General features: G+C 50.2%; 44 protein-coding genes and 1 pseudogene (2 of these 45 running past the window's edge). 25 read left to right on the forward strand and 20 right to left on the reverse strand.

What is annotated here, in order from left to right:
- Positions 1-299 carry the 5' end (the start) of a cardiolipin synthase gene (gene cls / locus KQX66_RS13005; RefSeq protein ID WP_306665875.1) on the reverse strand. It extends 1,105 nt beyond the left edge of the window, so only the first 299 of its 1,404 coding nucleotides appear in the window; its start codon is at positions 297-299; its stop codon lies beyond the left edge, outside the window.
- Positions 300-968: 669 nt separating this feature from the next.
- Here cls and KQX66_RS13010 point away from each other — a divergent pair.
- The 8 genes from KQX66_RS13010 to KQX66_RS13045 all read left to right on the forward strand — a co-directional run bounded on the left by KQX66_RS13010 (position 969) and on the right by KQX66_RS13045 (position 13,323).
- The gene (locus tag KQX66_RS13010) at positions 969-2,741 is read left to right on the forward strand and encodes a cache domain-containing sensor histidine kinase (RefSeq protein ID WP_216792973.1); all 1,773 of its coding nucleotides are present in this window, start codon (positions 969-971) and stop codon (positions 2,739-2,741) included.
- The gene (locus KQX66_RS13015; RefSeq protein ID WP_216792974.1) at positions 2,719-4,353 is read left to right on the forward strand and encodes a response regulator transcription factor; all 1,635 of its coding nucleotides are present in this window, start codon (positions 2,719-2,721) and stop codon (positions 4,351-4,353) included. The genes KQX66_RS13010 and KQX66_RS13015 overlap by 23 nt, the downstream gene beginning before the upstream one ends.
- A gap of 111 nt (positions 4,354-4,464) precedes the next feature.
- The gene (locus KQX66_RS13020; RefSeq protein WP_216792976.1) at positions 4,465-6,168 is read left to right on the forward strand and encodes an extracellular solute-binding protein; all 1,704 of its coding nucleotides are present in this window, start codon (positions 4,465-4,467) and stop codon (positions 6,166-6,168) included.
- Positions 6,169-6,297: 129 nt separating this feature from the next.
- On the forward strand, positions 6,298-7,197 hold the full coding sequence (locus KQX66_RS13025; protein WP_216792978.1) for an ABC transporter permease: 900 nt from the start codon (positions 6,298-6,300) through the stop codon (positions 7,195-7,197).
- A 26-nt stretch (positions 7,198-7,223) separates the two neighbouring features.
- Positions 7,224-8,108 (forward strand): carbohydrate ABC transporter permease, encoded by an 885-nt coding sequence (locus KQX66_RS13030; protein WP_216792981.1) that lies wholly within the window; start codon positions 7,224-7,226, stop codon positions 8,106-8,108.
- A gap of 34 nt (positions 8,109-8,142) precedes the next feature.
- Positions 8,143-10,584 carry a glycoside hydrolase family 38 N-terminal domain-containing protein gene (locus tag KQX66_RS13035; protein WP_216792983.1) on the forward strand — a complete coding sequence of 814 codons (2,442 nt, stop codon included), beginning with the start codon at positions 8,143-8,145 and terminating at the stop codon, positions 10,582-10,584.
- Between the two features lie 30 nt (positions 10,585-10,614).
- Positions 10,615-12,348, forward strand: coding sequence for a class I mannose-6-phosphate isomerase (locus KQX66_RS13040; protein ID WP_216793099.1), 1,734 nt, complete (start codon positions 10,615-10,617; stop codon positions 12,346-12,348).
- Positions 12,349-12,384: 36 nt separating this feature from the next.
- Complete coding sequence (locus KQX66_RS13045; RefSeq protein ID WP_216792985.1) at positions 12,385-13,323, forward strand: ROK family protein; 939 nt, start codon at positions 12,385-12,387, stop codon at positions 13,321-13,323.
- Between the two features lie 483 nt (positions 13,324-13,806).
- Here KQX66_RS13045 and KQX66_RS13050 read toward each other — a convergent pair whose 3' ends face one another.
- On the reverse strand, positions 13,807-14,544 hold the full coding sequence (locus KQX66_RS13050; protein ID WP_216792987.1) for an inositol monophosphatase family protein: 738 nt from the start codon (positions 14,542-14,544) through the stop codon (positions 13,807-13,809).
- Between the two features lie 528 nt (positions 14,545-15,072).
- Here KQX66_RS13050 and KQX66_RS13055 point away from each other — a divergent pair.
- From KQX66_RS13055 to KQX66_RS13065, 3 genes are all read left to right on the forward strand, one after another.
- Entirely contained in the window at positions 15,073-15,774 is a 702-nt protein-coding gene (locus tag KQX66_RS13055) for a helix-turn-helix domain-containing protein (protein ID WP_216792989.1), read from the forward strand.
- Between the two features lie 69 nt (positions 15,775-15,843).
- Positions 15,844-16,350 (forward strand): nuclear transport factor 2 family protein, encoded by a 507-nt coding sequence (locus KQX66_RS13060; protein WP_216792991.1) that lies wholly within the window; start codon positions 15,844-15,846, stop codon positions 16,348-16,350.
- A gap of 82 nt (positions 16,351-16,432) precedes the next feature.
- Positions 16,433-17,212, forward strand: a complete 780-nt coding sequence (locus tag KQX66_RS13065) for a TrmB family transcriptional regulator (RefSeq protein WP_216792993.1) — start codon at positions 16,433-16,435, stop codon at positions 17,210-17,212.
- Positions 17,213-17,431: 219 nt separating this feature from the next.
- Here the strand turns inward: KQX66_RS13065 and arsC are convergent, their stop codons facing one another.
- The 3 genes from arsC to KQX66_RS13080 are packed head-to-tail and all read right to left on the reverse strand — an operon-like array spanning position 17,432 to position 19,276.
- Positions 17,432-17,860 carry an arsenate reductase (thioredoxin) gene (gene arsC, locus KQX66_RS13070; RefSeq protein WP_216792995.1) on the reverse strand — a complete coding sequence of 143 codons (429 nt, stop codon included), beginning with the start codon at positions 17,858-17,860 and terminating at the stop codon, positions 17,432-17,434.
- A 20-nt stretch (positions 17,861-17,880) separates the two neighbouring features.
- The gene (gene arsB / locus KQX66_RS13075; RefSeq protein WP_216792997.1) at positions 17,881-18,936 is read right to left on the reverse strand and encodes an ACR3 family arsenite efflux transporter; all 1,056 of its coding nucleotides are present in this window, start codon (positions 18,934-18,936) and stop codon (positions 17,881-17,883) included.
- A gap of 16 nt (positions 18,937-18,952) precedes the next feature.
- Positions 18,953-19,276, reverse strand: a complete 324-nt coding sequence (locus KQX66_RS13080; protein WP_216793102.1) for an ArsR/SmtB family transcription factor — start codon at positions 19,274-19,276, stop codon at positions 18,953-18,955.
- 416 nt (positions 19,277-19,692) lie between these two features.
- On the opposite strand from KQX66_RS13080, the gene KQX66_RS13085 reads away from it, so the two are divergent.
- The 14 genes from KQX66_RS13085 to KQX66_RS13150 all read left to right on the forward strand — a co-directional run bounded on the left by KQX66_RS13085 (position 19,693) and on the right by KQX66_RS13150 (position 34,745).
- A complete protein-coding gene (locus KQX66_RS13085) occupies positions 19,693-20,706 on the forward strand; it encodes a thiamine pyrophosphate-dependent dehydrogenase E1 component subunit alpha (RefSeq protein WP_216792999.1) in 1,014 nt (337 codons plus the stop codon).
- Between the two features lie 12 nt (positions 20,707-20,718).
- Entirely contained in the window at positions 20,719-21,702 is a 984-nt protein-coding gene (locus KQX66_RS13090) for an alpha-ketoacid dehydrogenase subunit beta (RefSeq protein WP_216793001.1), read from the forward strand.
- Between the two features lie 18 nt (positions 21,703-21,720).
- On the forward strand, positions 21,721-23,010 hold the full coding sequence (locus KQX66_RS13095) for a dihydrolipoamide acetyltransferase family protein (protein WP_216793003.1): 1,290 nt from the start codon (positions 21,721-21,723) through the stop codon (positions 23,008-23,010).
- A 35-nt stretch (positions 23,011-23,045) separates the two neighbouring features.
- On the forward strand, positions 23,046-24,185 hold the full coding sequence (locus KQX66_RS13100) for an acyl-CoA dehydrogenase (protein WP_216793005.1): 1,140 nt from the start codon (positions 23,046-23,048) through the stop codon (positions 24,183-24,185).
- 14 nt (positions 24,186-24,199) lie between these two features.
- Positions 24,200-25,540: an acetyl-CoA carboxylase biotin carboxylase subunit gene (locus tag KQX66_RS13105; protein ID WP_216793007.1), complete on the forward strand. Its 1,341-nt coding sequence runs from the start codon at positions 24,200-24,202 to the stop codon at positions 25,538-25,540.
- A gap of 17 nt (positions 25,541-25,557) precedes the next feature.
- Positions 25,558-25,770, forward strand: a complete 213-nt coding sequence (locus KQX66_RS13110) for an acetyl-CoA carboxylase biotin carboxyl carrier protein subunit (protein WP_216793008.1) — start codon at positions 25,558-25,560, stop codon at positions 25,768-25,770.
- A gap of 23 nt (positions 25,771-25,793) precedes the next feature.
- Positions 25,794-26,696 carry a hydroxymethylglutaryl-CoA lyase gene (locus KQX66_RS13115; RefSeq protein WP_216793009.1) on the forward strand — a complete coding sequence of 301 codons (903 nt, stop codon included), beginning with the start codon at positions 25,794-25,796 and terminating at the stop codon, positions 26,694-26,696.
- A 37-nt stretch (positions 26,697-26,733) separates the two neighbouring features.
- Positions 26,734-27,516, forward strand: a complete 783-nt coding sequence (locus tag KQX66_RS13120) for an enoyl-CoA hydratase (protein ID WP_216793011.1) — start codon at positions 26,734-26,736, stop codon at positions 27,514-27,516.
- Positions 27,517-27,547: 31 nt separating this feature from the next.
- A complete protein-coding gene (locus KQX66_RS13125; RefSeq protein WP_216793013.1) occupies positions 27,548-29,086 on the forward strand; it encodes an acyl-CoA carboxylase subunit beta in 1,539 nt (512 codons plus the stop codon).
- 145 nt (positions 29,087-29,231) lie between these two features.
- Complete coding sequence (locus KQX66_RS13130) at positions 29,232-30,125, forward strand: LysR family transcriptional regulator (RefSeq protein WP_216793015.1); 894 nt, start codon at positions 29,232-29,234, stop codon at positions 30,123-30,125.
- 108 nt (positions 30,126-30,233) lie between these two features.
- Positions 30,234-30,317: a TetR family transcriptional regulator gene (locus KQX66_RS38705; RefSeq protein ID WP_438804192.1), complete on the forward strand. Its 84-nt coding sequence runs from the start codon at positions 30,234-30,236 to the stop codon at positions 30,315-30,317.
- A gap of 1,135 nt (positions 30,318-31,452) precedes the next feature.
- Positions 31,453-32,760 (forward strand): S8 family peptidase, encoded by a 1,308-nt coding sequence (locus tag KQX66_RS13140; RefSeq protein WP_216793017.1) that lies wholly within the window; start codon positions 31,453-31,455, stop codon positions 32,758-32,760.
- A 67-nt stretch (positions 32,761-32,827) separates the two neighbouring features.
- Positions 32,828-34,498, forward strand: a complete 1,671-nt coding sequence (locus KQX66_RS13145; protein WP_216793018.1) for a S41 family peptidase — start codon at positions 32,828-32,830, stop codon at positions 34,496-34,498.
- A 94-nt stretch (positions 34,499-34,592) separates the two neighbouring features.
- On the forward strand, positions 34,593-34,745 hold the full coding sequence (locus KQX66_RS13150; protein WP_216793111.1) for a hypothetical protein: 153 nt from the start codon (positions 34,593-34,595) through the stop codon (positions 34,743-34,745).
- A 586-nt stretch (positions 34,746-35,331) separates the two neighbouring features.
- Here KQX66_RS13150 and KQX66_RS38710 read toward each other — a convergent pair.
- From KQX66_RS38710 to KQX66_RS13220, 15 genes and pseudogenes are all read right to left on the reverse strand, one after another.
- A pseudogene (locus KQX66_RS38710) lies at positions 35,332-35,505 on the reverse strand (cystathionine gamma-synthase family protein); the annotation flags it as partial.
- Between the two features lie 138 nt (positions 35,506-35,643).
- Positions 35,644-35,901 (reverse strand): hypothetical protein, encoded by a 258-nt coding sequence (locus tag KQX66_RS13155; RefSeq protein WP_216793020.1) that lies wholly within the window; start codon positions 35,899-35,901, stop codon positions 35,644-35,646.
- Positions 35,898-40,010: a GH32 C-terminal domain-containing protein gene (locus tag KQX66_RS13160; RefSeq protein WP_253957114.1), complete on the reverse strand. Its 4,113-nt coding sequence runs from the start codon at positions 40,008-40,010 to the stop codon at positions 35,898-35,900. Before KQX66_RS13160 ends, KQX66_RS13155 begins: the two co-directional genes overlap by 4 nt.
- A gap of 159 nt (positions 40,011-40,169) precedes the next feature.
- Positions 40,170-42,614: a PfkB family carbohydrate kinase gene (locus tag KQX66_RS13165; RefSeq protein ID WP_216793022.1), complete on the reverse strand. Its 2,445-nt coding sequence runs from the start codon at positions 42,612-42,614 to the stop codon at positions 40,170-40,172.
- Positions 42,615-42,649: 35 nt separating this feature from the next.
- The gene (locus KQX66_RS13170; protein WP_253957115.1) at positions 42,650-44,971 is read right to left on the reverse strand and encodes a GH32 C-terminal domain-containing protein; all 2,322 of its coding nucleotides are present in this window, start codon (positions 44,969-44,971) and stop codon (positions 42,650-42,652) included.
- Between the two features lie 25 nt (positions 44,972-44,996).
- On the reverse strand, positions 44,997-46,577 hold the full coding sequence (locus KQX66_RS13175) for an ABC transporter substrate-binding protein (protein ID WP_216793024.1): 1,581 nt from the start codon (positions 46,575-46,577) through the stop codon (positions 44,997-44,999).
- A 77-nt stretch (positions 46,578-46,654) separates the two neighbouring features.
- Positions 46,655-47,551 carry a carbohydrate ABC transporter permease gene (locus KQX66_RS13180; protein ID WP_216793026.1) on the reverse strand — a complete coding sequence of 299 codons (897 nt, stop codon included), beginning with the start codon at positions 47,549-47,551 and terminating at the stop codon, positions 46,655-46,657.
- Between the two features lie 78 nt (positions 47,552-47,629).
- Entirely contained in the window at positions 47,630-48,577 is a 948-nt protein-coding gene (locus KQX66_RS13185) for an ABC transporter permease (RefSeq protein WP_216793028.1), read from the reverse strand.
- Positions 48,578-48,659: 82 nt separating this feature from the next.
- Entirely contained in the window at positions 48,660-49,634 is a 975-nt protein-coding gene (locus KQX66_RS13190) for a LacI family DNA-binding transcriptional regulator (protein ID WP_216793030.1), read from the reverse strand.
- 67 nt (positions 49,635-49,701) lie between these two features.
- Positions 49,702-50,553: a PRD domain-containing protein gene (locus KQX66_RS13195; protein WP_216793033.1), complete on the reverse strand. Its 852-nt coding sequence runs from the start codon at positions 50,551-50,553 to the stop codon at positions 49,702-49,704.
- The gene (locus KQX66_RS13200; protein WP_216793035.1) at positions 50,543-51,085 is read right to left on the reverse strand and encodes a PTS sugar transporter subunit IIA; all 543 of its coding nucleotides are present in this window, start codon (positions 51,083-51,085) and stop codon (positions 50,543-50,545) included. Before KQX66_RS13200 ends, KQX66_RS13195 begins: the two co-directional genes overlap by 11 nt.
- Positions 51,078-52,460: a PTS transporter subunit EIIC gene (locus KQX66_RS13205; protein WP_216793037.1), complete on the reverse strand. Its 1,383-nt coding sequence runs from the start codon at positions 52,458-52,460 to the stop codon at positions 51,078-51,080. The genes KQX66_RS13200 and KQX66_RS13205 overlap by 8 nt, the downstream gene beginning before the upstream one ends.
- Positions 52,461-52,618: 158 nt before the next feature.
- Complete coding sequence (locus tag KQX66_RS13210; RefSeq protein ID WP_216793039.1) at positions 52,619-53,953, reverse strand: glycoside hydrolase family 68 protein; 1,335 nt, start codon at positions 53,951-53,953, stop codon at positions 52,619-52,621.
- A 46-nt stretch (positions 53,954-53,999) separates the two neighbouring features.
- On the reverse strand, positions 54,000-55,361 hold the full coding sequence (locus KQX66_RS13215; RefSeq protein ID WP_216793040.1) for a glycoside hydrolase family 68 protein: 1,362 nt from the start codon (positions 55,359-55,361) through the stop codon (positions 54,000-54,002).
- 833 nt (positions 55,362-56,194) lie between these two features.
- Positions 56,195-57,671 carry the 3' portion of a GH32 C-terminal domain-containing protein gene (locus KQX66_RS13220; protein ID WP_216793042.1) on the reverse strand. It continues 2,324 nt past the right edge of the window, so only the last 1,477 of its 3,801 coding nucleotides appear in the window; the start codon falls outside the window, past its right edge — the gene reads right to left on this strand; it ends in the stop codon at positions 56,195-56,197.

The raw sequence follows: 57,671 nt of genomic DNA on the forward strand, positions 1-57,671 counted from the left end.
GACTGTATGTTTTGGAGTGAAGCAAGCAGGCCTTTTTGATGCCCAATCGATTCATTCAACGATTCTTCCGCAGCCCGCTTCCTGCAATGAGCCAACAAGTCCGTCTTGGTTCGTTCCAAATCTGTACTTGTGGATTTCGGTCGGGAGGAATATTTTTTGGCCATAAAAAAATACAACGGAATTCCGATGACTGGGAAAATAAACTGAATGATCGTCCATGCAATAGCTTTTTGAGGACGATGATGTTCCAAGATAACAATCAGTGCAATCTGAATGATAAATAGCAGAAGTAATCCCATTATGATCCACAGCAAATTTTTAGCCTGCCTTATCTTGAATATAATGAGTATTTTTCCCACAAGGGTATGAAAGAATGCATCTTTCCACGTACTAATTGGGTACAAAAAAAAGAGGAAATTCCCGGAATTTGTTGAATTATATGTTGCAACAAGATAGAAAAAAACGAGTTCTAACCGCTTTTTTGGAAATTGTTGTCGATTAGTTACCCCAGCATCCGCTAACGGATTGGAGTTGTCCCAACGACGCCCTTCTTTTACCCATAGAAAGTCCTTGAGAACCCCGTACCCTTTCGTTGGAAGTACGGCATTGAAGTATAGCTTAATGTTTCGTTATTTCAGGATCTTACTACTAGACGAAGTGAAGAGATCGCGAGGAATGGGACTCATAAGCAAAGGTTATTTGCTGGAATATAGATTTTATGACGAACAGCTGGTTTATAAGTCGACTTTAAGAAATGCAAATCGAGTATTAAACAAAAAGCTGGCCCTAAACGGAGCCAGCTTTTTATATTCAAGGCCTGACCGCCACCCCATCCCTCAGCACGTAAACATCAGTCATCAAAGAAGCAAAATTCGTCAGTTGCTGTATATCTCGCTTAACCTTATAATGTTCGGATAATACATCTTACGAATCCGTTCATTACGCGGAACTACTGGAGGAGAGAAGAAGTGCGCCTGTGGCAATCGTCGATTTATCTCAACCTGGTTCTAGCCTTCTTGCTGTCCATTATCCCCATGTACACATTAAGTCTGTATATCAGCTTGTCCGGTGCGGCAAGCGTCCGGGAGGAAATTACGAAATCGATGCAATCCCGGGTTCATTTCTACTTATCCTCGTTTGAAGCCGAATTGAGCAGGGTGATCAAATCCATGCGGGAGTTTATCAACGATGCGGATTTGTCCATGCTTAGTACTTTGTATCCGAACATCCCCACCTATGAACGTTTTACTATGACGAATCGGCTGGAGAGCAAGCTGTTTCTCTTGAATAACTCCAGCCAATATATTGCGAACTCGAAGCTATACATCCCCTCGATGGGCATTACGATTCATGGAAGCGGTTACGACGAGAAACCCATCCCGGATGAGGAAATTAGGGAGATTCGCTCTGTACAATACAACACGCTGTCGCCTTTTACGATGTTGGGCGACCGCCTTCTCATGGGCAGCCTGTTCCCTTTGGGTCTTAACGCCGCGCAATCGCCGACTTCGATCATGAAGGTGGAAATCCCTGTGCAAAGTCTGAGAAACGTACTTAAGCAAATTCCGCATACAGCGGAAGGAGGGGCCGTCCTATTCGCAAGAGATCAAGACTGGCATATCGCTTCCGACCAGGGAGAGAGGGACCCCGCGCTTATTCAACAACTAAAGAAGCTGTGGGAGAACCAGGGCAACGATCAAAAGGCAGGCAGCGGCCGCTTCGAGATTGATAATCGGTTTTATCTCGTCACCTATGAACCATCCGAAATACTGGATGCAACGCTTCTGGTTTACGTGCCGGAGGAACAAATTCTTTATCCCATCAGTCACTACTTCGTCATGCTGATCGTGCTGTCCATATTCTCGGTCGCTGTCATTATTTTATTCTCTTATTGGATTTACAGGATGCTCCATAAACCTCTGCGCGTGCTCGTATCCGCGTTTCGTCGTGTGGAGAACGGCTACATGGACATCTCGATCCCTCATCAGACGGCATTTGAATTCGGCTACTTGTACCGACAATTCAATGTCATGCTCAGCCGACTGAATACGCTCATCCAGGAAGTGTATGAGCAGAAGATTCGCAGCCAACGCGCAGAGCTGAAGCAACTGCAATCGCAGATCAATCCGCATTTTTTATACAATAGCTTTTTTGTCCTGAAGCGCATGATAGCGGCGGATGATAACAAGAACGCCATTCGCTTTGTCGAGCATCTCGGCAATTATTTTCAATACATCACTAGAAATGCGGATGACGCGGTACCGCTGGAAGCGGAATGGCTGCACGCCCGTACGTATACGGACATTCAGATGGCCCGCTTTAGCAGGAGGCTGCGAACCGATTATATCGACGAGCCGGGGCCGTATGGATCTGTGCACGTACCGAGGCTCATCATTCAGCCGCTGCTTGAGAATGCCCTCCAATACGGTCTGCCAAATAAGATTAAGGATGGCATCATCCGGGTTTCCTTTGCCGTCAAGCGGGGACTGATCTGTATCGCGGTTGAAGACAACGGCGAAGAATTGACGAACGAGCAGTTGAATAGGCTTCATGCCAAATTGAATGCACGCGATGAACAAATGGAGACGACGGGTTTGATCAATGTGCATCGGCGTCTGCAGCTCATGTTCGGAAACGATGCCGGTGTGCTGGTCAGCCGCAGCTCTCTAGGCGGGTTACGAACCGAGATTTGCATTCCGATGAAAGAGGAGGAGCCGAATGTATCGATTGCTGATCATTGACGACGAAGATGTGATTGTGGACGGGATGGCCGATTTGTTTCAAGAGCAAACCGACATGGATCTGGAGGTGTGCCGAGCCTACGACGTGCTGGAGGCGATTGAATGGCTTGAGCAAACGAAGATTGATGTTGTGCTATCTGATATTCAAATGCCCGGGTTATCCGGGCTTCAACTGCAGCAGCGAATTATGGAGTATTGGCCTCGCTGCAAAGTTATTTTTCTAACCGGTTACAACGAATTCGCCTACATCCACGAAGCGATGAGAAACGGGTCGTTCGATTACGTTCTTAAGACGGAAACGGACGAGGTGATTCTCGAATCCGTCAAGAAAGCCATCGTAAAGCTGGATGAAGAGATGGAAATGCAAAGCGCGCTTCAGAAAACAACACAGCTGCTGCAGCGGGCGCTGCCTTACATTCAAAAAGAATATCTTCGCGATCTTCTTCAAGGAGAATCCTATGCGCTCGGCAGCATGGATCGTCAGTTTGCCCAGATGTCCATTTCCCTCCAACCCTCAAATCCGGTGCTATTAGTTGTAGGCCGTATCGATGAATGGACCGAGAACCTGAACGCATTCGACCGGGCGTTGATCCTTTATGCGGTGCATAATATTTCGGAGGAATTGCTAGGTGCTTCGACCCGTGTAGCTTTCACGGATTACGAACGGTTCCGCATGGTTTGGCTGATCCAACCGAAAACGGATGCCGAACATGGTTGGGAGCAGACGTATCGGTTCGTCCAAGGCACATTGGAGCAGCTCCAAAAGACGTGCAGGCAACTGCTCAAGATCAAGCTTTCTCTTATCTCTGCCAGCCGATGCTGCGAGTGGGCGGAATTACCTGCCCGTTTCATCATGATCAAGCGTATGTTCGGCTACGGGCTTGGCTTGGGCGAAGAGCTATTATTGACCGACCAGGCTTATGAGACGGAACATGGCCAACTTGAGCAGGTCAAAAGCCCCTTGCAGACCTATCTGTGGATCGACCTGAAAAACGATCTGGAGTCCGGACGGCGCGAAGCCTACTTCGCTTCATTCGATGCGATGACCGCCTTGCTATCCGCTTCAGACGAGCAGACGGAAAAAGCCAGAACGGAGTGGTACTACACGCTGGTCGCGATTTATATCTCCATTCTGAATTACAATTCCATTCGCCGCATGGCAGCCGAGCAAATGGATTTGGATAAATTGACGAAGATGCAAGCCCATAGCCACTGGAGCTCGGCGTTTGACTATTTGCGCGAATTGGCGGAGGTCATATTTGCTCATCGATATGAGGGGCAGACGAGCTCGGAGAATGACGTTATTGCGAGGATCAAGGGCTATATAGGCAAAAATTTGCACGATGACCTGTCCTTGACGCGTCTAAGCGATATTGTGTCGCTCAATCCATCGTATTTGTCGAGACTGTACAAGCATCATACAGGGGAGGCGCTTACGGAGACGATCAAGCAAGCCAGGCTGCAGAAGTCCAAGGAGCTGTTAAGACAGCCCGGCGTCCGGATAAACGAAATTTCCGAGCGGGTCGGTTTCTTGTCCGAGCGATCGTTTTACCGCTTCTTTAAGTCGATGACGAACTTAACCCCGCAGGATTATCGCGAGCTGCAAAAGTAAATATCGGTCACGACAAGTATAAAGCCGTCAGTAGATAGCTCCCGATTTTTCCTCCTATAATACAGAGGAAGGGAGCATCGCAATCATTTTACGACAAGGGGGAAGTTGGTTTTGAACAATCGAAAGTATGCATGTGCTGTCGTTGGTTGCTTCTCGAGTGTCGCCCTGCTCGCTGCGGCTTGCAGCAATTCAGGCAATCCGCCTGCGAACAGTCCGTCTTCAACCGATAGCAAGAATCCATCGGCAGCAGCAGCTGCCGCGGGTCCGCTCGGGAAATACAGCCCTCCGATTGACGTCCGGGCAGTACGCGGAATTAACGGAAGCTTCAAGTTCCCGCAGGGAGAGGACATTAGCAATAACCTTTGGGCGAAGACGTACAAGGAAGAGTACGGTATCAATCTGACTTATGATTGGGTCGCGGACAATTCAGGGGGAAATGAGAGCGCCTACAACAAAAAGCTGAACCTCATGATCGCTTCCGGGCAGCTGCCGGATATTGTGGCTGTGAACTCTAAACAGTTCAAACAGCTGGCGGAGGACGGGAAGCTGGCAGATCTGACGGAAGCGTTCGAGAAATTCGCCACCCCTTACACGAAGGACGTGGCCAAGCAGGATGGCGGTATGGCTATGAGCTCCGCAACGATTAACGGCAAGCTGCTGGCGATCCCGGGGTTTAACGGAAACATCACCAATGCCAATGTAGTTTGGATTCGATCGGATTGGATGAAGAAGCTGAATCTGCCCGAACCCAAAACGATGCAGGATTTGTTCGCGATTATGGAAGCATTCGCCACCAAAGATCCGAACGGCGATGGCGGCAAAGGCGTCATCGGATTGGCCGCGAACAAGAACATTTACGATGGATTCGCCGATTTGCTCGGTTTCTTCAACGGGTATCATGCGTATCCGAACGGCATGTGGATTAAAGATGATGCCGGTCAACTCGTATACGGAGGCATCCAAAAAGAGATGAAGCCGGCCCTCGCGAAACTGCAGGAGCTGTATAAATCCGGGTTGATCGACAAGGAATTCGGCGCCAAGGACGCGGCCAAGGAAGCGGAACTGTTCGGACAAAACAAGCTGGGCATTACGTTCGGGGCCAATTCGAACCCATATTATCCGTTCGACGATGCGCGCAAGCGAAATCCGGAGATGGACTGGAAAGCGTATCCGATCCCTTCGATTGACGATAAACCGGCGCGGCCGGCTGTTGGCTTCCCGATCAGCACCTACTATGTAGTGAATAAAAATTTCAAGCATCCCGAAGTGGTTGTCAAAATGTTTAATGCGAATTTCGAAAAGTTTTTCGGGAAAACGGGCGATTGGAACACTTGGGGTGTGACGAAGGATCGTTTGGAAGCGTTCAAGTGGCCGTTCGTGTATGGCTTCCCGCCGGATAAGGATGTTCCCGGGCGCTATGAGGCGTTGAAAAAAGCGATCGAAACGAATGATCCATCCGCAATGAACGGTGAGCAAAAAGCGGACTTCGACGCTTATCAGGCATATAAGAATGGCGACCAGACGAAGTGGGCGACGGTTCGGCAAGCAGGTCCGACAGACTCCTCCTTCGCCGTCCTGAATCATTATAAACAAAATAATCTGTTGTATACGAATGAATATCGCTCAAGTTTGCAGACGGATACGATGACTTTGAAATGGTCGACATTGTTGAACCTGGAGAAAGAAATGATCACGAAAATTATCCTGGGTGCATCGTTAGACGAATTCGATAAATTTGTAGAAAACTGGAAAAAATCCGGCGGCGACCAAATTACGAAGGAAGTTAACGATTGGGCTGCAAACTCCAAAAAGTAACACGTCGCAAAGAATAAGGGTAAAGATGCGTTCCACGCTTTTCCCTCTCCCCGCAAAGCACCTGACGAACTTCCGAGTTTAAAGCTTCACTTTGCGGGGACATTTTATGACCGGACGGTGGGATGGTAGATGAAAACCGCGAAATGGCGGCGCGAGCTGCCGCTTCATATATTAGTATTTCCCAGCCTGATCATTGTGCTGATCTACTGCTATATTCCGATGTACGGCAATATTATTGCGTTCCAGAATTTCAAACCGACCCAAGGATTTTGGGGTTCGGAATGGACAGGGCTGGCGAATCTGAACTATGTTCTGGAAATGCCGAATACGTTTCGCATTATATGGAATACCGTCTATATCGCGACCATGAAAATAATCATGGGCAATGTCGTACCGATCCTTATTGCTCTGCTGTTGAATGAAGTCCGCCTCACGATCGTCAAACGGAGCGTTCAAACTTTAATTTATTTCCCGTATTTCCTTTCGTGGGTTATCCTTGCCGGCATTCTCATCGATGTCCTGTCTCTCCAAGACGGTATTGTCAATCAAGCTCTCGGATGGTTGGGGATGCAGCCCATCTACTTCCTCGGCGACAATCGGTGGTTTCCCATTACGCTCGTATTGACAGATACGTGGAAAGAATTCGGGTTCGGCACGATCGTATACTTGGCCGCGCTGACAAGCATCAATCCGTCTTTATATGAAGCGGCCATCATAGACGGCGCCAACCGCTGGAAGCAAACGTTGCATATTACGCTCCCGGGGATGGTTCCGATCATCATCCTGATGGCCACGCTCAGCTTGGGCAACGTATTGAATGCGGGCTTCGACCAAGTATTTAATTTATACAGTCCGCAGGTGTACGAGAGCGGGGATATTCTGGATACGCTGATCTACCGCATCGGCGTTTCGGATGCCCAATATGGCCCGGCAACCGCGATTGGATTGCTCAAATCGTCCGTTTCCTTTATTCTGATCTCGGTCTCTTATTGGCTGGCGTACCGGTTTGCGAATTATCGAATTTTTTAGCTTAGCTGGAACAGGAGGTTGACCCGATGATGCGACATGCCTCCGTCACACGGAGACTATTCGATATAGGCAATACCATATTTCTGATTGCGCTCTCTTTGCTGTGTATTTTGCCTATTATCCAGGTCGTTGCCGTTTCGTTCAGCTCGAGCAGCGCTGCCGCGGCCGGGTTGGTCAAATTATGGCCGGTCGATTTCTCGCTGAAATCGTATGAGTTTATTTTGAAGAAAAAAGACTTTCTGGGGTCGTTTCTGATCTCTATAGAGCGGGTCATACTGGGAACCGGCATTAGCATGTTTTTGACCGTAACGCTCGGCTACGCGCTATCCAAAGAAGTGAAGGATTTCCGGATGAGAACGTTTTACGCCTGGTATTTTGTCATTACGATCTTATTCAGCGGCGGATTAATTCCATGGTATTTAACGATCAAGTACACGAACTTGTTGGATACGATATGGGCGCTGGTCATACCGGGAGCGGTTACCGTGTTTAACGTCATTTTGGTGCTTAATTTCTTCCGAGGATTGCCCAAAGAACTGGAGGAGTCGTGTTTCATTGATGGGGGAAGCCATTGGACGACGCTCTGGAAAATATATCTCCCGTTATCCTTGCCCGCCATTGCGACGATCACGCTGTTCACCATCGTTAACCATTGGAATTCCTGGTTCGACGGTCTTATGCTCATGAATTCGCCCAGCCATTACCCGCTTGCCACTTATTTGCAGACGGCGATCATTCAACACGATTTCGCTAATATGCGGGCCGAGGATGTGAAGACTTTAGCGGAGATTTCGGATCGGACGACACGGGCGGCGCAAATTTTTATCGGCGCGCTGCCGATTATGGCGGTCTATCCGTTTTTGCAAAAATATTTCATGACCGGACTTGTCATGGGAAGCGTGAAGGAATAACGGAAAATTGCATGAGAAGGAGCTGTGTTCACAGATGAGGAAGCCGACCCGCAAATGGACGTTGGACATTATTCATCATTCCCATACCGATATCGGGTACACCGAACGTCAAGAGAAGATCGAGCGGTACCACGTTCATTTTATAAAACAAGCGATTCAAATTCTAAACAGCATCCGGTCGGGCGAGAAAAGCGGTTGGGAAGGCTTCAAATGGACTTGCGAAACGTTTTGGCCTGTGGAACGTTTTCTCGCTCAGGCAACCGAACAAGAGGAGCAGGCGTTCCGTGAATGGGTTCAGTCTGGAGACATCTCGTTGTCGGGTACGTATCTGAACATGACCGAGCTGATCGATGCGGACCTGTTGACTCGAATGATCAAGCGCTCCACGGATTACGCCAAATCCATCGGCGTTACGCTGGACTCTGCCATGACGGCGGATATCAACGGCTATAGCTGGGGCTTCGCGCAATGTTTACTGGATGCCGGGATACAGAACTTGCTATCCTGCATCCATACGCACCACGGCATGTACCCGCTCGGACAAAAGCAGACGCCGTTTTGGTGGGAAACCCCCGGCGGCGAACGGCTGCTTGTATGGAACGGCGACCATTATCATCTTGGCAACGACCTCGGGCTGGCGCTGAATGCGATACATTCCTACATCATTCGCGACGAGTTTCGCACTCCGCCTATCGCGAGCAATCATTGGGAGATCATGGAGACGCGCATTATGCGCTATTTGAACCGGTTGGAGGAGGAAGGGTATCCTTACGATTTTGCACCGATTGCGCTATCAGGGCTTATCGTGGATAACGCTCCTCCTAACGGTTCCATTATGGACCTGTTCCAGCAATGGAATGGGGTGCATGGGGATTCGGTAACGATTCGTATGACGACTTTATCGGATCTATTCGCCAAGGTCAGGAAGCGGACGGATGTTGAAATTCCCGTTCACCGCGGAGACTGGCCGGACTGGTGGTCGGACGGCGTTGCGTCGACGGCTGCGCACACGCAGCTTTTCCGGGATGCTCAACGCAATTTCCGCATGCTCGCTCTGTTGGATCCAGACAACCGCATGATTCCCGAATTCGCGGTTCGGGAGATGGAGGAACAGCTTACGCTGTATGCAGAGCATACTTGGGGGTATTCTCATTCCATCTCCGAACCGTGGAATCCTTTGGTGCAATCGCTCGGCGCCCGCAAGGAAGCCTATGCGGCTAATGCCAGCCGGCTTGTCCATAGCGCGATCGATGCCATATTGGAAGCCAAAGGCGAAGCGATGCTCGCCCCGGGCCGGCCATTGCGCTTCAAGGTCGTCAATCCGTTCCCGCACGACATCCGGGTCATCGCCAGGATGTACCTGGATTATTGGGAGCTTCCCTTGATTCGGGAGGGCTTGGAGGTCAGGGAGGAAGGCCGGACGGACGTCATCGTCCATCAGGTAAGCCAAGTCAGCCGGGGGACTGAGGTGTCCATCCCGGTCACATTGAAGGCAGCAGAGGAAAAATGGTTCCTTATTGTTCCTTGTGCGGCCAAGGAAGGGAAGACAACCTCGAATGTTTCCTTGACAGGCTCGGATGGAGTGAAGGATATTCGCGATTTTCGCCCGGAACCGGCGGAAGATGTACCTTTCCGCGTGACCGAAACCTCCGTTGAGAGCGCACATGTCCTGATCGCGTGGGAGGCGGGAAAAGGCATCGTCTCTTGGAAGGACAAACGGTCGGGAATCGAGCTGATCGATCCTGAGGCGCCTCACGCGGCTTTTGCTCCCGTCTACGAGGTGACGCCTGTGAAGGATCGGGGGCTGATCCGCCAGACGCGTACCCGAATGGGACGGAACCGGAAGGGCATGAACGTGCAGAGACACGTTGGCCGGCTTGTTCGCGCGTATGAAGCGGAACGTGGTCCGCTATGGGTTACGATCGAGCAGGAGTACGAAGTGGCAGGGATGAGCCACTATACGGTACGGCTGACGGTGTATGCCCATGAGCCGAGAGTAGATGTAACGATACGCCTGCATAAAGACAGTGTCTGGGAACCTGAGAATGTGTACATTCCGTTGCCGCTTTCCATTCCGCACGCCCAGCTCTGGCTGGAGAAAGCGGGTGCGCTCATGCGGCCGGGAATCGACCAGCTTCCCGGTACGGGCCTCGATTTCTATTGCATCCAAGACGGAATCGGTTGGATCGGTCAGGATCAAGGTTTGGCTATCGCCACACCGGATTCCCCTTTAATCCAACTAGGACCGCTTGCATTCGGGGATCGGAAGCTGCACGGCCAGCAAGAGCTTAATAAACCAAAAGCGGTGTACGCATGGATACTGAACAATTTCTGGGAGACGAATTTCAAAGCGACGTTGGGAGGGTTTTACGAGTTCCGGTATTCGGTTCATTGGGGCCATGACTTGGGCACTCCGGAGAAGGCTATCGCGCAATGCAGACTATCCAATCAACGAGTTATAAGCTACAGGGCTTAAGGAGCGGATACGATGAGACGAACATCAGCGATGTATGACAAAGAGCCGCACATCGAAATCAGGGGATGCGACCGGGAGGCTTGGCGTGGCTATGAAGCTGTCGCGAAAGAGCTTTTAACGAACGGAGAAGGAAAAGGCGGGCTCGTGCTTATCATTGAATGCTACCCTGGCGTAAGGGTAACAGAGATTGTTGAAGGTCTGAAGCCTTTCTTGAATCCGGTGAAGGTGGTTATGGCGGAGCAAGCCGCCAAAAAAGCCAGCCAGATCGACGCCATGATCGGCCGGTTCTTAACCGACGATCGGGTTTTTGGCTATATGGCCCCCTTCGGAGTTGAGGACTTCTATGATCCCGACCTCGTGCAGCAGCTTCGTCGAGACATAGAGAGTGTTTCGAAGGGGACGGTTATCGTTATCGGAACAGGAGCTGCTTTCATCACGAAAGGCGACTTGCTGGTATACGCCGACATGGCCCGATGGGAAATTCAACAGCGCTACCGAAGCGGGGAGTTCGGCAATTGGCTGGCGGATAACCAGGCCGAGGATATGCTCCGCAAATATAAACGAGGCTTTTTCATCGAGTGGAGGGCTGCAGACCGCTTCAAGCGAACCGTTCTTCCTCAAGCCGATTACTATCTGGATACTAACGCCAAGGACGATCCGAAGCTGCTGACCAAGGATGCGCTGTTCCACGGGTTTAGGCAGACGGTCAGCCGCCCGTTCCGGTTAGTCCCCTATTTCGACCCCGGCGTATGGGGTGGTCAGTGGTTGGAATCGAAGATCGGGTTGGAGCCTCAGGAACACCCTTACGCATGGGGATTCGACGGAGTTCCGGAAGAGAACAGCTTATATTTGACCTACCGTTCGATCCGGGTGGAGATCCCGTCTATCAACCTGGTGTTCTTCGAACCGAAGCGTCTGCTGGGGGAGCGGGTGTATGCCCGGTTCGGCGCGGAGTTTCCGATTCGTTTCGACTTTCTTGACACCATCCGAGGGGGGAGTTTGAGCCTCCAGGTTCATCCCGTTACCGATTATATCCAAAAAACGTTCGGGATGGCCTATACGCAGGACGAGAGCTACTATATCCTCGATGCCGCTCCCGGTGCGGCGGTTTGTTTAGGGCTGAGAGAAAACATAAATCCGGATGCGATGATGGCCGATCTGGAGCGGGCTCAGCAAGGCGGCTTCTCCTTTCCCGCCGAACAGTATGTGAACCGGTTCGCCGCCAAGAAGCACGATCATTTCCTGATTCCGGCGGGAACGGTTCATTGTTCCGAAACGAACTGCATGGTGTTGGAGATCAGCGCCACGCCGTATATATTTACCTTTAAACTGTGGGACTGGGACCGGCTAGGTCTGGACGGCAGACCGCGCCCTATTCACCTGGAGCATGGCCGACGTAATATTCAATGGAACTGCACGACCGAAATGGTGCAGCGTGAGTTGGTGAATGCTATCGTCCAGGTTGGCGAGGGCGACGGCTGGGTGGAAGAGCGAACCGGATTGCACGAGCTGCAATTCATTGAAACGCGGCGGCATTGGTTTGTGGCCGTCACGCCTCACCACACGAATGGCGGCGTTCAAATGCTGAATTTGGTCGAGGGAGAGGAAGCCATTGTGGAAAGTCCGACAGGAGCCTTCGAACCGTTCGTAGTCAGGTATGCGGAAACCTTTATTGTTCCTGCGGCGGCAGGCGAATACACAATTCGTCCGAGCGAGCGATGTGCCGGGCAAACGTTGGGCACGATCAAGGCGTTCGTCAGATAAAGAATTTCGCTAAAGCTAAGGAGGATAGGGAGCAGTATGAATATTGCGATAGACTTCGGAGGAACTACGATCAAGATCGGGCTCGTTCACGAAGGGAAAGTTCACGCATTGCGAACGCTGCCTGCTCACTCCTCAAAAGGGTTGATTCCGCGCCTTCCTGCCGTTGCGGCGGCTGTCCGCGAGCTGCTCGCCTGTCACCGATTGTCGATTGCCGATTGCGAGGGAATTGGAATAGCCACGCCGGGGCTAGTAGATACCGTGAATCGAACGATTGTCTCGATCAACGACAAATACTCCGATGCCGTCGGATTTTCGTTTCAGGCATGGATCGCGGACACCTTCCAACTTCCGTTCGTGATGGAAAACGACGCCCGCTCGGCGCTAATCGGCGAGACCGCCTATGGAGTAGCCCAGCGGGAAACGGATGCGGTTCTCATGACGTTCGGAACGGGAATCGGAACCGCAGCCATGATGAACGGCAAGATTTTGCATGGGCGCCATTACCAAGCGGGAATTTTGGGCGGTCACCTCAGTACGGATATACACGGAAGCTTATGCAATTGCGGGAACATAGGCTGTCTGGAAGCTCAAGCGGGCCATTGGGCATTAAACCAAGCGGCCAGGCGACACCCGCATTACTCGCAAAGCCGGCTTTCCCAATTGACTCAACTGAGCTATCTGGCTGTTCTGGAAGAAGCGCTCTCCGGAGATCAGGCTGCAACTGACCTGTTGGAGCACTTAATCTCGCACTGGATCGCGGGCATTGTCAACTTGATCCATGCTTACGATCCTGAAGTCGTCATTTTGAGCGGGGGGCTTATGAAATCCAAAGATCACATAGTGCCCTTGCTGAGCGAACGCGTCTGCAAAAATGCCTGGACTCCTTGGGGCAAAGTGCGGATTGCGGTGGCTGAAGATCCGGACGCATCGGTGCTGTTAGGCGTATCCCGCTTGTTGTCGGAGCACACTGCATAACCATTAATAAGTGATGTGAACTGTACCTCCAACTGTTAGATGATGTTAGCAATTGGGGTGCAGTTCATCTACGTTCAATAGACCGCAAGAGTTTGCGATAAACATTCCATAAGAAATAAGCGAAGGATTACCGTTTAATTGCCAATATTCTCAATCTTTTATAATTCAAATACCACTCACTGTCATGAAATAAATCTTTTTGGCTTTCGCGGCAATTTTCTCAAATGCATTGCGTCGTTCACTTTCCGACAAATCTTTGAAGAAATCATCAAAGTGCTATATTCATACTTCGCCAATCGCCTTAATGATCGTTTCAACATTTCCGCATTTGCAAAGCATCTGCCACGTCTGAATACCACCTTAAAAATTATAGATAAGTATGAAAATGTGGGGAATGGCCGGGGTTGGCATCAGCTATAGTCAACGCGACAACGAGGCCATTCCGGCGGCAGAGACACGCTTGTTTAATCGTTGTTGAATTACTCAAGAAGAGATGGCGCTTAGCTCTTCTTTCATATTTTGGTGAAGGACAGGATTGGATGCTATTATCCCCGAAGAGCCCCATGTAAAGCTGTTTCCATGTCGATCGGAAACGACTCCGCCAGCTTCTTGCACCAATAAAGCGCCCGCCATCCAGTTGTAAATTTCATCTCCAAATTCATAATATCCATCCAGCCGTCCGCAGGCGGTATAGGCAAGCTGAAGGGAGATAGACCCAAGCATTCTGACCGCAAATGCTCTTGGGATGATATGGTTAAATCCTCTCAAGGTAAGGTCGGTAATTTCGATATCTTTGGCCGGAAAGGATGGAGGAGTTGTACAAACGATAGCTTCCTCCAGCTTCTCCTTGGCAGCCACACGAATTGGCTTACCGTTTAAAAAAGCGCCCTCACCCGCAACGGCGTAAAATAGCTCGTCATGACTCGGATCATAGACAAAGGAAAGTACGGGGCGTCCATTTCGGACCAAGCACAAGGACATGGCATACGAATAAATTCCTTGTAAGAATTGTACGGCTCCATCAATAGCGTCACAAATCCAATACTCGCCTTCGTATTCGACTTTTTGTTGATTCTCCGTTTCAAACTCCGAATCGGACCACCGGATATTAGGATATTTTTCAGCCAAAGCCGTCTTGATTTGGAGGGTAGCCGGGTATTCGCTAACTCGAATCGCTTGAACAAATCGGGAACGGAAGCTGCGCGCTCCCCGCGTTTGCATGTCTCGTATAAACCGGCTCCTACGCTTCTCAGCAATTCTCCGCAAAAATGAATATCAATTGAGGTCATCGCTAGTTCTTCCTTTCTGTTTTTGAAATTTCTGTTTTTAGGTAGTATCTTTAAATACCACTTATAGGTGGTATGGTGAAATACTACACTTACTTTCCGATAATGTCAAGATTTCAGTATAATGAAGATGAAAGAAGAGGCGACGCTATTATGCGCATGTCGACGCATTGAAGAGCCGCGATTGCGGCTCTTTTTGCAATCAATGCCGCAACGTCGCTCACAGCGGAATATGTTATACTTCTGGTACTGGAAGTTACTCAAGAAATAAGGTGAGCGAATTGGAATTGGAAGGTCAATCAAGGAATTTTTAACTAGCGGTGCGGCGCCTGTATTGTCCAGCGATGATCTGGGGTGGTCCGACATCAAGCTTTCCCAATGGGATCATATCCCTCCCGGTCTAATGTACGACGCTTCGTTGCATTCCAAACATGTGATTGCCCTGCATGGCTCCCGGGAACCTTTGAAGCTGCGCATCTTTGAAGCGGCCAATCAACGGGAGAAGACAATCACCTCCGGGCAAATTCAAATTTTACCCGCTGGACAGAACATGTACTGCCAATGGGCAAACACCTTATCTTTCATAAAATTAGAGGTGAATCCTTCGTTTCTCGAACGGGTAGCGGATGAATCGGGTTTTGGACGTGCGGACAAACGGAGACTGGAACAGAGACTGCTTGTTCAAGACGGCAAGCTTCTATTGCTTGCCGGTTGGATGCTGGAGGAGCTGCGTAACGGTGGTGCAAGCGGAAAGCTTTACAGCGATTCGATGGCGACGATGACGGCGGTCCATTTGCTCCGGCACTATACGGCGAGTGCCAATCGGAACTTGAAGTCATCCGCGTCGACCGACAAGCAAGTCTCGACAGTGATTGAATACATGCAGATGAATTTGGAAAAAGATATATCTCTTCAAAAGCTTGCGATCGTTGCCAGTATCAGTTTGTCACATTTGGTTCGGCTTTTTAAAAGGCAAACGGGTATGACACCTCATCAATATTTGATTCATTTGCGGATTGAGCGTTCCAAGCAGCTCATTCGCTGCGGAAACATGAGTATGAAGGAAATCGCCGCTCAAGTCGGATTTTCCGACCAGGCCCACTTCACCAAGTTATTTAAAAGAGTGACCGGATTGACTCCTGTGAAGTATGCTTCTGCTTTATGAAATGACACGATAACATATTAGCCCGAACCGCCGGCGGCAGTGCAATCAACTGTTGCCCGGCGTTTTTTTATGGCGATTTTTGACCAAAACCTGCGCATTCCATTCAATATTGTCGTGGGGATGGGGGGATTCATGGCCGACGATATTGTCTATGAGATGCCGTTCGGACTCCAGGGCGATCGTGTCCAGGGCAAAGAAAACCTGATTCAATTGCTGGAACAGTTTATTGGCAAAGAAAATGGGATGTATTCGACATGGGATATTTTCAACATTCGGGTTTACGCGGCCAGGGAAGGCGAGGTGGAACAAGAAATCGTTTTCGCTGAAATGGATAGCAGAGGCATTGTAAAGCAGAACGGATATAAGTATACGCAATCGTATATCAGCTTGCTGCACATCATCGACGGATGGATTACGTTGTGGAGGGAATATTTCAATCCGATTCATTTGCAGAATGCGCTTGATTCTTTGAATACAGGAGGAAAAACGGCAGCGACAGAATTAGGCGCAGAGGTGCGTGTCGTGCGGGCTGCCGAGGCGGCTATTGCTTCCAACCCGATGTGCAATCTGCATTGATAGCAGGAATGGCATGTTGACTTTTATAACAAATAATAGTAGTATTTTAAAATACTTATAATGACAGAAGGGAGGTAATCCATTGATTGACGAGCTTCGCAAAATCGGTTTGTCGGATCTGGAGGCAAGATGCTACATGGTGCTTCATGAGGAGCCGAAAATATCCGGATATGAGGTAGCCAAAAAAGTTTCCGTTTCCCGCACAAATGTATATGCCGCGCTTCGTTCATTGACTGACAAGGGCCTGTGCCGGGTGATCGAAACCGAACCTGTTCTGTATGATGCCGTGCCTATTGAGCAGGTTGTTCGATTGCTGCATACGGAATTTGAACAAACGACGAGATTGCTTCTGGAACAGCTGCACTCGCCCCCGCAGACTTCGCCGTCCTTCTATAGTTGGCAAGGGGACAAAGCGATTGAAACGGCGATTCGGCGTTTGGTATCGAATGCGGACAAGAGCATCATTGTCGATATTTGGTCTGAAGATATTCACTGGGTGGAAGAACCGTTGATGGAAGCGGAGAAGCGCGGCCTCGCCGTCACACTGATCTCGATCGGCGAATGCCATACGCGGCTGAAGAATGTTCTGGTACATAAAAGAAGCGACGATTGGAACAATGCCGTTGCCAGAAAATTCTCCATTCTTTGCGATTCCCGTTCGACCCTGCTTGGCAGTTTTGGACATGGGCTCAAACCTACGGTCCTGGAAACCGACCATCCCTCGCTTGTTGAATTGCTGCAAAATACGTTCTATCACGACGTCGTTATGGAACAGATTGAGCGGGATTTCAGCAAGGAGCTGGCGGAAAAGTACGGGGACCATTACGAACGCATTATTGACTCCTATCGGAAATACTTGTGAGAGTATTTCCTTTTTTTGTTTGAAAATCGGTTGTCCAACGACAGAGAAATGAGTACTGTGAAATCCTTTATCCACGGGTGGTCTATAAAAAAGTACTTATTATTCTGCCGTTGATTTGCGGCAGAATAATAAGTACTTTTCTGAGTAGCGGCAGAAAAATGATCCATTCGTAAGACTGCGTGGAAAGAGTGCCTTATCGCTGCATGCCGTTTCCCGAATTTACGGACCTTCGGTTAGAAACTTTTCTATACGCGACTTAATCGCGTTCCGAACCTCTCGAAATTGGCTCATGATTTCTTCCTCGGTTCCGGCAGCCTTGGCCGGATCATCGAAACCCCAATGCCACTTCACGACGTTTTTATTCGAAATCACCGGACAGTGCTCGTCTGCATGGCCACATAACGTAATCACATAGTCAGCCCGATTCAAAATCTCCGGATCGATGACATCCGATGTATGGCCGCTAATATCGACACCGGCTTCCTTCATCACCTGGACGGCACGGGGATTCAGCCCATGTGCCTCCAACCCTGCGCTTTTTACTTCGTAGCGATCGTTACTGAGCGCCTTCAACCAGCCATCCGCCATTTGGCTGCGGCAAGAATTTCCCGTACAAAGGAAATAAACGAGTTTTTTGTTATCTAACATGGTAAGTCCTCCTGTTTATATTAAGCTGCTTGCTTTGAAAAATACTTTCGCTGAAAGCGGAGCGCGACGTTGACTAAGGCAATCATCACAGGGACTTCCACAAGAGGACCGATCACGGCCGCAAATGCTGCGCCGGAATGAATACCAAACACCCCGACGGCAACGGCAATCGCCAGCTCAAAGTTATTTCCCGAGGCGGTAAATGCGAGTGTAGAAGTCACCGGATAACCAGCCCCGGCTTTTTTGCCCATGAAAAACGAGATCAGGAACATGATGACAAAGTAAATCAAGAGCGGAATTGCGATCCTCACGACATCTAAAGGCAGTTGGATAATCATTTCGCCTTTCAGCGAGAACATCACGAGGATCGTAAACAATAAAGCGACGAGTGTGATGGGACTGATTTTCGGAATAAAGACAGTTTCGTACCAGAACCGGCCCTTTGCTTTTACAAGCAAATAGCGAGTAATCATTCCGGCCAGAAAGGGTATCCCTAAATAAATCAACACGCTCTTGGCGACTTCGGCCATCGTAATGTCAACAACGACGCCTTTCAAGCCGAACCATCCCGGCAAAATCGTAACAAAAATATAAGTATAGACGGAGTAGAACAATACTTGAAAGATCGAGTTGAAAGCAACGAGTCCCGCCGCGTACTCGGTGTCCCCTTTGCATAAATCATTCCAAACGATGACCATTGCAATACAACGGGCTAAACCGATCATAATCAGGCCGACCATGTATTCCGGGTAACCTTGGAGAAAAACAATGGCCAAGAAAAACATTAAGATCGGGCCAATGAACCAGTTTTGAATCAGTGAAATGGTTAACACCTTGCCATTTCGAAAAACACGGCCGATTTCTTCGTATCGTACCTTCGCCAGCGGCGGATACATCATTAAAATGAGGCCAAGCGCAATCGGTATTGATGTGGTTCCCACTTGAAATTCATTCAAGCCGGCGACAAAGTTAGGAATTACGAAGCCCAGGCTAATCCCTAACGTCATCGCAACAAAAATCCATAACGTCAAATAGCGGTCCAGAAAAGAGAGACGCTTTCTCTCATGTTTGCTCACTTGCTGTACACCTCCTTTACTCGCATGTAACCGTCAATCCTTGTTGCTCCAATTTTCGCAGCTCCTCGGACAGATCAGGCAAGTGGGATATTGCATAACCAATTTCTTCTAACCGCTTCTCGTTGATCGAATAGAACACCCATTGCCCCTTTCGCGTTTCGCGAACCAGTTCAGCTGTTTTTAAGCGGCTTACGTGTTTAGAAATGGCCGGTTGGGAAATGTTGAAAATGGGGACCAGTTCACACACGCAGCAATCGCGAATGCGCAGCAAAGAAAGGATTTTAAGCCTTGTCGGATCGGCAAGAGCTTTCAGAATGTCCGCTATCTTTTCAAACTCCATTATCATTTATTATCACTCCGTGTCAATAATAATATAACCATATTGTTATATGTATATGTTAAAAAGTCAAGACTGAAATCAAGGAGTATTCATTTTCTTGTCGTTAAAGCAATCAGTATTCTGTCGTTCTATATGGGTGGTATTTATGAATACTTCTTAATTGAATCGATTTGCGGAAAGTGTGTTTACATAATAATTATTATGTAAACTAAAAGTAAAATTCGGACCAGACTGCGTGCAATGACATAGGGGAGTTCATGTGGACATGAATTGAATCGCTAGCCAATACAATCAACGTGACTATATTTTTTTTGCATAGTTTCTATGCACAATATATATTTCACGACTGGAATGACGCTATGTAAAAATAAAAGAAGCCGCAATATGCAGCGGCACCATTATCGGAGGGATACGATATGAATGAAACCGGAAACGGTCAAGTCAAGAACGGGCACCAGGCACTGGGTTTAACAGATCAGCAGGTTCTTGAAATGTATCAGCATATGGTTTTGGCGCGAAAAGTAGATGAACGGATGTGGCTTCTCAACCGTGCGGGAAAGATCCCTTTTCTCGTTTCTTGCCAAGGTCATGAGGCGGCGCAGGTGGGAGCGGCTCATGCATTGGATCGAACGAAAGATTTTCTTTGTCCGTATTATCGGGACATGGGCATGGTCATTGTTTTCGGGATGACGGCCAAGGAATTGATGCTTTCCGCCTTTGCCAAGGCGGGAGATCCCAACAGTGGCGGACGCCAAATGCCAGGGCATTATGGGAGTAAAAGATTGAACATCCTTACGGGGTCCAGCGTCGTAACGAGTCAAGTGCCGCATGCTGTTGGAATCGCTTTATCTGGAAGAATCGAGGGGGAAAAGCTTGTCGTGTTAACGGCCTTTGGAGAAGGGTCCAGCAATCAAGGGGAGTTTCACGAAGCGGCGAACTTTGCGGGGGTGCACAAGCTTCCTGTCATTTTCTTCTGCGAGAATAACAAGTATGCCATTTCTGTCCCCTATTCCAAGCAGGCGGCTTGTGAAAGCATCGCGGATCGGGCAAAAGGATACGGGTTTCCCGGCATCAGTGTGGATGGCAATGATCCCTTGGAAGTATATAAGGCCACGAAAGAGGCGGTCGATCGGGCCAAAAGAGGAGAAGGGCCCACGCTGATCGAGGTGGTCGTCTATCGTTTAGTTCCTCATTCAAGCGACGACGATGATCGAACCTACCGTTCCCGGGAAGAAGTGGAGGAAGCCAGGAAGAAAGATCCGCTCGTAACCTTCAGCAAGTATCTGAAAGATTGCGGGATCTTAGATGAACCTAAAGAGAAGGAAATCCATGACCGGATGCTCATAGAAGTCGATGAGGCCACGGAATATGCGGAGAATGCTCCGGATTCGGCTCCGGAAGATGCCCTTAAGCACGTTTATGCAGAATAGGAGGAGTGGGAAATGGCCGTCATTTCTTATCTTGATGCAGTGACCCAAGCTCTTCGGGAGGAAATGCAGCGAGATCCGAGGGTATTCGTATTAGGGGAAGACATCGGGGTACGCGGGGGCGTATTTCGGGTTACCCAGGGATTTTATGAGGAATTTGGAGAACAACGGGTTATCGATACGCCGCTATCCGAAGCGGCCATTGCAGGCGTGTCGGTTGGGGCAGCCGCTTATGGCTTGAGGCCTGTAGCCGAGATTCAGTTTGCCGAGTATATGATGCCTGCCGTAAACCAGATTGTGAATGAAGCAGCCAAAATAAGATACCGCTCGAACGGAGATTGGACCTGCCCCTTGGTCATTCGTGCTCCTTATGGAGGAGGAGTTCACGGCGCCCTCTACCATTCGCAAAGCGTCGAAGCCATATTTTGCAACATTCCCGGGTTGAAAGTGGTCACTCCTTCCACGCCTTATGATGCCAAAGGACTGCTAAAGGCAGCGATCCGCGACGAAGATCCCGTTCTGTTCTTTGAACATAAGCGATGTTATCGATCGATCAAAGGAGAAGTGCCGGACTCGGATTATATCGTTCCCATCGGGAAGTCGGATATTAAGCGGCAGGGAGAGGACCTCACGGTTATTTCTTACGGACTTGCCCTGCATTTTGCGGTGGAAGCGGCTGAACAACTTTCCCGGGAAGGATACAGCGCTCACATTCTGGATTTGCGCACCCTCTATCCTCTGGATAAGGAATCGATTGTAGAGGCGGCCCGGAAAACCGGTAAAGTGTTAATTGTTCATGAAGACAACAAAGAAGGAGGCGTCGGCGCGGAAGTCGCGGCTGTGCTCGCCGAGGAATGCCTTTTTGAGCTGGATGCTCCGATCAGACGCCTTTGCGGTCCGGACGTCCCTGCCATGCCGTATAGTAATCCAATGGAGAAATTCTTCATGCTCAATCCGGATAAAGTATATCGGGCCATGAAACAATTGGCCGAATTTTGATCCGCGCGGGAGGAGAATATGGCCGAGAACATCGTTATGCCCAAGTTAGGGGAAAGTGTAACGGAAGGAACCATCTCCAAGTGGCTAGTCAACATCGGGGATCAAGTGAAAAAATACGATCCCATCTGCGAAGTGATTACCGATAAAGTAAATGCGGAGGTTCCTTCTACTTTCAGCGGCACGATATCTGAAATTGTCGTTCGAGAAGGTGAAACGGTAGCGGCAGGCGCTTTAATTTGCCGTATTGCGGTGGGAGATCAAGCGATCCCGCCGGTTGAATCCAAGACGTCAGCCGCCGCTCAAGATCAGGAAGCCGCTGATGTACCGGCGCATGCTGCCACGAACCCACGCTATTCGCCGGCCGTGCTTAAACTGGCGCAAGAAAACAACCTGGATCTTTCCCGTATGGAAGGATCAGGCGCTGCCGGACGCATCACCAGAAAAGACATCTTGGACCTATTGCAAGGAAAGAGGCAGGCCGCAGCCACTCCCGTTCCAAAAACAGAACCTCCGTCTAAGATTACGCCCCAACCGGTAGAATCAGCCCGCGACATTCCGAAGCCGTCCGTTCCGGTTGATACGCTGTCTGCCGTCCATTCTCCATTAAATCAAGCCGACGAGACGATCCCGGTTACCGCCATCCGCAAAACGATCGCCGAACGAATGGTAAAAAGCAAGCAGGAGATCCCCCATGCCTGGCTTATGGTCGAATGCGATGTCACCAACCTGGTACGTTATCGGGACCGGATCAAAGAGGAGTTTAAGCAAAAAGAAGGCATCCATTTAACTTATTTGCCGTTTTTTATCAAATCGGTTGTCGAAGCCCTGAAGGAATTCCCTACCTTAAATTCGCAGTGGGCAGGCGATCACATGATCCTCAAAAAAGCGGTTCATATCTCGATGGCCGTCGCCACCGATCAAGCGCTATTCGTTCCCGTCATTAAGAACGCCGACCAAAAAAGCATTTTCGGTCTTGCCAAAGCCATAGACGAATTAGTCAAGAAGGCAAGGGAGGGCAGGTTAGCGCTGGAGGATATCACCGGCGGAACGTTTACCGTTAATAACACAGGCTCTTTTGGCTCCATTCTTTCAGCTCCCATCATCAATCCTCCGCAAGTCGCCATTTTAAGCGTCGAAGCCATCGTAAAACGTCCGATCGTCATCGATAACATGATTGCCATCCGCGATATGATGAACATTTGTCTTTCCTTGGATCACCGGGTGTTGGACGGTCTGGTGTGCGGCCGCTTCTTGAAGAGAGTCAAGCAAAAGATTGAAGGCTACGGCATGGAAACCGGACTCTATTAACAACTCAGCATGTTTAAGTTAGGGGCGATGAAATCATGCATTTTGATTTAACCGAAGAGCAAGCGTTGATCAAGAAGATGATGCGCGATTTTGCGGAAGGCGAAGTAGCTCCGGGCGCAGATGAGCGGGATCGAACAAAGCAATTTCCGGAGGATGTTTTCGATAAATTATCGAAGCTGGGCGTCATGGGTCTGCCTTTTCCCGAACAATACGGCGGCGGGGGAGCGGATACCATAAGCTTTGCTATCGCGGTAGAAGAATTAAGCCGGGTATGCGCCTCCACAGGGATCACGTATTCCGCCCATATTTCGTTAGGCGGGGCGCCCATCCATTTATTCGGAACGGATGAGCAAAAGGAAAAATACTTAACCCCTCTTTGTACAGGCGAATACTTGGGCGCGTTTGGGCTGACGGAACCTAATGCAGGCTCCGATGCAGGCGGAACCCAAACGACAGCGAAACGGCACGAGGATCAGTGGATCATTTCCGGTTCGAAATGTTTTATTACCAATGCAAGCTATGCCAAAAACTTGGCGCTCACGGCCGTCACGGATCGCTCCAAAGGAACGGACGGAATCAGCGCGTTTATCGTGCCTACAGATGCGCCGGGAGTTACGGTCACCAGCAATTATGAAAAGATGGGTCTTCACGCTTCGAATACAACGGAGCTGGTTTTGGATAGTGTAGTTGTTCCCAAAGAAAATCTACTGGGGAAAGAAGGAAACGGATTCAAGCAATTTTTAGCGACGCTTGACGGAGGGCGAATCGGGATCGGGGCCATGGCCGTCGGGATCGCCCAAGGGGCGTATGAAAAATCGCTCCAATATGCCAAAGTAAGAAAACAATTTGGCCACAGCTTATCCGCCTTTCAAGCCATCCAATTCAAACTGGCCGACATGGCCATGACGATTGAAGTCGCACGCAACATGGTGTATAAAGCAGCCTGGCTTAAGGATCAAGGTAGAGGATTCAAAAAAGAAGCGGCGATGGCCAAATTATTCGCTTCGGAAATATGCATGAAGGTGTGCGACCAAGCCGTTCAGATCCATGGCGGGTATGGGTACATGAAGGAATATCAGGTGGAGCGGTTTTTCCGGGACGCCAAGCTTTTAGAGATCGGGGAAGGCACTTCGGAAATCCAACGAATGGTCATTGCGCGCCAGATCGGTTGTTAAAGGGGATGGATTCTATGTTCAAGAAGATTCTAATCGCCAACCGGGGGGAAATTGCTTCCCGGGTGATCCGTACTTGCAAATCGCTGGGCATTGCCACCGTCTGCATCTACTCGGAAGCGGACAAGGAGGCCCCTCATGTCAAGATGGCGGATGAGGTCTACGGGGTGGGGGGGCCAAAAGTAGCGGAAAGCTACTTGAATATCGACAAAATTTTGGAAATTGCACATCTTTCCAAGTCGGACGCGATTCACCCCGGCTATGGCCTTCTTTCGGAAAATGCCGAATTTGCCCGCCGCTGCGAGGAAGCCGGTATCATATTCATCGGTCCGTCGGCGGAGGTCATCTCCCGCATGGGCAGTAAAATCGAAGCGCGGAATATCATGGAAAAGGCGGGGGTGCCTGTCGTCCCCGGCATCTCTTATCCGTTAGCGGATGCGGAAGAAGCGGCGCGGGCAGCCGATCGTATCGGCTACCCGGTCATGCTCAAGGCTTCGGCCGGCGGCGGCGGGATCGGCATGCAGATCGTTCACAGCGAAGCGGAAATTCACAAAGCGTTCGAAGGGAACCGGAAACGCGCCTCCGATTTCTTCGGAGACGGGGCCATGTATATCGAGAAGGTTGTGGAAAATCCCCGGCACATCGAAATTCAGATTTTGGCCGATTCCTATGGGAATACCGTTTACTTATGGGAACGGGAATGCTCCATTCAACGCCGCCATCAAAAAGTAGTGGAGGAGGCCCCTTCTACCTATCTGGATGAATTCACTCGCGGCAAAATGGGAGAATCGGCGGTAAGGGCGGCTAAATCTATCGGATACCGGAATGCGGGAACCATCGAGTTTTTGGTTGACGGGAACAAAAATTTCTATTTCCTTGAAATGAATACTCGTCTACAGGTCGAGCATACGATTACAGAAGAGATTACCGGCTTGGACTTGGTTGCGGAGCAGCTGCGAATTGCGGCCGGGCATTCCTTGAATTTTGGTCAATCCGATGTGAAACGCGACGGTCATGCGATTGAAGTGCGGATTTATGCGGAAGATCCGAAGACGTTCTTCCCGTCCCCGGGAACGATTACGACGTTTGCCATACCCGAAGGACCGGGAATCCGCCATGAGCTCGCTGTACAGGAGGGCTCCGTGGTTACGCCTTTCTATGATCCGATGATTGCCAAGCTCGTGGTGCGAGGCAGGGATCGCGACGAGGCGATGGACCGGCTTCAAGCGGCGTTAGCCCATTATCACGTTCAGGGAATCAAAACAAACATCCCGATGCTGCAGGAAGTGATCGCGCATCCCGCATTCCGTTCAGGCGATACGACAACGGGTTTCGTCGCCAAGTATTTACGATCGTAAAACAGGAGGTGATTTAGATGAGCAAAATCGTGGCATTTATGGCGGGAAATGTGTATAAAGTTTTGGTCAAGCCCGGGGATCAAGTCGAAGCGGGACAAGATGTGGCCATTTTGGAATCGATGAAAATGGAGATCCCGGTCACGATCAGTTCCGGCGGGACGGTAAAAGAAGTAAAAGTGAGCGAAGGCGACTTTGTTGATGAAGGGGATCTACTGCTCGAGCTGGATTAAAACGTATGCTGGGGGTCGGGGAGATGAACTGGCCGGCGAGTGTAACGATCAAAGAGGTTGGTCCGAGGGATGGATTGCAGAATGAGAAAGTCTTTGTTTCGACAGAGGATAAAATAGCATGGATCAACCAATTGTCCGGCACCGGAATGAAGTCTATTGAAATCACTTCGTTTGTGAATCCGAAGTGGATTCCGGCGCTGGCAGATGCGTCTGAAGTTGCGAAAGGAATCGAGCGGGTGCCTGGTATCGTTTATTCGGCTCTCGTTCCGAATCGTCAAGGCCTGGAGCGGGCGTTGGAAGCCGATGTGGATGAAGCGGCCGTCTTTATGTCCGCCAGCGAAACCCATAATCTAAGGAACATCAACAAGTCGATTGACGCTACTTTTCCGATCTTAAGAGAAGTGGTGCAAGAAGCTCTTTCCGCAGGAAAGTCAGTCCGCGGTTACGTGTCAACCGTTTTCGGTTGTCCCTACGAAGGGCCTGTTTTCATCGACGAGGTGATCCGGGTATCGGAAACGTTGTTCGACATGGGAATTGGCGAGTTATCGCTCGGGGATACGATCGGCATTGCCAATCCCAAGCAGGTACAAGGGGTATTGGATGTTCTTTTAAAGCGTTTTGATACCGGGAAACTGGCCCTGCACTTTCACGATACGCGCGGGACGGCGCTGGCTAATATTCTGGTGTCCTTGGACATGGGGATCACGACGTTTGATGCTTCCGTCGGCGGGTTAGGCGGATGCCCGTATGCGCCCGGGGCGTCGGGCAATGTGGCTTCGGAAGATTTGCTTTACATGCTGGATACGATGGGGATTCAAACGGGGGTCCATCCGGAAAAGCTGCTCGCTGCGGCCCGTTTTATACAGGAAAAGATCGGAAGAGCTTTACCAAGCCGTAATCTTCAGGTCGGCAGCTCGGACGGTTAAGCGGGCGCAGGATTCGGTTCAGGGAAGGAGGGGGATCGTGGAAAAAACTGTATTGTCCACCAGCATCGGAAACGGAATTGTGCTCATCACTTTAAACCGGCCGGAAGCCGCCAATGCGCTATCGATCAAGATGCTGGAAGAGTTGCGGGATGCGGCAGCAGCATGTAAATTTGACCGGCCCGTTCGCTGTATCGTGGTCACCGGGGCTGGAGAGAAGGCCTTTTGCGCAGGTGCGGATTTAAAAGAGCGCGCAGGCATGGACATGAACCAGGTGCGCAGGACGGTTGCTTTGATTCGCGAGACCATCAATGAGCTGGAAGCTTTGCCGCAGCCGGTTATTGCCGCCGTGAACGGAGCCGCTTTTGGCGGGGGAGCGGAATTGGCGTTGGCCTGCGATATTCGGATCGCCTCCGAGACGGCAACCTTCGCCCTAACGGAGACGTCACTTGGGATTATTCCCGGCGCAGGCGGAACGCAGCGGCTGCCGAGGCTGATCGGGAAGGGGCGCGCCAAAGAGCTCATTTTCACCGCAAGAAAAATCGATGCCGAAGAGGCAAGGGGCATGGGGTTGGTAGAGTATGTAGCACCGCCTGAAGCTCTTATCGATAAAGCGCTGGAAATCGCGGGCCGCATTGCTCGAAATGCTCCTGTCGCTGTAGCGCAGGCCAAGTTCGCTATTGATAAGGGGTTTGATGCGGATCTGGGCACCGGGCTTGCGATTGAGCACAATGCCTATGAAGTCACGATTCCGACAAAGGATCGCCTGGAAGGACTGGAGGCGTTCAAAAATAAGCGTCCCCCCATATTTAAGGGCGAGTAACAAGCATTTTGGAGATAAGGAGGAATAGGGGATGTCCATGGACATAAAGCCGGAGGAACTGCAGGAGCGTATTTCACGGGTCCTCCAAGGGGGGGCGCAGGCTTATCATCAAAAGAATGCGGCGCAAGGAAAACGGTTTGTCCGCGACCGTTTGAAGCTATTGTTTGATCCGGGCTTCGAGCTGGAGGATGCGTTATTTGCCAACTGCGCGGCAGAGGACCTTCCGGCCGATGGTGTAGTTACGGCGATCGGCAGGATTAACGGGAAAATCGTGTGTGCGATGGCCAATGATTCCACTGTCAAAGCCGGTTCTTGGGGATCGCGTACGGTAGAGAAGATCATTCGAATCCAAGAGACGGCCGACAAAATGAGAGTGCCGTTGATTTACCTTGTGGATTCCGCAGGTGCCCGCATTACGGACCAGGTCGAGATGTTTCCCGGACGGCGCGGGGCCGGCCGTATTTTTTACAATCAGGTTAAATTATCGGGTAAAATTCCTCAAATCTGCCTGCTCTTCGGTCCTTCGGCTGCAGGCGGGGCTTACATTCCGGCATTTTGCGATATCGTGATTATGGTGGACGGCAATGCATCCATGTATCTCGGTTCCCCGCGAATGGCGGAGATGGTTATCGGAGAAAAGGTTACGCTAGAAGAAATGGGTGGCGCGCGCATGCATTGCTCGGTATCCGGCTGCGGGGATGTGCTGGCCCAAAACGAAGAAGAAGCCATTGCCATGGCACGGCAATATCTGTCCTACTTTCCCGCCAATTTTTCCGAAAAACCGCCGGTTATGGAAGCAAAGGCACCGCAATCCTTTGAGAAATCGTTAGAAGAGCTCATCCCGTCCAATCAGAATGCCCCGTTTAATATGCATGACTTGATTGACCGGATTATTGACGAGGGGTCATTCTTTGAGATCAAGAAGCTGTTTGCCGGCGAGCTGATTACAGGATTAGCCCGTATGAACGGAAAACCGGTCGGGATTGTTGCCAATCAGCCACGAATTAAAGGGGGCGTGCTGTTTCACGATTCGGCGGATAAGGCGGCCCGATTCATTACCCTTTGCGACGCGTTTCATATCCCGCTTCTGTTTCTCGCCGACGTCCCCGGTTTTATGATCGGCACGAAGGTCGAGCGGGCAGGAATTATCCGCCATGGCGCGAAAATGATTTCCGCCATGTCCGAAGCGAGCGTCCCTAAAATCTCGGTGATCGTCCGTAAAGCCTACGGGGCGGGCCTCTATGCGATGGCCGGTCCTGCGTTTGAACCGGATTGCTGTCTCGCCTTGCCTACGGCGCAAATTGCGGTGATGGGACCGGAAGCTGCGGTCAACGCTGTCTATGCCAATAAAATTGCCCAACTGCCGGAAAACGAACGGGCCTCCTTTATCGAACAAAAGCGGGAGGAATATAAGAAGGATATCGATATTTACCGGCTGGCCTCCGAAATGATCATTGACGGGATTATTCCGGCCAATTCGCTACGCGACGAGTTAGTGAACCGATTCGAGGCTTATTCGTCCAAGGTTGTCGTCTTCTCCGAGCGAAAGCACCCGGTATATCCGGTTTAATTCGCTGGCCTTTTTGAACAGCACCATGCGTTTAGCGACGCACCGGTGCTGTTTTTTGCGCGAACAGCATATCATAGTCTTGAACCGGAGGAGGAATGGTTTGGAGACGCTTTGCCTATAGGGGAAGGAGGCAGATCCGGATCAGATGGATATTAGACAGCTTCAATATTTTGCAGAGGTGGCCAAGCATAAAAATTTTACAAAAGCTTCACAGGTCCTGTTTGTTTCTCAGCCATCCATCAGTAAGATGATCAAGAGCCTGGAAGACGAGTTGGGCGTTACTTTGCTTGACCGTTCCGAGAGGGAGGTTGTACTCACGGATACGGGAAAGCTGGTTAACGAGAAAGCTTTGAACATTTTGCAATTGCTGGAGGAGCTATCTTTTTCGGTTAATGAGCTGGTACATGTACAAAGAGGAAACGTGAAAATGGGAATCATGCCTACAATCGGCGCACTGCTTTTCCCGAAAATCATTGCCGAATTCAAGAAGAGATATCCCGGGATTGAGATTCAAATGGTAGAATACAGCGCGAAACAGGTAGAGACGCAGATGGAGCAAGGAAATATCGATTTTGGAGTCACGGTGCTGCCGGTGAACACTCGACGGTATGGAACGGTTTCCTTGTTAACTGAAGAACTGGTGGTCATTGTAAGCCGTCAGCACTGGCTTGCCGGAAGAGCATCCGTCGGTTTAGCCGAATTAAAGAATGAGCCGTTTATTCTGTTCACCAAGGAATTCGCCCTTCATGACGTGGTTTGGCAGGCATGCCTGCAGGCCGGGTTCGAACCCGAGGTGGCCCATATGACCTCTCTGTGGGATTTCTGCTGCGAGATGGTGGCGTCTCAATTAGGAATTTCATTGATCCCCCGATCGATGGCCAGCCGTTTGCATCATCTTGCCGTTCATCCCGTTTCGATTTCCCATCCGCAGATTGCGTGGGAGTTGGCGCTTATTTATCCTCGGGATAAATACCTTTCTTATGCATCCCGGGAGTTTATTGCCTATATCCAGGCCAATCCGCCGAATCAACCGGGATGATGAACAGCGGCTGTATGCGCTTCATGATCTAATGTGAATGAATAAAAATAAAATTCATTCAGAAGAGGTAAAGGATTCAAAGACACGAATATCTCAGACATTGCAAAAATGGCGGGAATAGCGGTAGGTACTTTTTATAATTACTATTCTTCGAAAGAGAAATTGTTCTTTGAAATCTATATGATTATTTAAAAAGTGGAAAGCTGAGGGGGCAATCCGAGAGGATATTGATGAGGGGCTTTTGTCTGCCTTTTTTGACTCGCTAGCTTATATACGATTCGCACAAGGAAGAAATAGGGGTACAACATTTTCCCCAGTTGATCCAGTATATGGCGGACTCATTCTTTTTTTTGCTCCAACATGAATGAATTTTATAATATTCATTCATATCGACCTTGCAAGAGGTTTCATGGAATAATTCCCGGTTGATTAGGAGAAATCTCTCTGAAGAAATTTCCAAGTTAAAACAACTGCCCGGTAAGGATACTTTAGTTACCGGCAGTTGCCAATTAGTAAACACATGGGGAAAATGGTGTAACCCAAAACTAAAAGCGGAAGGTGAAACTTGATGTTTAGCTACAGGCCGGCAACGTCCCAAAATTTTATCGAGATTTCTAAATTTTCGCAGGATGCCAGGAAGTTTAAGCCGACTGTAATCTATGCTTAACGATAAAGTTGCCGGATAAATTTTAGTGTTGTTCTACAAGAAGATTGAATCCAATATAGTAACCAGGCAACAGACAAAGATTACATAATAATTGTTCAGTAACGTAAAACTCCGAACTTTGTGCCGAATGACAACTCAGTCATATCGGCACTTGTTTGATTTCAAGATCGTATTTTTGAGTTACAGCGGGTAACTTAAAAATACGATCTTTTACGTTTTATAACATGTAATTGCAAACTTTTCCGGGTAGTCGTACAATTGGAATATATTGAGAAAACCAAAGGGAACGGAGTGTAGATTATGGACAATAAGTACACCCCTATAATTAAGTTCAAGCAAACGCGGTATGGTAGTAACCATTGGATAAAGTCACAAAGGGGTCTGTCTAAACTCAATTGAAATAGATCAGTGGATATAGGGGGTAACATTAGCTGGTTTTATTTTGTGGTAATGATAAAGGCCTCACGTCATCACCGATTGGTGTGATTCATGAGGCCTTTGTCAATCGACAATCACATCCGCAAATCGAAAAGTTTGATCAATAAAGGAAATTTAAATACCATTTATGGGAATGGAAAACAGTTTTGTTAGTGATAATAATTCGAGGATACTGGAATGGGATACTTCCAGAATACCAACGAAAATAGAGGAGTGGTTTTGTTGAATAGGGATGGACGTAAAATGCTGGATGTTCTTGTAGAGGTACGTTCAAATCAGAAGAGCTTGGAAGAACTCATGTCCATGTCTACTTCTGAAGTAAATCAGTCGATTATCCAGTTTCAAGCATTCCAGGTGGATAAGGAATTCAAACCAATCGAGATGCGAAACGGTGAATCACAGCGTCATAATTCTGGAGAAAGCTTCCATGCCAATGAATCTGATCATTCCAATACGTTAATGATTCGGGGACAAATACCTGAGGACCAACTAGAAGAGCTGAGACAGCAAGCAAATGTAGTGAACGTATTCGATAATCCCAAAGGGGTCATTGCTCCAATGGCTGATCCCGTTGATTGCAATTCTAGACAGGCTAAAGGCACTCTGAAGGACGTAGTCAAATATCTCGGCGTGGATCATATTTGGAATCAAGGCTTTAAAGGTGAAGATATCGTTATCGGAATCGTAGACGACGGGATTACCGCACAAGGGCGTGCAGCAGGAAGCAGGAACCTTCTTCCAAACGTAATCGGAGGATCCCGTGAGGATTGGGGACAGATTACAATCACGGAACATGGAAATATGACGTCCACCGATGCGCTTGGCATAGCCCCTAACGCCAAATTATTAGACCTGCGAATCTTTGAAAGAACCGGTATAGAGGAGTCAAGGGTGGACCCCATTGTTGCTGCATATGAGTGGGCTATCCAACATTATCAAAGAACGGGAACCCCTCAAGTACTCTCCAACTCATGGGGGTACATAAGACCTGTAGATGGGGTAACGAATAATCCTAATCATCCGGCAAATCGCAAGATTCTTGAAGCCATTCAGGCGGGGATCCTTGTATTGTTCTCTGCAGGGAATTGTGGAGACCCTTGTTTCAATCCAGATCCAGAACGTTGCGGTACACACGGACCCGGTCAAAGTATTCATGGCATGAATGGACATCCGCTAGTCATGACAGTCGGAGCGGCTAATATCCACGAAGTTCGTGCGGGTTATTCCGCGCAAGGTCCAGCCAATTTTGATGCTCGTAAACCTGATTTTTGTGCTCCGACACACTTTAAAGGTTATTTCGAAAGCGATACGGGAACATCCGCAGCTTGTCCTATAGCTGCAGGAGTGGTCGCATTAATGAAGCAGCTAAATCCTGCTCTTACGCAAACAGAAGTTAAACATGCGCTTATGGAAACGGCAAAGAATATGGAGGAGGACGGCTGGGATGCCGATACCGGTGCTGGGATGATTCAAGCACTTGAGGCATTTACAAAAGTAAAAGAAAGCCACAGGGAAGCAGTAACCATCTAATCAGTTTTCAACCAGTTAACGCTTGATGGTCATTACCGCCCCGCCTAATACGAAGGAGGAATCCATAATGGTTCTCACCATGGAAGCTGTAAACCCTATTCTTAGAGACTCCGTTACACTTGCTGATTTTTTGGAAACGACGAAGGAGCTCGAGCTCACAACAGCGGAGCGGCGGACAATCGTAGATCAGGCACTGATCATGATTGACTCTGTTTACGTTCATTTGCCGCTAAAGAAAGCCATGTATGCAATTAATCCCGTACAAAGGCTGAAGATTCTAAAGCGCCAAATCAATATCCTATCGGATCGCGAGTTCCACAGTGAAATGCTGCACATTTTCAAGGAAATGAGGGATCTTCACACCAATTATATTTTACCTGCTCCATATAAGCAGCATACTGTTTTTCTGCCGTTCCTGATGGAGGAGTACTACGATGATACGAAGAAACGCCATTACATCGTTACGAGGGTGATCCCCGGCTTCCATCACGATACTTTCAAACCAGGTGTCGAAATTACGGACTGGAACGGGGTTCCCATTGACCTGGCGGTGGCCATGAATGCCGACCGAGAAGCAGGCAGCAACAAAGCAGCTCGGCACGTAAGAGGATTAGACGCAATGACTGTACGTCCAATGGCTTTCTCATTGCCGCCAGCCGAGCAGTGGATCATAGTAGGCTACACCAGCAATAACCAGCATTACACCATACAGCTATCATGGCAAGTGCAACAGTTCCCTTCATTCAACGAAATGGCAAACTCTGCTGTAGACGAGGAATTTGCAACTGATAAAGGGCTGGATCTTAACATGGAGCTTACCAACACAGCCAGAAAGGTCCTATTCTCCCGAGACGCTAAAGAAAGCAGCGAACAATCACCCGATCCCAGGTCCGCTGCCACCCCAACCATTATGGGAGATGAAGATCTCTTAAGACGCAAAAGCCTATATCCGGGTACCTTTCAATTTCGGCCCGTAGACACTCCTCAAGGTCAAATCGGTTACCTGCGTATACGCACCTTTAGCGGTCCGGAACCGAACGCCTTTGTCCAGGAGGTGATCCGGATAGCGGAGCTGCTGCCGCAAGGGGGATTAATTATAGACGTACGAGGGAATGGCGGCGGGATCATCGTCAACGGTGAACGAATCCTGCAGCTCTTCAGTTCGAATCGAGTGGAAGCCGAACGGCTGCATTTTATTAACAACGAAGTAACCCTTGCTATTGCGAATTCAGATACTTTTAACGGATTTGCCAAGCAATGGGTCAATTCCATAGACTTGTCTACGGTTACCGGTTCCATATATTCTCAAGGCTTCCCCATCGAATCCCCTGAGCTAACCAATAGTATTGGACGCCGTTATAATGGCAACGTTGTTGTCATAACAGATGCCCGCTGCTACAGTACGACAGACATCTTTGCTGCAGGCTTCCAAGACAATAAGATCGGCAAAATTCTAGGGGTAGATGATAATACTGGAGCAGGGGGGGCCAATGTATTTACTCATGAGACATTACGATATGTACTACAGGGACCGGATTCTCCCTTCCGGGAGCTGCCTCGCGGAACAGCTATGCGAGTTGCCATCCGTCAGACTACACGCGTCGGTGACAAAGCCGGTCTGCCTGTCGAGGACCTTGGGATACAACCCGATGCGATTCATCGCATGACTCGAGATGATGTCCTCTACGACAACCGTGACCTTATTGCAGCCGCAGCTGCACTGCTTATGCAGCCTTAGGGCGAAGAACCAGGACGCTAAAGAAACCCGTATAAATTCGGGTGTCTTTCGACATACTACCTCCACATGAAGACCAAGAAGAGGAGGGATAGACTTGAGAGAGTCGAAGGGCGAGACAAACACGGACCGGATGGTGGGAGCTCGTTATACAGAAACCGATGAGTTGGGACATGAACGGAATGAAGTAGCCAAGGCGGAGAAGCAGGCAGCCTCCCAGGAAACAGCCGGTGTACAGGACCCAAGATAGTAAGCAAGCTGATCATCCCACAATCCAGCTATACCGAACAAAACTAATCATCGAGAAGAAGACGCCGGGGAAGATGCCGGCGTCTTTCATTTTGAACCCTAGTATGAGAATGCTCTACAGACACAACCGGCTACCGTTTAGATTTTTGGGATTTTTCCTATAAACACAAGTATTTTGTTAGATGGACCATTATTTTAAATGATACTCATGAAAAGATAGGAACTATTGAAATGTTTCATAGAAACGCTGAAGATGAATTTAACCATCACGGCGTTTTGAGAATGGATCTAAAGAGTAAGCACGAAGTTCAATCAATAATTAATGAGCTATTGGATTTTTACGATGATTATTTCGTGAAATATAGATCGTGATAACAAAGCCAATAGGAAAAATCTATAACATATAAATACGAACTAATTTGTATAGTTTGAAGGACAATGTTATACGAGTTTGTAATAAGTTGTTATTGGACAATAATTATTATGTAATCTTAAAGAACCGTCTAATCTTAATAACATATTCACAAAACCCGTATTTTGTACATATGTTATTGAGTTGGATTAATCATGCTCACGATTCTCCATACACGCATCTGGCGCTTTGCGATATCGTGATTCGGGTGCGTTAAGTCCGGGCGTCCGCAAAACTTAGCAATCTTCATTGCGCTCTTCGATTGCTGATGAACGCGCCGCTTCATCGTGGCGCCGTTGATTTCCCGGTAATGGTATACTTTGTTTGTCAGTTCCTTCGTTCCACAAACAGGTCTGGGTCACTCTGCCAATAATTCGAGGGACAATCCAGAAATTTGGGTTTTTAATTTTTCGCCGCAGAATCTTTTTCTCCAGCATCATATCACCTAAAAAGTAAATGTATATTACCATACTTCCCTTGCCAGGTATCACAATATATGTATGGACAAAAAGAAAAAGGCCGCAAAAGCGCGACCTTTTTTGATGTCGTTTCCGCCGCCGACCAGAAAGTCGATCCAACCGCTTCCGTCCATTGTGAATGTCGTCGACTTCATCACGCCGACCGGGGCATCTCCGCCGCCTTCAGAACCCCACATGTGATACGTCCCATTATGGTTGAACGGTCCTCCCCAGTCCCAATCGTTGTCAGGGGTCACATCGTCGTTGCCGAACGCCGTTCCGCTCAAGACCGTCCTGCCCGATAAAGCGCCAGTTTCGAAGTCGGGTTGACGATATTGTTCGTCGACGGCTCTTGCGTCGGGACGTGAAAATCGTCGACGTTGATATGGCCCCATGCGCCCTTCGCGTTATCGACGATTTTGATGTAACACTGAGTGCCAATATAGTCGGATGCGTCCCAATTCACCCGGCTGTACGCCTCGCGGTCGCCGCCGGTCGCTTTGAACAGCTCCTTCCCGTCCGATGCGCGGACCAGCGCGACATACAGATCGTAGTAATTGTTGCCTCCCCCGATCAGAAAATCGATTTGTCCGTTGCCTCCGAGAATGGATGTTTGCGAACGCATCACGCCTATATGAGAGTCGTCAGTATTTTTCGCGCCCCAGAAATGGCTGGCGCCGTGTTGGTTGAACGGTCCTCCCCAGCCCCAGTCCTTGTCCGTCGTCACGTTCAAATTACTGAAAGCGTCTCCGCTCAGGATGATCCAACCCGATAAATTATCGTCGAAATCCGGATTAATCAGATTGCCGTGCACGGGCTCCGGGACAACCGTAATCTCGCTCGTGCCGGTAAAGCCTCCAATTCTCGAAGTCGCCGTAATGGTAGCTGTGCCGACCGATTTCCCAGTTACTTTGCCGTTTACGACCGTCGCTACGTTCGGATTGCTGGAGGTCCAGATCACATCTTTGTTGGTAGCGTTTGCAGGCGATACGGTTGGCGTCAACTGAACACTGGCGCCCATCGTCAACGGTTTGGCGGCCGGACTTATAGTAACGCTGGTCGGATTTACCGCCGTGTATGCCGAATTCATCGCCCACACTTGCAACGACTTCACGATTACCGTGTTCGAATTGGCATTCGCATAAAGCTGAATGCCTTTGGCATCGTTGCGAGTGGGGTACGCTCGAGTAGTCAGCGATTTTAAGCCGTTCAAATACGCTTCGATCATCGATCGGTCCACATAAATGCGTAGCTTGATGTTTTCAGTTTCGATATCGACGCCGCCGCCTTGATACCATTTCTCAACGTCCGGGTTCCGGCTTCCTTTTGTTCGGTCAACCCAGAATTCAGTCGAGCTCTTCTTATAGTACACATTGGTCTGTTCTTCCCCTCCCGGCGAGCGGCGCAGGCTCAAACCGACTTCATTCGCCGTTCCCGGATCGATCTCCGCAACGATTTCATACATATCGGAATGAATGCCGGACAATACAGCATTGGCTGCTTCGAAGGTTGTGTCCGTCGTAATGTTGACGAGCTGAGTACCGCGAAGCGACTGCAGTTCCACGATTGGCTCTACGCCGAGTCTGCCGTCCGGCCGCAGGTGCACGTTCAGCGGCAGTCCGAAGTTATGCGCATACCCTGCGTCGGAGTCCATAGTAGCCGTTCGTCTGCCTTGTGCAATGCTGTAAATGACGGTTCGTCCGTCCGGCGTCAAGCCGGCGGCCGGCCCTGTGAAATGTTCGCCGACGTCGAGCAATTGCGGCACCTCGTTATCCGGTGTAAACCGCGCCGTCGTCGGGTCCCATGTGCCGATCCAGTAATACGTATATCGGGATTGATATTCGGAGCTCGACATTTTGGCCGGATTGATTATGAAGATGTATTTGCCGCTTGTACCGAGCGGCCGCAAATTCGGTAGCTCCCATACCCGTCCGGTTTGGGGATACGTCGCATAGTTGCCGACATACAGCGGACCGCGATACGTCCAACCGTTTTCCAGCGTCGGATCCGTCGTCGAATACACCAAGGCGGTACCGCCGACGTCGTTTCCTTGAGAATCCTGTATGCCGGAGGTAACCAGCATAAACCATGTGCTGCCGTCCTTGAACACGAACGGATCGCGGAATTCGCCCATGATGCCTTGTCCCGGCTGCTGATCAACGATAACACGCGGACTTTTCGTCCAGCGATTAAGGTCGTTGTCGCCATCTTGCGGATAGGTGCTGCGCGCTATGTTAATGCGTTGATTCGGGGTTTCCCGCGTGTCACCGGCCGTGTAGAAAATAACTGGTACACCGTTACTGTCGAGTACGGAGCCGCCTGCCCATGCGCCATCGGGATCGACGGTGTTTTTTTCTGGGAAGACCGCATCTTGCGCGTCCCGCCAATGCACCATATCGGTGCTGACCAGATGGCCCCAACGGATATGATCCCAGTACGGCCCTCTCGGATTGCTTTGGTAAAAAACGTGGTATTGGCCGTTGAAATAAATCGGGCCGCCGGGCTCGTTCTGCCAGGACAAAGGGGGTTCGGCGTGATATTGCGGCCGCTGGGAATCGTTCGCCAACACGCTGCGGTCGATGCGATTATCGGCCGTCGGCAAATTGCCACCCAATGCGCTTATGTACGAGTGATAAGCGCTTTGAATGTCAGTGGCCGGAAGAGCTTGATTGCGGATTTTCACCTCGTCAATGAGCCCGCTGAACGCGTTCAAACCGAATCCGTACAGCCAGAAGCTTTGATTATTTTTACCGATGAGAAGATCCGTACCGCTTGCCAGAATAGGCTCGCCTGCGGGAAAATTCGCCGCTGCCACCTGCTGCCCGTTGAGATACAAAGCCGCCTGCCCCGTATCGCTGCTGTAAGTAGCGGCCACGTAGGACCACTCATCGAGCGGAAGCTGCTTATCCGACATCATTTCCCGCCAGTCGGTGCCCGTCCCGAATTGGAATCCCCATGTCCCGTGTCGATAGTTTCCGAGTATGAACCCTTCTTTGGCTTCCCGGTTATGCTGATTCACGATTGCCGATAATCGCCCTTCGGCGCCGGATTCGAAGTTGCGCGGCGCCACCCACGCTTCGACCGTTATTGCCTTGGTTGGAGTCGGAAACTTGTCGGCAGTATGAGTGACAGACGTCGAATAACCATCGAACAACAGAGCTCCGCCGCTGATACCGTCGCTTTTCCAAAGCGGATCTTGCGCAGGCTGGTAAATGCCGGTATTAAGATGATATGATATCGGATCGGCATTTTCCGATATCGACTCCTTCGTCGTCTTTCCCGTACCTTCATTCAGATGCCACTGTCCGACCAAGCCGCCTGCATAAACCGAGTTGTACACGTGAAAATCATCGGCATTGATATGTCCCCAACCACCGATGGCGTTATCGACGATTTTAATGTACAAATCTTGACCGAGATAGGCCGAAGCATCCCAGAATACGCGTTGGTAAGCCTCGGAATTGCGCCCCGTTTCTTTAAACAGCTCGGCGCCGTCCGACGCTCGTACAAGAGCGACATACAAATTGTTCAAGTCCCGGCCACCGCCCACGAGGAAGTCAATTCCGCCATTGCCGCCCAATGTAAATGTTTCAGACTTTAGTACCCCGACCACGCTATCGCCGCCAGCCTTAAATCCCCACAGATGATAAGTTTCGTTCTGATTGAAGGTGCCTCCATCGCTGAAATAATCATCGTGCACCAGGCTGCTCGGGGCAAACGCATCACCGCTTAGGCTGGTCCATCCCTTAATCTCGCCCGGTACGAGATCCGTCAGCTCAAAATCCGGATTATACAACGCCGGCTGCACATGTCCGTGCAGCGAAGGCGTCTGCGGGACATGAAAGTCGTCGGCATTGATATGACCTGTTTTGGAAGCATCGACGATCTTGATTTTGACTACCGCACCGACATAACCAGACGCATCCCAATTCACGCGGGAGTAAGCATCGGTGTTGCTGCCGGTCGCTTTCATCAGCTCGACCCCGTCGGAATCTCTAACGAGAGCGACATATAAATGGTTCGGATCATTGTTACCGCCAATCAGAAAATCGACCGCGCCGTCACCTCCAAGGGTAAAAGTCTCGGACTGTAAAACGCCGACTTTCGAATCGTCACCTCGCCCGGACCTGATGTGCCAAAAATTATGTTGATGAAAGGCTTGTTTGTTCCAGTAGTTCGAATCTGAGGCAACAGCAGCGTTGTTGCTAAACGCGGTTCCGTTGACAACGGTCCAGCCCGTCAAATCCCCTGTCTCGAAACTTGGATTGGCAATGGTGTTAGTATAAGCAAGAACCGCCGGAAGCGGGGAGTAAAGCTGTATCCCCGCTATAAGCAGTCCGAGGCCTATGTCTCTCATTCTTGCCAGATTGCGAAAGAGTGCGCGTCTCTTCTTCATCGCCATTCTCCTTCATAATGTGAAATAACAAGCATCAAAAAAACATCCCGGCGCAGCAAGAACATGACTTCTTCCTAGGGAAAGGATTCGAATTTGTTTACAATTCATAAGCCGCTTTTTAAATCCTTCAAACGACCGCTTCCGCCAGCACCCGATTGGTCAATCGTATCCGGAATCGAGCGCATAAACATCGGCATAAAGCAACGTTGCAAGTCCGCCTGAGGCGTACATTTCGATGCAAGTTGAACTGTCGGCGGGGAAGATCAGATCGGTCATGACAAGCTCGCCGTCGTTCGCAAACACTTCAACGGAACAACGATCTATGAACAGACGAAGTTTGAGCTTCCGGCCTTCCGCATGCAGCGGAGCTTCGTGTCTGCATGGAAACAACGGGTGGAAATGTGTCTGTCCGGAACGCGTTCGATCAATGAACAGGCTGCCGGACTTCGCGTTATAGCCGATAATCGTCTCCTCCCGCTCGGAAGCAGCCAGCCTGATACCGATCTCGGTCTCGTCGCTCTGCCACTCGATAACCGCAACCAACTCGAATGCATCGCTGCTTGTTTGGGGCATGAGCACAACCTGCGCATTCGCTGCAATCGTTACTTTCTCGTACCTTTTAAGCGTATGACGCAGCCCGGTCAGTTCATTCACCGGCTCTTGAAGCAGCCGAACCCCTTCAGGCCGATTGTGCAGCGACAGCGAGCGCGGCAGCGTCATTGCGCTTCTCCACATCGAAGCAGGAGTCAGGTTCGCATACTTCCAATTGCTCATCCATCCGATGAACAGGCGCCGCCCGTCTTGGACCGGCACATCGGACCACGTAACTCCCGCATAATTATCTCTACCATGATCCAGCCAGAGCACGGTATCCGGAGAATTGTCGTTATGAAAAGTCGAACCGTCGAAATATCCGATAAAGTACTGGGTTCGGGACCCCTCCTGCAGATCTTCCCGGTCCCCGATGCTGACGATAAGCACCCATTTCGTAAGCCCCTGCGTACCGGTTACAGGCAGCTCGAACAAATCCGGGCATTCCCATACTCCGTCGTGGGACCCTTCCCCTTCTCCCCCAAATTCGCCGGTCAGGCGCCATTCCTTCAAATCGTCGGACGCATAAAAGCGCACGCGGTCCGCTGCGGTGGTGACCATTGTCCACTGCTGTTTTGCTTCATGCAAGAACACCTTCGGATCGCGAAAATCTTCAAGCAGCGCATCGGACAGCACCGGATTGCCGGCATACTTAATCCACGTTCTACCTTTGTCCGTGCTGTACGCGAGACTTTGCCGCTGTCTTGGTTTGCCGGTCTCAGGATTCGTATCCGCATGCGTGAAGATCGCAACAAGCCCGTTTCCGCCACTGAAGAACCCCGTCGAATCGCGCCAATCCACCACCGCGCTGCCGGAAAATATCGCCCCGTGTTCGTCAGGCTCCAGCGCAATTGGCAGCTCCGCCCAATGGACTAAATCCGTGCTTACGGCGTGCCCCCAATGCATGGGCCCCCAAGTCGTCGCATCCGGATAATACTGATAGAACAAGTGATATTCCCCGTCAAAATACACCATTCCATTGGGATCGTTCATCCACCCGAAGGCCGGCGTATAATGTAGTTTAGGACGATAAGACTCCCGATGCTTATCAGTCCCAAAGCAGTTCAGCAACTTATGAACGTCTTCCAGCGTCGGCAGCGCCGGAATCGCCCCTCTACGCATCGTCGTCAGTGCTCCCGCAGCATTAGCGAAACGTATTCGTTGGGACAACTCGCGCTCCTCAAGACCCTTCAGCGTGGCACCCCGCTCAAGCAAACCGTGAATGAATGCACTCAGGAAAGCGTCTCCCGCCCCGGTAGTATCCATCACCTCTACAGGGAAGCCGCTTACAAGACCGGCGGCTTCGATCATGCGGTAGAAACAGCCTTTCTCCGCCAACGTCACAAGGATCAGCTTCAAGCCGTAATTCCGGTGCAGTTGCAGCGATCCCGCGATCAAATCTTGCGTTCCGGTCAAGAATTCGAGCTCTTCCTGAGACATTTTCACGACATCGGCAACGGCAATGCCTTCGCAGATCATGCGCTTGGCACGTTCCTCATCGTCCCAGAGAGCTAGACGCACATTCGGATCGTATGTGACGAGTGCTCCGCTTGCTTTGGCTAACGCAGCCGACTTGAGTGTAGCGGTTGCCGACGGCTCATGCGTCAGCGATACCGAGCCGAAATGAAAAACCTTGCAGCCACTCACAACGGATAGATCAACTTCCCGCTCCTCAAGCAGCATATCGGCGCCCGGCTTGCGGCAGAAGTCGAATCTGCGGTCCCCGTTCTCCTTCAGATGAACAAAGGCCAGCGTCGTATTCGCCTCCTCCGTCATCACGAGCGTATCAGTCCTGATGCCAGCCTGCTGCAGCCATTCCTTCAGGAAGCACCCGAACGAATCATTCCCTACCTTACCGATAAAAGCGGTTCGCCTGCCCCACTTTGCGAGTGCGGACAACACATTGGCCGGTGCTCCGCCTGGGTTGCGCTCAAACAGCTCATTCCCGTTATCCGAATGTCCGGCCGGCGTAAAATCGATTAATACCTCTCCGATTGCAGTCACATCGAGCATAACTTCCACCATCCATCCGTTCAAAAATCCAATATCTATGGTTGCGTATGAATCACCGGCAATGAAAATGCCCTTCCCATTTCCCAAATCCGGATCAAGCGAATCTGCAGTCCTTCATCCCCCAGCAGCCTCAGTCCGTCGGCGTCCTTACGCGACGGATACGCGCGTGTGGTCAGGCTTTTCACCCCATTGGCATAGGCTTCAATCAGAGAGCGGTCAACACAAATATGCAGCTTCAGTGGTTCCCCGCCCAGCTTCAATTCGCCTCCTTGAATGCCGTTCGATCTCTCCCTTACGTCAAGCGTCGATCTCGTGCGGTCACAAAATAACTGTTGCTTGCCGGCGTCGTATCCAATCACCGTTTCTTCTTCGCCACCCGGCGAACGCCGCAAGGAGATACCGCAATCCTCACTGGCAGCGGCATCGTCGACGGTGCTCTTACGGCCTTCCAATACCAAGTCGATTTCCAACATATCTCCGTGTATGGAGGCGAGTTGCTCGTTAACCGCTCCCAAGAACGAATGCTCCATATGAAGCAACTCCCTTCCCCGCAAAAGCCGCAGTTCCTCGATTGGTTCCACCCCAAGAAGTCCGTCGTCGCGCAAATACAGCGACACCGGAAGGCCTGCCGAATGCGACCAACCGCAATCATAGTCGATTTCCGGCGTTCTTTCCCCTTGCGTGATCGTAAACAGGAGAGATCGCCCTGTCTTCGGATCCACCATTCCGCTAGGCCCCGTAAAGTGAAAATCCCCAACATCAATCAGCTGCGGCTCCTCCTGATCTGGCATAAACCGGTAAGCCTCAGCGTCGAACGTACCGATCCAATAAAACACCTCCACATCGGCGCCATCGCCCCAAGGAGATATAAGGAAAATATGCTTGCCGGAAGGAGCTCCGGTGCGCGCGAGCGGCAGCGGCAGCAGAACCGGCAGCTCCCAAACGGTGCCAAGATAAGGGTACTTTCCATAATCACTGACGAACAGCGGACCGCGGTACGACCATGCCCTCATATCTTCCGACGTATAGACGACAGCCGTGCCGCCGCAACCCTCGGTACCGGTACCGATCAGCATATACCATCTCCCTTCCGCCTGCCAGACAAAGGGGTCCCTGAACTGCCCGAACAGACCGATTCCCGGCTTCTGCTCAACAATCAGCTGCGGCTCCTTGCGCCAGCGGGTTAGATCGTTGTCCTTATCCTCGGCATACGTACTTCGCGCTAGCCCAATGCCTTGATTAGGAGAACGTTCATCGTTGCCCGCCGTGAAGAACAGAGCCGGCAAGCCTTGCGCGTCGTATGCCGCACTGCCAGACCAAACGCCGTCCGGATCGATTCCCGGTTCTGGCAACAACGCCGGGGGCAGGTCGCGCCAATGCACGAGATCCTCACTGACCCAGTGCCCCCAATGAATATAATGCCAGAACGGACCGTTCGGATTCGCTTGATAAAACAGGTGATACTGACCATTGAAATAGATCGGTGCATGCGGCTCGTTCATCCAATGACCCGGAGGGCTTGCATGAAATTGCGGACGGTGCCGGTCGTCTGCAAACAAACCGCGATTCAGCGCAATTTCCTCATAGTTCAATGCAGGAATCCGTCCCGAATGCGCTTCTAAATAAGCTGCGAACAATCCGCTGATTTCCTCCTGCTTCAAGGAGCGGTTCATCACCGTCAGCTCGTCGACCAAACCGCAAAAGTTATTCATCGTGAACGCCTCCGCGAGAATAACCCCATCGTTGTTGCGTCCGACTAGCAAATCCGCTCCGGAGCAGGGGGTTATCACCGTCCCCGGTGGAGCAGCCTGTTTGGAAACGACCTCCTCGCCGTTGAGATACAACCTCATCAAACCCGTCGCAGATGAGTAGGTTGCGGCTACGAAGGACCATTCGTGTAAAGGAAGCCGATGCTCGCGCGCCCACACTTCTTTCCACTCCCCATCTAGTCCGAGCTGTAGTGACCATGCGCCGTGCCGCGTCACCCCAAAGGCATAGCCTCCTCCCTGCTCCCTGTTATGCTGGTTTATAATGGCTGCCAAGCGTCCCTCAGCGCCGTATTCGTACAAACGCGGAACAACCCACGCCGTTATCGTCAACCCTGTCGACGGTTGCTTTACCTCAGATGCGGATCTTCGAATGTACGTCGAATAGCCGTCAAATAGCAACGCATTACCCGAAATTCCACGACGCCACTCCGGTTCTTTATGCGGCTGGAAGCGACCTTTGCTTAGCGCGAACTCAATCTTGTCAAAAGATCCCGTAACGAGATCTCGGGCGAAAGCGCCTTTGCCTTCGTCGAAGGACCATTGGGCGATCATGGAATCGCTTATCAATGATGCTGCAAAGCTGCGCATGGTCCTTGCCTCCTTTCCTCAACCGTTATTTTTGTGCGATTTTGTAACGGTCCAATCCTTTTTGATAAACAGCCATGAGCTCGTCCAGCCCCATCGCTTTCACTTGCTTCACGTAGTTGTCCCAAGCGGCATCGGTAACGCCTTCAATGATGAAATTTGCTCTCTGCGAGTCGACAAACTTCTTCAAATCCGGCTCGATTTGGTTGATTTTATCAAGTTCATCCGGCTGGAAGAAAATGTTCGGGTAATTCTCTTTTTCCATGTAGGGCTCATAGTACTTCAGCAACGCATTCTTCCTGGCCTTCGCGCGTGGTTCCATATCGACGATCGTTTCGAAATCATTCTTTGTTACGACACCGACAGCGTTAGGAGCGACCTTCTGGCGGAATTCGCCCATAGCGACGCCGGACGGAAGCGGTAGATTGATTAGTTTCCCATTGGCATCCTTCTCAAACACGACTCCAATCGGGCCCCAGTGAATCTGGGCCGCCATGTACGGCTCGTATTGTGCGTCCACCCATTTCATGGTCGCATCTGGATTCTTGTTAGCCTTTGTAATCACGAACGCCCCTCGACTCGGGCCGCCGCCATTGGCTCGCCCGACCGTTCTTTCGCCGGTAGGCCCGGTCAATGGAGGGAGGAAGACATAGTCATTAACGCGATTCGGCCCCGTATACTCGCCGTCGTTGTCCCACCATATGAACGAACCGACCGTTTCGTTTGGCGTTTTGCCTTTAGCCAGGTACTGGGCATCCTTCTGCGTGAAGGCTTCCGGGTCTATCAGTCCTTGTTTGTACCATTTCTCGCTAAAATACTTCAGGGCTTCCTTAAACTCCGGCTGCACAGCCGTAAAGATCACTTTACCACCTCGAACGATGCGGTGATCCTGATTATCCGGCATGCCGAAGGCGCCGAACAATCCGGCGATATCCGCGCACCACCACCCATTCATATAAGTGAGCGGGATTTCATCCTTCTTTCCGTTACCGTTCGGATCATTGTTTTTGAAAACAAGCAAGGCGTTTGTATACTCGTCCAGCGTCTCCGGAACTTTAAGACCGAGCTTATCCAGCCATTTCTTGTTGATGACATGGAAGAACGGATTGGTTCCAAGCTCGTTCTCCTCCCAAATGGGAAGCCCGTAGATATGACCGTCCGGCGCGGTGATGGCTGCCTTGATATCCGGCCGATCTTTGAGCAGTTTGCTGAAATTCGGAGCATTCTCCTCGATCAGCTTCTCTAGTGGAATGATCGTTCCGTCTTTCCCGTAGGTTACTAATTCGTAGTCGGAGAAGTCTGCGCCGTAAAAGGCGTCCGGTAGATCGCCGCTGGCGATAAGCAGATTTTTCTTGTCCTTGTAATCCGTATCCGGGATATTCGTCCAATCGACATGAACGTTGGTTTGCTGCTCCAAACGTTTGAAAATTTCCATTTCGCCATAGCCCGGAGATAGCGAAGCTTTGGGAGCAACCATCTTCAGAGTGACCGTGCCTGATGCATCGGATGAGTCCACAGGCGCCTCCTTGGAATCGTTTTTGGTACATGCAGTCATGACAAGCGAACTGCAAACGAGGACGCATAATGTGGCGGAAAATGATTTCTTCATGCTGTTTCCCTCCTTTTTGTTCTTACATGTATCAATCCCCTAAATTCCTAGGCATTTAGGGATTTCACGGAAATGAATCAGCCTTTAATGGAACCGATCAGAACTCCCTTGACGAAATAGCGCTGCAGGAACGGGTACAGGACGAGCAATGGTCCGCTGGATATGATGATGACCCCGTATTTGATCAGTTCGGTGACTCTCATTTTGGCCAAATACGAATCCACATCGACGAGAACCTTGGCATCCACCTGATTCTGGACGAGAATATTCCGCAATACCAGTTGCAGAGGCCATAACTTATCGGAATTCAAGTAAATCAAGGCGTCAAAGAACGAGTTCCAAAATCCGACGGTATGAAAGAGGACCATAACGGCGATAACCGGTTTGGATAGAGGCAGCACAATGCGCACGAAAAATGTCGTATCGGAGCATCCGTCCATAGCAGCCGCCTCCCGCATTTCGTCGGGGATAGTGTTCTGAATGAACGTCCTGACGATGATGATATTGAATACCCCTGCCGCTCCGGGGAGAACCAAGGCCCACATCGTGTTGACCATCCCCAGGCTCTTTATCAGCAAATAGGTTGGAATGAGGCCGCCGTTAAAAAACGTAGTAAACAGGAGGAACCAGGTGATGAACGTTTTTCCATACAAATCTTTACGCGAAAGAGGGTAGGCCGCCATCAGGGTAATCGATACGCTGATCGCCGTACCGACGACTGCATACAGAATCGAATTGGCATAACCGCTCCAGATCAGCTTGTCTTGGAGAATCCGGCTGTACCCGTCAAAAGTCAGATGCTTCGGCAGAATATAAACTTCGCCCGCATAGATGGCGTTCGGATCGCTAATGGAGGCAATCAGTACGAAATAGAGTGGATACAGGATCAGCAAAACCCCGATGGTCAAACATGCATAGTTGATCAAATCGAAAATCAGATCACTTCTTGAACGTCTTCTCATGACCAGTTCCATGTCGCATCCCCCTATAATTTTTGTAGAGCTATGCTTCCTGTAGTTCTGTGCAACAAAACTCACTCCGGAAGCATGCGCTTAGAACAGGCTGGTGCCCGTAGCCTTTTTCGCGATCCGGTTAACGGCAAGCAGCAGAACGATGTTGATTAGCGTGTTGAACAGTCCTACGGCGGCCGAATAGCTATACTGCGCTTTCTGTATCCCTTGGGTATATACATACGTCGGAATGATGTTGGAAGCTGAATAGTTGAGATCGTTTTGCATCAGGAAGGCTTTCTCGAATCCGACGTTCATGATATTGCCCAGCGTAAAAATCAGCAGAATGATGATCGTGGGCATAATCCCCGGGATATCTACGTGCAGAATACGTCTCCATTTGCTCGCTCCGTCCATAGTCGCCGCCTCATGGAGCTCCGGATTAATCCCGGCTAACGCCGCCAAGTAAATGATGGTGCCGAACCCGGTTTCCTGCCAAATTCCCGACAAAATATAGAGCGGTCTGAACCATTGGGGATCCGACATGAACTGGATGGGCTTGCCGCCGAGCAGCACGATCAGGTGATTCACGATCCCGCTTGTAGGAGACAAAAAAACGATCAGCATCCCGACCAAGACCACCATCGAAATGAAATTCGGCGCATAAATGACCGTCTGGACAAACTTCTTGTACCGTCTGCCATTCAACTGATTCAGCATCAATGCTATAAGGATCGGCATGGGGAAACCGAATAAAAGCGTCAATACCTGCAGGGAAACCGTATTTTCGATGATCTGCCAAAAATTATAGGCTTTGAAAAAGCGTACGAAATTGTCGATTCCGACCCAATCGCTACCCCATATTCCCTTGGAGGGCGTAAAATTTCGAAAGGCGATCTGAATGCCGTACATCGGATAGTATTTAAACACGAGATACAAAACGACGGCGGGGAATAAAAACAAGTAAAGCTGATAACTTGCCTTGATCCTTTTCCACACACCGCTCTTCTTCACGCCCGTTGCTTGCTCCTTACTGATGACGGATTCCATAAGATTACCTCTCTTTCTTGGACTGAAACGCTTTCATTTATTTTTGAAACGTTTCCATTTTGCTTTAAAAAAAAGCATCCCGCTAAGTGGTCTCACCGGCTCGATACTCGACGGGGAGTCGATACGTCTCGTACTCCAGCGTTTCTCCTTCCATTTTTCGGAACAAAAGCTTGACCGACATTCTCCCCATTTCTTCAACAGGCTGGCGTATAGTGGATAGGATCGGATGGAACAATGTATTATTTTGAATGCCGTCATATCCGATGACTTTCACATCCTCGGGGGTGCGGAATCCATATTGTTTCGCGGTTTTGATATACCGGGCGGCAAACATATCCGTTATGGCAAAGATACCGTCAACATCCTGGTGTGCCTTGGTTTTAAAGAAGTTCTCAAAGTACTTCTCTTCGTCCGGAACGGGATCAGACTCCTCATAGAGGATATAGTCAATTCCTAACGATTCGGCTTCTGCAATGAATCCTTCTTTGCGAAGCATGGTTTCGCTGTAAACGGAAGTGACGGTTCCGAGGAATGCAGGTTTTTTCGAGCCTGCTTTCACAAGTTCTCTTAGAGCGATGCGGCCGCCGGTAAAATTGTCCGATGTAACGCAAGTGATTTTTTTGGCAAAATGACGGTCGATGCTGATAATCGGAATATCCGTACTGACGCTGTCATCAATGTCGTTGTAGCTAATCCCGATAATCCCCGCCACTTTGTTCTGATTAAGCATATCGATATAATACAGCTCTTTCTCCGGCTTGCCTCCGCTGTTGCAAAGCATTAATTTAAAACCCTCTCGATCAAGCTCGTCTTCGATATAATAAGCAAGCTCCGAGAAAAACGGATGCCATATGCTTGGAAGCAACAAAGCGACCATGGTTGATTTTTGCATCTTAAAGTTTCTGGCCACTTCATTGGGGATATAATTTAGCTGGCGGATAGCCGAGAGCACCTTCTCCCTTGTTTTAGGCTTTACCGTGACATTATTGTTAATGACCCGAGAAACAGTGCCGACTCCGACTCCCGCTAAATCCGCAACATCTTTTATACTTGGCAATGTAATTACCTCCGGCATTCATGAATGCGCTATCACGGATTTATCATATCACGATATTGGAAACGTTTCAATTATTTTTTTCCACCATCTCTCTCGTTTTAATTCGCTGAATTTGCATGGAGATGTAAGCCAACTCCGATTCGTCAAGGACGAAACCGTATTCCTTTTGGATCAAGTCCCCCGCTCTCTTTGCAACGGCATACGATTCCTTATATTTTTCCCTAATAATATGGACCATATCCGAATCCAATTCGTGAAAAGGCTCGCCGGATTCCGACCGCTGGACAGCAAACCGCAAATGCGTAATGAGCCGCTCGTAGGACACGGTATGTCCCTCAAGTTTGACCTTCAAGCTATCCTCAATCACCTTGACAATGTCCCGCATCATGGAGGTGATGTCGAGCGTCTTGGACATTTCTCCCGCATTTCGCTTGGCCGTATAAATATGCAATGCAATATAACCGACCTCATCCTCCGGAATATCGATTCCAAGCCTTTCTTTGATGAGCGCTTTTGCATAAAGGCCGATCTGAAACTCTTTCGGGTACAACACTTTAATTTCGTTGAGCAGCGTATTTTTGATTACCATTCCCCGGACCAAGCGATCAAGCGCGAACGAGAGGTGATCGGTCAGCGCGATGTGAATGTGCTCGTTTATTTTGACGCCCAACTGGCTTTCGCCATAGGAGATGATCTCCTCCGACAATTGGATATGTTCCTCGGGTAACGTCGACAAGATTTCTTCGAGCTGCCGATGCTTCGCTCGGTCGCTCATAACAAAGATCTTTTCGATACGGGATTGATCCACGGGATCGTTCTTCTGCTTCTGAAATGCGATCCCCGCGCCCATGACAATTTTCTCCCCATCCGGTTCCTTGACAATAATCGCATTGTTGTTCAGTATCTTGTTAATCTTCATGATGTACCCTTCTTTCAACAGAGTCTCCGGCGTAAGGCTTCACCTTTACCTTCATCAACGGAGTGACTCCCATTTCGGCACGGTCCGGCAGTTCAATCTCCGCATGCTCGATCTGACTGGGAGTGATAAGGAACATCGGCGTTATGGCACTCACGGCTTTCTTACGAACCAAATCGAGCGAAAACTCGCTAAGAGGCTGGCCCGTTTTCACCCGTTCCCCGGACCCTGCCAATGCCTTGAACCCCTCTCCTTGCATATACACGGTATCAAGACCGATATGAATCAAGATGTCCAGGCCACTTTCGCCACGAATCCACAGCGCGTGCTTCGTGCGAAACAAGTGAACAAGCTCGCCGTCTACGGGAGAAACAACCGTACCCGCTTCCGGATCGACGGCAATCCCCAGCCCCGCCTTTTTATTGGAGAAAACGGGGTCGGGAACATCCTCCATCGCGAGCACTCTGCCGGTCATTGGAGAGATCAGGATCTCTTCCGTTTTCCGCTTGGTCGAGAAAAAACTCTTCTTAAACATCGCGCGCTCCTTTACATTCATCGAATCCAAGGAACCAGGTCGCCGCAAAAGCACATCCCACAGCGAGGACAAAACCGATCAGATAGTTCAACAAGTTGGACCAGCCTAACGGGGCCGCAAGGACGATCATCGGCAGCCCCGTCAAACCGTACGAATTCGCCACTACTTGCGTAAAGACCACATAGGCACCGCCTGCCGCTCCTCCGATGCAAGCACCAACAAACGGCTTTCTCAATCGAAGATTGATGCCGAAAATGACAGGCTCCGTGATGCCCGCAAAAGATGAAATCGAGGCCGGAAGGGCTGTATCCTTCAACTTCTTGTTCCTTGTTTTCAAATAGACCGCGAGTCCGGCGCCGCCTTGCGCGACATTGGCCATCGACCAAACAGGAAGAAGGAAGTTCACTCCGATATGCGGGTCCGAGATCAAACCTGCCTCAACGGCATGCAAACTATGATGAAGTCCCGTAATCACGATGAGCGAATAAACTCCCCCGAAAAGAAAGCCGCCGATCAAGCCTCCGTGCACATAAACGGACTCCAGTCCTCGAGTAAGCAAACCGCCAATGAAAGCGCCAAGCGGCGCGATCATAAGCAGCGAGACAATTCCCGTGAACAGGACCGTAATAATCGGGATAACGAACAAGGCCATAGACGGATTCACGGCTTTCCTCAGCCCTACCTGGACCTTGCTCATCAAGTAAACGGACATCAGGACAGGAATGACCGTACCTTGGTATCCGATGGAGCCGGTCGGCAAGCCGAATATATCCGTGATATCGGAATGCGCCACGATTCCGCCGATAAAAGCGCCCAGTTCCGGAGTGCCGCCGAACTCCTTAGCGGCGCTGAAGCCAACGATGATCGGCCAAAAAAGCAGGGCGGAGGATGAGAAAAAGTTAAGCATGTTCATCCAGGCGCTGTCCGGCGCAGCCCAATGAGCGGATTGGATCGTTCCTGCCAATCCGATAAGCAAACCTCCCGCTACTATAAAAGGAAGGATTGGGACAAAGATGTTCGACAACGTTGTTGTAAACGAAATGAGGAGATGGCGCTTTGTCCGTTTGATTGCGGAAGGAGTGGGGCCGCTCACAGAAGACTTTGCGCTGCTTGCGTCCGAATCTGCGATCGCTTCTTCCAGTTTCTTATAGACCCGATTCACCATGCCAACGCCGAAAATAATTTGGTACTGTCCGGTTCTGCTGAACACTCCCTCGACGTGATCCAGATTCTCAACAGCGGCGGTATCCGCCTTTTGTTCGTCACGCAGCTGTAATCGCAGTCGGCTCGTACAGTGAACTGCGCTTATGATGTTTTGCTTCCCGCCTAAGAGCGGCAGCAGCTTCTCGACGATTTGTTCCGCCTCAGTCCGCAATCGCTATCTCCTCCTCTACGCATTATTAGCTGTTATACCATTCGTTTATACCATTCGTTTTCGGTTCGCTTCTTTTCAATTAAAAACAAAATGCCAAAACTCGCCCATCGGGCGAGCTTGTTTTGGCGGTGTGCCATAATATTAAATAGAAAGCGGACTTACTTGATCCAACCCTGCGGCAGAACCTTTTCGATCTGCGTTCGATCCCCTTTAATGGAAATCTTTACCGTAGGCGCCAACGTGCCGCCGAAGTGGCTGAACTGGAATTCCGGAGATTGGTTGCCTACATCGCCAATCGTTAGGTTGTCCAGATCGCCGAAATGAGCGAATCCTACTACATTCAGTTCCGGCGTGACCAACCAGGAATAGGCTTGGTACGGATTTTCCGGGGGATTAGCCAAGACCAGGCCGCTTCCATTAAGCGGCTTGTAGCCGCCGATCAACGTATCGGAGACGAATCCGTACATGCCTTCCGGTCCATGCAGCCCTTCAGCGTATTTGTTGATATGGCTGTCGGTGAACAGGTAGTATTTCTTGTCTTTGACGACCACATGCGGGCGTTCCAGTTCTTCGTTCACATAGTTCGCTTCCATCAGCGGCGGAAGCAGCTTAAAGTTCGTCAAGTCGCCGTTCACCACTTCGGCTATGCCGATGTTGCCGTTGGCGTGCACGGCGCCGGCCGGCACCGGATGCTGCCGAAGATACTCCCCGCTTCCGGCGTATTCGGGCTTGAAGCTCCGCTCGCCGACAGCGCCGCCGGAGTTGCCTTCGAAGAGCAAATATTCCTTGCCTGTCTTCGGGTCTTTAAACCACATCGGGTCGCGGAACGCATAGCCGCCTTCCCCTTGCTGCGCTTGCTCTTTGGTCTGGTAGTATTTCCCGTCCGGTTCCAGAATAACGCGGTGCTGCCCCCAGTTCTCGAATCGCACACCGGTGCTGTCGGCCACAATACGGCCCGCGGCGCTGGCAATGCGCTGCTCGTAGGTAAGCTGAGCCTGGCCCTCCCGTCCGGTCGCGGTGTAGAAGGCGTGAATTTGATCGCCATCGAGCATCGCCGAACCGGCCCATTGGCGCTGGCCGAGCGCTGTTCCCGCCGGGAACAATTCGCCGCCCAGGGTCCAGTCTTTGCCGTTCTTCGAGTAGAAGTAGCGGATCGTCGCAATATCGTGCACTTTGCCGGGAAGAACAGTATTCGGGGCGGAAAGCGAGAAGATCACTTTCCAGCCTTTGTAGGATGCGATGTTCCCGTCGCGGTCCAGCAGCGGCCACGTATCCCAGATGTGGTAGCCGGGAGCCATCTTTTCCAGCTTGCTTACATCGATGTAAGGCAACGTATTATCTTGATTCAGTTCGATTTTCGAAACGTCTTCCCGGGTCCAGTTGACTGTCTGTTCTCCTCCTTGGGCGAACGCAGGATGAACGGACAACCCAGAAGTGACGATACACGCGGCCAATGCGGCGGCAGCCAAGCCCTTCATGTTGATTCGAATCATTGTTTGCTTGCTCCTCTCCAGTTGGTTCGTCCCCGATCGGGACCGCTTAGCGGTTCGCGCCAAACGGCTTGATTTCGCCGGCTTGCTCCTCTTTACCGACTTCCGATTTGTCGCCGCTCAGGTTGATTTTCAGCGTGGTGTTGAACGTGCCGCCGAATTTGACATTGCCGTTTCCATCTCTCGGCTCGTTAACGAAGCTAATCACCTGTTGATTGGGAAGAACCATCCAGGAATAGGCTTGATAAGGGTTGGAAGCCGGATTGGCGACGACGAGTCCGCTGCCGTTCATGGGTTTGTAGTCTGCGCGAAGGCCGCCTTTGCCGTAGAAGCCGTATACGCCGTCAGGGCCGGTCAGACCCGGAGCATAAGTAAACGTGTGACTGATCGTGAACAAATAGTACTCATCGCCGTTGACGACAACATGCGGCCGTTCCAACTGGTGGTTGGTGCCGATCGATTCGACAAGAGGCGGCAGCAGCTTCAACTTGGTGACGTCGTGATCCAATACTTCCGCTATGCCGATATTGCCGTTGTACAAAGCCGCCCGATCCGGGACGGAATGCGTACGGCGGTATTCCTCGTCCCCGATATTTTCCGGCTTCATCGCATAGTTGTCGCCCGCTTGACCTTCAAAGATAATATATTCTTTGCCGGTGTTCGGATCGCGGAAAAAGAACGGATCACGGAAGGCGGTAATGATATTTCCTTTGTTTTGGAATTGCTGAATCGTTTCGTAATACTTGCCGTCCGCTTGCAGAATAATTTGGTGATCGCCTTCGTTCGTTAGATGCACGCCATTTTTATCGGCGCTGATATCAAAGGTGGTCTTGGCGATGCGCTGCTCTGCCCGGGTCGTCCAGTTGTCCTCGTTCCACGCCTTGCCGCCGCCTGCGTTCATATCCGTGGTTGCCGTGTAGAACAGATGCACTTTGCCGTTCTCATCGAGCATTGCCGTACCGGCCCATTGCATATGTCCGTAAGCTTTGTTTTCATCATACGGAACCCCGGCGTACACCCAATCTTTTCCGTTTTTCGAGTAAAACATTCCGATTCTGGCATGCGTATGGCGCTCGCCCCATCCATAAGTGCGTGGAGCAACCAAAGCGAAGGCAACTCTATACCCCTTGATGTTCGCAAGTGAGCCGTCCCGGTTCTGCAACGGCCATGTATCCCAAACCCATTGATCCGGTGCGACAAGATCGAAGTCTATATTCACTTCAGGAGCGGTATTTTCATTCGTCAGCGTTACTTTCTCCGCTTGCTGGCGGGACCAGATCGCGGTGAAATTATCGGGAACGCCCGCGCTTATTGCTTTAGCGGCCGACACATAATTGCCTGCCAAACTGCTTGCAAGAATCGTAGTTCCCAGCACCAGTGTTCCGAATTTAAACATTACTTTCGCTTTCATTTGTATTCCTCCCTAAGAGTGGCATTGATTTTCTCGATTCCGCTATTACAGGCGTGATAATCTCTGTTTTCTCCCCCTCCCCGATTTTGCGGGCAATAAAAAAGACCTAAAACGTTCAAAATCGCGCGCCTGAGGCACGATTCTGAAAACATTTTAGGTCTTGCCTGCTTTAGCAGTAACAATCCCGCGCTTTGTAGTTTTGCTTGCTTTTTTATTCTATCTTTATTTCGACGACAAGTTCAATAGGTAAATGATCCCATATCATTATAGGACTCAGACCTAGAGAAAAGTAACGACTGCGATGATTACGCCGGTACAAAAGGCTTACGGCTTCCATTAATGTTCTACTGCTTATCTCAAACACGTCGGTAAACTTTACCAAGCTTTTGTGCATTTTTCGAAACGTATATCCATAGCACAAAACAGATAATAACTCGCCCTCCCACTAAAAAGTAATGTTATCTCCCGTTTTCTCACGTAATCTCAATATTTCGACTTTGACAGTCTGAGCGGTAGTAGTGAAGAATGTAGCCCATGCAACTGAATGGAATCAGAGCGTAGGCGGGAACAGAGCTTAGGATATCAGACTCTCCAAAACTGTGGATAATTGGGTATAATCGCACAGTTGGATATCCACATTCACCCTCGGGGTTTGACCCTCCCATGTCACGCTGGGTCTATGCCCTCACATTCCTTCGTTCTCAAGGGGTAGATGCCAATTCTTGCTCCTTTACGGTTTAAGGGAGCATGTTGCAAGTGCAATTAATAATCGTCGCAATTTGAAAAAGACTGTAAGCATGTCTCATGGAAACACACTCACAGTCTGACATACGCTATTCGACGACTTCCATCCTCCACTTTTGCCGGTCAAGTACGGGATCAGGCTCGCTTAAGCTCAGCCCGTTTCCGTTTTCTGAAACCTCAAACACTTTCCCGTTATGAACTGAAGATATGCTTACGGTGCCGTCTTCGTTCCGATGGAGCAGCCATCGCTGATTGTTAAAGCCAAGGTAGCTATACAACTGGATTTTGTTTTGTCCCGTATCGAGATCCAAAGCTTTGCCTTCCAGGGTACGGATAGAGTAGGAGCCATGCTCATCGCCTGTAGGCACCAAAACCCAAGTTTGCGCGGCTTCGCCTTCTCCTGCAACCTTAAGAGTGGCCGGCTCCCCGTTTTCCGATTTGGACGTATAAAGAAATCCGTCAGTCGCGATATTCGTGAATCTTGCCTTTTGCAGCTTAGCCGCTTGCATTGAGCTGGCTTTAACATTTTGATAATAAGCCTGACCTCCGAATACATGCAGCCCGAAGTGTCCATCTGCAAACGTGCCGTCCTTAAGGTCCATGATCCTTGTTCCGTCCACGAAGATTTGGATATACGGTCCATCGGCTTCGATTTTGACGCTGTAGGTTTTCCCGGGCTGTACAAAAGCCGGTACCTTCGCCAGCACCTGTCTGTCCGCAAAGCCTCCGTCGATCTTGTAGAAGAGCCTGAAGGCCTTCATATTCGGATCCAGATTAAAATAGTATCCGCTGCTTCCGTCCCGGCTCGCCCGGAACAAAAGGGAACCTGCCCCGCCGGATTCGGCAAGCATCATCTCCGCTTCGTAGACGAAATTGCCCGCCGTTTCCTGTGCCATATAATGGGCATCGCTTGGATAACTGCCACGGATACCGCGCTCGGTAGCTACCCATTTTAACGAAGCCGGATCGGAAGTCCAGCCGGTTAGATTCGTCAGGAACTTGCCGTCATACACCTTTACGGGCACGGTCGCCGCTGCTTTCCCGTTTAGAGTAGTAATGGTAATAGCAGCTTCGCCTTTGCCGGTCGCCCGAATAACGGCTTTCGCGTGGTCGGCTTGTTCGATCCTCACAATATTTGAATCGCTTGTTTTCCATTTGATCGGCTGTGTCCCGTTCCGTTTGCCGTTCTCTACTGCGACATTCAAAATTTGACTGTCCCCGACATTCATTTCCCGGATGCTTGTATCCGCCAACATTCGGGTTGTGCCATCCGCCGTTTGGTTCCACACGTTCTTAAGCGCATACACCTTCATAGACAGCACGTTCACCTTGCCGCCATCGGTGTAAAAGCTCATGCCCCGGCTTGACGGGTCGGGGAAGATGACATCCGTGAAGACAACCCTGCCGTCATTCCCGAACACCTCAACGGAGGATTTATCCACGAAAACATGAAGTTTAACACGTCGGCCCTCCGGCTGAAGCGGAGCTGTGTGAACCGTTGAAAATAAATTTGAAAAATCGGATGCGCCTGAATTCGAACGATCCACGAACATCTGTTTTTCAGCG

It is taken from the genome of Paenibacillus oleatilyticus (genome assembly GCF_018998565.1).
Taxonomy (GTDB): domain Bacteria; phylum Bacillota; class Bacilli; order Paenibacillales; family NBRC-103111; genus Paenibacillus_G; species Paenibacillus_G oleatilyticus.

Coding starts and splice junctions, on each gene's coding strand:
- KQX66_RS13015 (WP_216792974.1), top strand. CDS start 2,719: ATGTATCGATTGCTGATCATTGACGACGAAGATGTGATTGTGGACGGG.
- KQX66_RS13025 (WP_216792978.1), top strand. CDS start 6,298: ATGAAAACCGCGAAATGGCGGCGCGAGCTGCCGCTTCATATATTAGTA.
- KQX66_RS13030 (WP_216792981.1), top strand. CDS start 7,224: ATGATGCGACATGCCTCCGTCACACGGAGACTATTCGATATAGGCAAT.
- KQX66_RS13035 (WP_216792983.1), top strand. CDS start 8,143: ATGAGGAAGCCGACCCGCAAATGGACGTTGGACATTATTCATCATTCC.
- KQX66_RS13040 (WP_216793099.1), top strand. CDS start 10,615: ATGTATGACAAAGAGCCGCACATCGAAATCAGGGGATGCGACCGGGAG.
- KQX66_RS13045 (WP_216792985.1), top strand. CDS start 12,385: ATGAATATTGCGATAGACTTCGGAGGAACTACGATCAAGATCGGGCTC.
- KQX66_RS13050 (WP_216792987.1), bottom strand. CDS start 14,544: ATGCAAACGCGGGGAGCGCGCAGCTTCCGTTCCCGATTTGTTCAAGCG.
- KQX66_RS13060 (WP_216792991.1), top strand. CDS start 15,844: ATGGCGATTTTTGACCAAAACCTGCGCATTCCATTCAATATTGTCGTG.
- arsC (WP_216792995.1), bottom strand. CDS start 17,860: ATGTTAGATAACAAAAAACTCGTTTATTTCCTTTGTACGGGAAATTCT.
- KQX66_RS13080 (WP_216793102.1), bottom strand. CDS start 19,276: ATGGAGTTTGAAAAGATAGCGGACATTCTGAAAGCTCTTGCCGATCCG.
- KQX66_RS13085 (WP_216792999.1), top strand. CDS start 19,693: ATGAATGAAACCGGAAACGGTCAAGTCAAGAACGGGCACCAGGCACTG.
- KQX66_RS13090 (WP_216793001.1), top strand. CDS start 20,719: ATGGCCGTCATTTCTTATCTTGATGCAGTGACCCAAGCTCTTCGGGAG.
- KQX66_RS13095 (WP_216793003.1), top strand. CDS start 21,721: ATGGCCGAGAACATCGTTATGCCCAAGTTAGGGGAAAGTGTAACGGAA.
- KQX66_RS13100 (WP_216793005.1), top strand. CDS start 23,046: ATGCATTTTGATTTAACCGAAGAGCAAGCGTTGATCAAGAAGATGATG.
- KQX66_RS13105 (WP_216793007.1), top strand. CDS start 24,200: ATGTTCAAGAAGATTCTAATCGCCAACCGGGGGGAAATTGCTTCCCGG.
- KQX66_RS13110 (WP_216793008.1), top strand. CDS start 25,558: ATGAGCAAAATCGTGGCATTTATGGCGGGAAATGTGTATAAAGTTTTG.
- KQX66_RS13115 (WP_216793009.1), top strand. CDS start 25,794: ATGAACTGGCCGGCGAGTGTAACGATCAAAGAGGTTGGTCCGAGGGAT.
- KQX66_RS13125 (WP_216793013.1), top strand. CDS start 27,548: ATGTCCATGGACATAAAGCCGGAGGAACTGCAGGAGCGTATTTCACGG.
- KQX66_RS13130 (WP_216793015.1), top strand. CDS start 29,232: ATGGATATTAGACAGCTTCAATATTTTGCAGAGGTGGCCAAGCATAAA.
- KQX66_RS38705 (WP_438804192.1), top strand. CDS start 30,234: ATGGCGGGAATAGCGGTAGGTACTTTTTATAATTACTATTCTTCGAAA.
- KQX66_RS13145 (WP_216793018.1), top strand. CDS start 32,828: ATGGTTCTCACCATGGAAGCTGTAAACCCTATTCTTAGAGACTCCGTT.
- KQX66_RS13160 (WP_253957114.1), bottom strand. CDS start 40,010: ATGAAGAAGAGACGCGCACTCTTTCGCAATCTGGCAAGAATGAGAGAC.
- KQX66_RS13165 (WP_216793022.1), bottom strand. CDS start 42,614: ATGCTCGATGTGACTGCAATCGGAGAGGTATTAATCGATTTTACGCCG.
- KQX66_RS13170 (WP_253957115.1), bottom strand. CDS start 44,971: ATGCGCAGCTTTGCAGCATCATTGATAAGCGATTCCATGATCGCCCAA.
- KQX66_RS13175 (WP_216793024.1), bottom strand. CDS start 46,577: ATGAAGAAATCATTTTCCGCCACATTATGCGTCCTCGTTTGCAGTTCG.
- KQX66_RS13180 (WP_216793026.1), bottom strand. CDS start 47,551: ATGGAACTGGTCATGAGAAGACGTTCAAGAAGTGATCTGATTTTCGAT.
- KQX66_RS13185 (WP_216793028.1), bottom strand. CDS start 48,577: ATGGAATCCGTCATCAGTAAGGAGCAAGCAACGGGCGTGAAGAAGAGC.
- KQX66_RS13195 (WP_216793033.1), bottom strand. CDS start 50,553: ATGAAGATTAACAAGATACTGAACAACAATGCGATTATTGTCAAGGAA.
- KQX66_RS13200 (WP_216793035.1), bottom strand. CDS start 51,085: ATGTTTAAGAAGAGTTTTTTCTCGACCAAGCGGAAAACGGAAGAGATC.
- KQX66_RS13210 (WP_216793039.1), bottom strand. CDS start 53,953: ATGATTCGAATCAACATGAAGGGCTTGGCTGCCGCCGCATTGGCCGCG.
- KQX66_RS13215 (WP_216793040.1), bottom strand. CDS start 55,361: ATGAAAGCGAAAGTAATGTTTAAATTCGGAACACTGGTGCTGGGAACT.